This window comes from Janthinobacterium algoris (assembly GCF_051380935.1).
In the GTDB taxonomy this organism is placed as follows: Bacteria; Pseudomonadota; Gammaproteobacteria; order Burkholderiales; family Burkholderiaceae_D; genus Janthinobacterium.
The window spans coordinates 1-56,117 of sequence record NZ_JBNYXZ010000005.1 but is presented as its reverse complement, the minus strand read 5'-3'; the positions used below and the strand labels follow the sequence as shown (position 1 = coordinate 56,117).

The 56,117-nt window shown below is 62.8% G+C and carries 54 protein-coding genes (1 of these 54 running past the window's edge); 36 read left to right on the top strand and 18 right to left on the bottom strand.

Annotated elements, in window-relative coordinates:
- On the bottom strand, nt 1–569 hold the 5' end (the start) of the coding sequence (locus tag ACQ4W7_RS08990; RefSeq protein WP_436529916.1) for a M1 family metallopeptidase. 2,149 nt of this gene lie to the left of the window's left edge; 569 of the gene's 2,718 nt are visible here — the first part of the coding sequence; its start codon is at nt 567–569; the stop codon falls past the left edge of the window.
- A gap of 262 nt (nt 570–831) precedes the next feature.
- Here ACQ4W7_RS08990 and ACQ4W7_RS08985 point away from each other — a divergent pair, with 262 nt between their 5' ends.
- Nucleotides 832–1,455, top strand: a complete 624-nt coding sequence (locus ACQ4W7_RS08985) for a glutathione S-transferase family protein (protein WP_426070405.1) — start codon at nt 832–834, stop codon at nt 1,453–1,455.
- Nucleotides 1,456–1,542: 87 nt separating this feature from the next.
- Here ACQ4W7_RS08985 and ACQ4W7_RS08980 read toward each other — a convergent pair whose 3' ends face one another.
- From ACQ4W7_RS08980 to ACQ4W7_RS08965, 4 genes are all read right to left on the bottom strand, one after another.
- Entirely contained in the window at nt 1,543–3,654 is a 2,112-nt protein-coding gene (locus ACQ4W7_RS08980) for a prolyl oligopeptidase family serine peptidase (RefSeq protein ID WP_436529914.1), read from the bottom strand.
- Nucleotides 3,655–3,832: 178 nt separating this feature from the next.
- Nucleotides 3,833–4,492 (bottom strand): hypothetical protein, encoded by a 660-nt coding sequence (locus ACQ4W7_RS08975; protein WP_436529912.1) that lies wholly within the window; start codon nt 4,490–4,492, stop codon nt 3,833–3,835.
- 146 nt (nt 4,493–4,638) lie between these two features.
- The gene (locus ACQ4W7_RS08970) at nt 4,639–4,887 is read right to left on the bottom strand and encodes a DUF4304 domain-containing protein (protein ID WP_436529910.1); all 249 of its coding nucleotides are present in this window, start codon (nt 4,885–4,887) and stop codon (nt 4,639–4,641) included.
- A gap of 124 nt (nt 4,888–5,011) precedes the next feature.
- A complete protein-coding gene (locus tag ACQ4W7_RS08965; RefSeq protein ID WP_436529908.1) occupies nt 5,012–5,452 on the bottom strand; it encodes a RidA family protein in 441 nt (146 codons plus the stop codon).
- A gap of 131 nt (nt 5,453–5,583) precedes the next feature.
- On the opposite strand from ACQ4W7_RS08965, the gene ACQ4W7_RS08960 reads away from it, so the two are divergent.
- Nucleotides 5,584–6,516 carry a LysR family transcriptional regulator gene (locus tag ACQ4W7_RS08960; RefSeq protein ID WP_436529906.1) on the top strand — a complete coding sequence of 311 codons (933 nt, stop codon included), beginning with the start codon at nt 5,584–5,586 and terminating at the stop codon, nt 6,514–6,516.
- On the opposite strand, the gene ACQ4W7_RS08955 is transcribed toward ACQ4W7_RS08960, so the two are convergent.
- Nucleotides 6,500–8,161 (bottom strand): CehA/McbA family metallohydrolase, encoded by a 1,662-nt coding sequence (locus ACQ4W7_RS08955; RefSeq protein WP_436529904.1) that lies wholly within the window; start codon nt 8,159–8,161, stop codon nt 6,500–6,502. The genes ACQ4W7_RS08960 and ACQ4W7_RS08955 overlap by 17 nt on opposite strands.
- Before the next feature lie 411 nt (nt 8,162–8,572).
- On the opposite strand from ACQ4W7_RS08955, the gene ACQ4W7_RS08950 reads away from it, so the two are divergent.
- The 7 genes from ACQ4W7_RS08950 to ACQ4W7_RS08920 all read left to right on the top strand — a co-directional run bounded on the left by ACQ4W7_RS08950 (nt 8,573) and on the right by ACQ4W7_RS08920 (nt 19,352).
- Nucleotides 8,573–9,880 (top strand): MFS transporter, encoded by a 1,308-nt coding sequence (locus ACQ4W7_RS08950; protein ID WP_426070397.1) that lies wholly within the window; start codon nt 8,573–8,575, stop codon nt 9,878–9,880.
- 10 nt (nt 9,881–9,890) lie between these two features.
- Nucleotides 9,891–12,443, top strand: coding sequence for a nitrite reductase large subunit NirB (nirB, locus tag ACQ4W7_RS08945; protein ID WP_436529902.1), 2,553 nt, complete (start codon nt 9,891–9,893; stop codon nt 12,441–12,443).
- Between the two features lie 3 nt (nt 12,444–12,446).
- Nucleotides 12,447–12,812 carry a nitrite reductase small subunit NirD gene (gene nirD / locus ACQ4W7_RS08940; RefSeq protein WP_426070395.1) on the top strand — a complete coding sequence of 122 codons (366 nt, stop codon included), beginning with the start codon at nt 12,447–12,449 and terminating at the stop codon, nt 12,810–12,812.
- Nucleotides 12,809–14,047: an NAD(P)/FAD-dependent oxidoreductase gene (locus tag ACQ4W7_RS08935; RefSeq protein WP_426070394.1), complete on the top strand. Its 1,239-nt coding sequence runs from the start codon at nt 12,809–12,811 to the stop codon at nt 14,045–14,047. The genes nirD and ACQ4W7_RS08935 overlap by 4 nt, the downstream gene beginning before the upstream one ends.
- Before the next feature lie 22 nt (nt 14,048–14,069).
- Nucleotides 14,070–16,739, top strand: coding sequence for a molybdopterin-dependent oxidoreductase (locus ACQ4W7_RS08930; RefSeq protein WP_436529900.1), 2,670 nt, complete (start codon nt 14,070–14,072; stop codon nt 16,737–16,739).
- A 62-nt stretch (nt 16,740–16,801) separates the two neighbouring features.
- Nucleotides 16,802–17,332, top strand: a complete 531-nt coding sequence (gene cysC / locus ACQ4W7_RS08925) for an adenylyl-sulfate kinase (protein ID WP_426070392.1) — start codon at nt 16,802–16,804, stop codon at nt 17,330–17,332.
- A 19-nt stretch (nt 17,333–17,351) separates the two neighbouring features.
- Nucleotides 17,352–19,352 (top strand): diguanylate cyclase domain-containing protein, encoded by a 2,001-nt coding sequence (locus ACQ4W7_RS08920; protein ID WP_436529897.1) that lies wholly within the window; start codon nt 17,352–17,354, stop codon nt 19,350–19,352.
- Nucleotides 19,353–19,358: 6 nt separating this feature from the next.
- Here ACQ4W7_RS08920 and ACQ4W7_RS08915 read toward each other — a convergent pair whose 3' ends face one another.
- The 3 genes from ACQ4W7_RS08915 to ACQ4W7_RS08905 form a co-directional block, all read right to left on the bottom strand.
- Complete coding sequence (locus ACQ4W7_RS08915) at nt 19,359–20,276, bottom strand: pyridoxal-phosphate dependent enzyme (protein WP_436529895.1); 918 nt, start codon at nt 20,274–20,276, stop codon at nt 19,359–19,361.
- Between the two features lie 83 nt (nt 20,277–20,359).
- Nucleotides 20,360–20,860 carry a MarR family winged helix-turn-helix transcriptional regulator gene (locus ACQ4W7_RS08910; protein ID WP_426070389.1) on the bottom strand — a complete coding sequence of 167 codons (501 nt, stop codon included), beginning with the start codon at nt 20,858–20,860 and terminating at the stop codon, nt 20,360–20,362.
- A 320-nt stretch (nt 20,861–21,180) separates the two neighbouring features.
- On the bottom strand, nt 21,181–22,062 hold the full coding sequence (locus tag ACQ4W7_RS08905; RefSeq protein ID WP_436529893.1) for a LysR family transcriptional regulator: 882 nt from the start codon (nt 22,060–22,062) through the stop codon (nt 21,181–21,183).
- Nucleotides 22,063–22,186: 124 nt separating this feature from the next.
- Here ACQ4W7_RS08905 and ACQ4W7_RS08900 point away from each other — a divergent pair, with 124 nt between their 5' ends.
- The gene (locus ACQ4W7_RS08900) at nt 22,187–23,191 is read left to right on the top strand and encodes a zinc-dependent alcohol dehydrogenase family protein (protein WP_436529891.1); all 1,005 of its coding nucleotides are present in this window, start codon (nt 22,187–22,189) and stop codon (nt 23,189–23,191) included.
- A gap of 61 nt (nt 23,192–23,252) precedes the next feature.
- Here ACQ4W7_RS08900 and ACQ4W7_RS08895 read toward each other — a convergent pair whose 3' ends face one another.
- Nucleotides 23,253–24,014 (bottom strand): DeoR/GlpR family DNA-binding transcription regulator, encoded by a 762-nt coding sequence (locus ACQ4W7_RS08895; protein WP_426070386.1) that lies wholly within the window; start codon nt 24,012–24,014, stop codon nt 23,253–23,255.
- 194 nt (nt 24,015–24,208) lie between these two features.
- Between ACQ4W7_RS08895 and glpD the strand changes: the two genes are divergently transcribed.
- The 8 genes from glpD to glpK all read left to right on the top strand — a co-directional run bounded on the left by glpD (nt 24,209) and on the right by glpK (nt 33,423).
- A complete protein-coding gene (gene glpD, locus ACQ4W7_RS08890; RefSeq protein WP_436529889.1) occupies nt 24,209–25,780 on the top strand; it encodes a glycerol-3-phosphate dehydrogenase in 1,572 nt (523 codons plus the stop codon).
- Between the two features lie 81 nt (nt 25,781–25,861).
- Nucleotides 25,862–26,956: an ABC transporter ATP-binding protein gene (locus ACQ4W7_RS08885; protein ID WP_436529887.1), complete on the top strand. Its 1,095-nt coding sequence runs from the start codon at nt 25,862–25,864 to the stop codon at nt 26,954–26,956.
- Between the two features lies 1 nt (nt 26,957).
- Nucleotides 26,958–28,058 carry an ABC transporter ATP-binding protein gene (locus tag ACQ4W7_RS08880; RefSeq protein WP_426070383.1) on the top strand — a complete coding sequence of 367 codons (1,101 nt, stop codon included), beginning with the start codon at nt 26,958–26,960 and terminating at the stop codon, nt 28,056–28,058.
- Nucleotides 28,058–28,942, top strand: coding sequence for a carbohydrate ABC transporter permease (locus ACQ4W7_RS08875; protein ID WP_034754965.1), 885 nt, complete (start codon nt 28,058–28,060; stop codon nt 28,940–28,942). Before ACQ4W7_RS08880 ends, ACQ4W7_RS08875 begins: the two co-directional genes overlap by 1 nt.
- Complete coding sequence (locus ACQ4W7_RS08870; RefSeq protein WP_436529884.1) at nt 28,939–29,745, top strand: carbohydrate ABC transporter permease; 807 nt, start codon at nt 28,939–28,941, stop codon at nt 29,743–29,745. Before ACQ4W7_RS08875 ends, ACQ4W7_RS08870 begins: the two co-directional genes overlap by 4 nt.
- A 1-nt stretch (nt 29,746) precedes the next feature.
- Complete coding sequence (locus ACQ4W7_RS08865) at nt 29,747–30,049, top strand: DUF2160 domain-containing protein (RefSeq protein WP_426070381.1); 303 nt, start codon at nt 29,747–29,749, stop codon at nt 30,047–30,049.
- 72 nt (nt 30,050–30,121) lie between these two features.
- On the top strand, nt 30,122–31,849 hold the full coding sequence (locus ACQ4W7_RS08860; RefSeq protein WP_436529881.1) for an ABC transporter substrate-binding protein: 1,728 nt from the start codon (nt 30,122–30,124) through the stop codon (nt 31,847–31,849).
- An 80-nt stretch (nt 31,850–31,929) separates the two neighbouring features.
- Complete coding sequence (gene glpK / locus ACQ4W7_RS08855; protein ID WP_436529879.1) at nt 31,930–33,423, top strand: glycerol kinase GlpK; 1,494 nt, start codon at nt 31,930–31,932, stop codon at nt 33,421–33,423.
- A 7-nt stretch (nt 33,424–33,430) separates the two neighbouring features.
- Here the strand turns inward: glpK and ACQ4W7_RS08850 are convergent, their stop codons facing one another.
- Both ACQ4W7_RS08850 and ACQ4W7_RS08845 read right to left on the bottom strand, forming a co-directional pair.
- Entirely contained in the window at nt 33,431–33,967 is a 537-nt protein-coding gene (locus ACQ4W7_RS08850) for a YdcF family protein (protein ID WP_436529877.1), read from the bottom strand.
- Between the two features lie 120 nt (nt 33,968–34,087).
- Nucleotides 34,088–35,701 (bottom strand): restriction endonuclease, encoded by a 1,614-nt coding sequence (locus ACQ4W7_RS08845; RefSeq protein WP_436529875.1) that lies wholly within the window; start codon nt 35,699–35,701, stop codon nt 34,088–34,090.
- A gap of 190 nt (nt 35,702–35,891) precedes the next feature.
- Between ACQ4W7_RS08845 and ACQ4W7_RS08840 the strand changes: the two genes are divergently transcribed.
- Nucleotides 35,892–36,068 carry a hypothetical protein gene (locus ACQ4W7_RS08840; RefSeq protein ID WP_436529873.1) on the top strand — a complete coding sequence of 59 codons (177 nt, stop codon included), beginning with the start codon at nt 35,892–35,894 and terminating at the stop codon, nt 36,066–36,068.
- Between the two features lie 9 nt (nt 36,069–36,077).
- On the opposite strand, the gene ACQ4W7_RS08835 is transcribed toward ACQ4W7_RS08840, so the two are convergent.
- Nucleotides 36,078–36,725, bottom strand: coding sequence for a cysteine hydrolase family protein (locus ACQ4W7_RS08835; protein ID WP_436529871.1), 648 nt, complete (start codon nt 36,723–36,725; stop codon nt 36,078–36,080).
- A 154-nt stretch (nt 36,726–36,879) separates the two neighbouring features.
- On the opposite strand from ACQ4W7_RS08835, the gene ACQ4W7_RS08830 reads away from it, so the two are divergent.
- Nucleotides 36,880–37,848, top strand: a complete 969-nt coding sequence (locus tag ACQ4W7_RS08830) for a GlxA family transcriptional regulator (protein ID WP_426070866.1) — start codon at nt 36,880–36,882, stop codon at nt 37,846–37,848.
- On the opposite strand, the gene ACQ4W7_RS08825 is transcribed toward ACQ4W7_RS08830, so the two are convergent.
- From ACQ4W7_RS08825 to ACQ4W7_RS08810, 4 genes are all read right to left on the bottom strand, one after another.
- Nucleotides 37,825–38,172, bottom strand: coding sequence for a hypothetical protein (locus ACQ4W7_RS08825; RefSeq protein ID WP_436529869.1), 348 nt, complete (start codon nt 38,170–38,172; stop codon nt 37,825–37,827). The genes ACQ4W7_RS08830 and ACQ4W7_RS08825 overlap by 24 nt on opposite strands.
- Entirely contained in the window at nt 38,120–38,386 is a 267-nt protein-coding gene (locus ACQ4W7_RS08820) for a hypothetical protein (RefSeq protein ID WP_436529867.1), read from the bottom strand. Before ACQ4W7_RS08820 ends, ACQ4W7_RS08825 begins: the two co-directional genes overlap by 53 nt.
- Nucleotides 38,387–38,463: 77 nt before the next feature.
- Nucleotides 38,464–38,811 carry a hypothetical protein gene (locus tag ACQ4W7_RS08815; RefSeq protein ID WP_426070374.1) on the bottom strand — a complete coding sequence of 116 codons (348 nt, stop codon included), beginning with the start codon at nt 38,809–38,811 and terminating at the stop codon, nt 38,464–38,466.
- 148 nt (nt 38,812–38,959) lie between these two features.
- Nucleotides 38,960–39,460, bottom strand: coding sequence for an Lrp/AsnC ligand binding domain-containing protein (locus tag ACQ4W7_RS08810; protein ID WP_426070373.1), 501 nt, complete (start codon nt 39,458–39,460; stop codon nt 38,960–38,962).
- Between the two features lie 104 nt (nt 39,461–39,564).
- On the opposite strand from ACQ4W7_RS08810, the gene ACQ4W7_RS08805 reads away from it, so the two are divergent.
- The 16 genes from ACQ4W7_RS08805 to ACQ4W7_RS08730 all read left to right on the top strand — a co-directional run bounded on the left by ACQ4W7_RS08805 (nt 39,565) and on the right by ACQ4W7_RS08730 (nt 55,895).
- Nucleotides 39,565–40,854, top strand: coding sequence for a D-amino acid dehydrogenase (locus ACQ4W7_RS08805; RefSeq protein WP_426070372.1), 1,290 nt, complete (start codon nt 39,565–39,567; stop codon nt 40,852–40,854).
- A gap of 13 nt (nt 40,855–40,867) precedes the next feature.
- A complete protein-coding gene (gene alr / locus ACQ4W7_RS08800; protein WP_436529865.1) occupies nt 40,868–41,986 on the top strand; it encodes an alanine racemase in 1,119 nt (372 codons plus the stop codon).
- Between the two features lie 85 nt (nt 41,987–42,071).
- A complete protein-coding gene (locus tag ACQ4W7_RS08795; RefSeq protein ID WP_426070370.1) occupies nt 42,072–42,629 on the top strand; it encodes an NADPH-dependent FMN reductase in 558 nt (185 codons plus the stop codon).
- A gap of 150 nt (nt 42,630–42,779) precedes the next feature.
- Nucleotides 42,780–44,354, top strand: a complete 1,575-nt coding sequence (locus ACQ4W7_RS08790; protein ID WP_436529863.1) for a diguanylate cyclase — start codon at nt 42,780–42,782, stop codon at nt 44,352–44,354.
- 153 nt (nt 44,355–44,507) lie between these two features.
- The gene (locus tag ACQ4W7_RS08785) at nt 44,508–45,941 is read left to right on the top strand and encodes a cytochrome ubiquinol oxidase subunit I (protein ID WP_436529861.1); all 1,434 of its coding nucleotides are present in this window, start codon (nt 44,508–44,510) and stop codon (nt 45,939–45,941) included.
- Nucleotides 45,931–46,938 (top strand): cytochrome d ubiquinol oxidase subunit II, encoded by a 1,008-nt coding sequence (gene cydB / locus ACQ4W7_RS08780; protein WP_436529859.1) that lies wholly within the window; start codon nt 45,931–45,933, stop codon nt 46,936–46,938. Before ACQ4W7_RS08785 ends, cydB begins: the two co-directional genes overlap by 11 nt.
- Nucleotides 46,938–47,081, top strand: a complete 144-nt coding sequence (locus tag ACQ4W7_RS08775; RefSeq protein ID WP_436529857.1) for a DUF2474 domain-containing protein — start codon at nt 46,938–46,940, stop codon at nt 47,079–47,081. The genes cydB and ACQ4W7_RS08775 overlap by 1 nt, the downstream gene beginning before the upstream one ends.
- Nucleotides 47,081–47,608: a hypothetical protein gene (locus tag ACQ4W7_RS08770; protein ID WP_436529855.1), complete on the top strand. Its 528-nt coding sequence runs from the start codon at nt 47,081–47,083 to the stop codon at nt 47,606–47,608. The genes ACQ4W7_RS08775 and ACQ4W7_RS08770 overlap by 1 nt, the downstream gene beginning before the upstream one ends.
- A 45-nt stretch (nt 47,609–47,653) precedes the next feature.
- A complete protein-coding gene (locus ACQ4W7_RS08765; RefSeq protein ID WP_436529853.1) occupies nt 47,654–48,076 on the top strand; it encodes a hypothetical protein in 423 nt (140 codons plus the stop codon).
- A 101-nt stretch (nt 48,077–48,177) separates the two neighbouring features.
- Complete coding sequence (locus tag ACQ4W7_RS08760; RefSeq protein ID WP_436529851.1) at nt 48,178–48,528, top strand: hypothetical protein; 351 nt, start codon at nt 48,178–48,180, stop codon at nt 48,526–48,528.
- Between the two features lies 1 nt (nt 48,529).
- Nucleotides 48,530–49,888, top strand: a complete 1,359-nt coding sequence (locus tag ACQ4W7_RS08755; protein WP_436529849.1) for a TolC family protein — start codon at nt 48,530–48,532, stop codon at nt 49,886–49,888.
- A 2-nt stretch (nt 49,889–49,890) separates the two neighbouring features.
- The gene (locus ACQ4W7_RS08750) at nt 49,891–51,273 is read left to right on the top strand and encodes a multicopper oxidase family protein (RefSeq protein ID WP_426070865.1); all 1,383 of its coding nucleotides are present in this window, start codon (nt 49,891–49,893) and stop codon (nt 51,271–51,273) included.
- A 184-nt stretch (nt 51,274–51,457) separates the two neighbouring features.
- Nucleotides 51,458–53,113: a methyl-accepting chemotaxis protein gene (locus tag ACQ4W7_RS08745; protein ID WP_436529847.1), complete on the top strand. Its 1,656-nt coding sequence runs from the start codon at nt 51,458–51,460 to the stop codon at nt 53,111–53,113.
- 77 nt (nt 53,114–53,190) lie between these two features.
- Nucleotides 53,191–53,964, top strand: coding sequence for a transporter family protein (locus ACQ4W7_RS08740; protein WP_436529845.1), 774 nt, complete (start codon nt 53,191–53,193; stop codon nt 53,962–53,964).
- 92 nt (nt 53,965–54,056) lie between these two features.
- Nucleotides 54,057–54,581: a hypothetical protein gene (locus tag ACQ4W7_RS08735; RefSeq protein ID WP_426070359.1), complete on the top strand. Its 525-nt coding sequence runs from the start codon at nt 54,057–54,059 to the stop codon at nt 54,579–54,581.
- Nucleotides 54,582–54,596: 15 nt separating this feature from the next.
- Complete coding sequence (locus tag ACQ4W7_RS08730) at nt 54,597–55,895, top strand: NAD(P)/FAD-dependent oxidoreductase (protein ID WP_436529843.1); 1,299 nt, start codon at nt 54,597–54,599, stop codon at nt 55,893–55,895.
- Here ACQ4W7_RS08730 and ACQ4W7_RS08725 read toward each other — a convergent pair.
- Nucleotides 55,882–56,117 (bottom strand): hypothetical protein (locus tag ACQ4W7_RS08725; RefSeq protein ID WP_436529841.1); only part of this gene is annotated, 236 nt, incomplete at its 5' end. The two genes, ACQ4W7_RS08730 and ACQ4W7_RS08725, sit on opposite strands and share 14 nt — an antisense overlap.

The following is a 56,117-nucleotide window of genomic DNA, read 5'->3' as shown; positions in this document are numbered from 1 at the left end:
GGCTCATCCCACGATGGCAGCATGCTGCGCGCATCCGAATTTTCGAATTGCGTGTACAGCGCCCGCTGGCGCCCTTGCGGCGTGTCGTAGTCGAGCGAGAACAGGCCCGTCGCCTGCGTGCCGATCTTGCCGCTGTAGTCGATGCGCAACAGGTACTCGCCCTTGGCCAGCGGCTCGGCAAAATGCACGCTGGCCGTCTGCTTGTCCGCATCGAACTCGATCTTGCGCGTCACCTGCTTGCTGCCGCCTGCGCCTTCGATGGCGGCGGCGGCAAACGCCAGGTTCAGGGCATTGAAGGTGATGCTGGCCGTTGGCGTGTCGACGGCCACCTTGATGGCGGCTTCGCCCTTGAAGGTGGAGGCGGCGGCGTCCGGCGTGATCGACAGGATATAGTGCAAAGGCGTGACGCCGCGCGGCAGCTGCGTGGTGGTGCCAAGGGCGTGGCTGGCCGACGCGTATTTGGCGGCGGGGGCGGCGTGGCCCGTGTTGAAAGCGGTGGCGGCGGTCAGTGCCAGGACGGCGGCGGCCAGTTGGCTGCGGCGGAAACGCGGAGTCGGAATGCGATGCATGGTATGCCCTTGGTTCATGAGTAAAACGCCCGCCAGTCGGATAGACTGCGAGCGTTGATGGCGGTAGCGGGACATCGCTGGAACTGAAAGCCAGCGTTCCCGTACAGCAATCTAAGGTGAAACAGGGGTAAAGTCAACGCGCCAGGAGTGCCGCAGCATGACGGTGCGCTGGTATGATGGGCGCCTGACTGCATTGCCACAGGCTGGTGCCGCAGCTGATGGTCAACCACCATCCACCACCATAACAAGACGAGACCTGCACATGAAACTGACTATCAGCCCCCGCACGCCCAATCCGCGCCGCGTCACCATGTTCATCGCCGAGAAGGGCATCACCGGCATCGAGGAAGTGGCGCTTGACCTGATGGCGGGCCAGCACCGCGATCCCGCCTTCCTGGTGAAAAACCCGCTGGGCCGCGTGCCCGTGCTGGAGCTGGCGGACGGGCGCGTGCTGACCGAGACGCGCGCCATCTGCACCTACCTGGAAGGCTTGCAGCCGCAGCCCAACCTGATGGGCGAAGGTTTCGAGGAACGCGCCTTCATTGAAATGGCTGACCGTCGCGTGGAACTGCATCTGTTCAGTGCCGCCGCCAACTGGGTGCGCCATGGCCATCCAGCCCTGGTGGCGCTGGAAAACCCGCAGTTTCCCGACTTCGCCACGGCGCAGGCGGGCAAGCTACGCGAAACGGCGCAATGGCTGGACCAGGTGCTGGCCCAGCAGCCGTACATCGCCGGCGACCGGTTTACGATTGCCGACATCACGGCTTTCTGCGCGCTGGAATTTGCGCGCGGCCTGATGAAGTACCGGCCGGGCGCGGAAGGGCTGCAACACTTGCAGGCCTACCGCGACCGCATCGCCGAACGCCCCAGCGCGCAGGCGAAGTAAGGGCCGAATGCAGAACGCCTGCGCCGGAATCCGGTGCAGGCGTTCTTCTTTGCCAGGTGTCGTCAGGCCGGGTTTACTTCAGCAGCCTTACTTCAGCTGCTCCAGCAGGAAGGTGTAGGTCAGCGCCCACATCAGCGCCTGCTGGTCGTTGTTGGCGGCGCCCGCATGGCCGCCTTCCGTGTTTTCCCAGTACAGCACGTCGTGGCCTTGCTCTTCCATCTTGGCCACCATCTTGCGCGCATGGCCAGGGTGGACGCGGTCGTCGCGCGTCGAGGTGGTCAACAGCACGCGCGGATATTTCTTGTCCTTGAAGACGTTCTGGTACGGCGAGTACTTGCTGATGTAGGCCCATTGTTCCGGCACGTCCGGGTCGCCGTACTCTCCCATCCACGAGGCGCCCGCCAGCAGCTTGTTATAGCGGCGCATGTCAAGCAGCGGCACCTGGCTGACGACGGCGTTGAACAGGTCGGGCCGCTGCACCAGCACGGCGCCCGTCAACAGGCCTCCATTGCTGCCACCCATGATGCCCAGGTGGCGCGGACTGGTGACCTTGCGCTTGATCAAATCCTGCGCCACCGAGATGAAATCGTCATACGCGCGCTGGCGGTTTTCCTTCAGCGCCGCCTGGTGCCAGCGCGGGCCGAATTCGCCGCCGCCACGGATATTGGCCAGCACATACACGCCGCCCTTTTCCAGCCACGCCACGCCCGTGGTGCCGCTGTAGCTTGGTTTCAGCGACACTTCGAAGCCGCCGTAGCCATACAGCACGGTGGGGTTGCTGCCGTCGAACTTCGTCTTCTTGCCCATGATGGCGAAATACGGCACTTTGGTGCCATCCTTCGACGTCGATTCGAATTGCTCCACCTTGTACGGCGCCGCGTCGAAGTAAGCTGGCAGCGACTTGATTTTTATCCGCTTGTCGCTTTGCGCCGTGGCCAGGTACAGGGTGGTCGGGTTGAGGAAGTCCGTCACCGTCAGGAAGTACTGGTCCGTGTCGACAGGGTCGAGCGCGCTGACGGCCAGGGTGCCCAGTTTCGGCGCATCAACGGCGCGGCGCTGCCACTTGCCGTTCACGTGGCGCAGTTCTGTCAGGCGGTTCTTGACCTTGTCCAGGGTCGTCACGAGGATGGCCGACATGGTCGGTGTGACATTGTCCAGTGAAGACGTGGCCGTGGGCGCATACAGCACTTCGAGCTCCTGCTTGCCCTGCATGAAGGCATTGAAGTCCGTCGCCAGCAACGAGCCTTGCAGGTAGGTCTTGCCGTTCACTTTCCAATCCGAGCGCAAGGTGATGATCAATTGATCGCGCACAGTAAACACGGTGGCGTCGTCCGGTTTCGGTACTTTCTTCAGGCTTGCGCCGTCGCGCAAAAAGGTTTCGCCACTGTAGAAATCGATTTGCCGCTCGATGAACTGGTGTTCGTGGCCGGGCGTGAAGTCCTTGTAGGCGCCCGCGCTCAGGTCGTCGGGTTTCGCTTCATACAGCGTGTGCGCCTGCGCCAGCGGCGTGCCGCGCCGCCACTCCTTGATGATGCGCGGGTAGCCCGAGCTGGTCATGGTGCCGGGGCCGAAATCGGTGGAGACGAACAGGGTGTCCTGGTCGATCCAGCTGGCGCTGCCCTTCGCTTCCGGCAGGATGAAGCCGCCGTCGACAAAGGCGCGTTTTGCCACGTCGTACTCGCGCACCACCTTGGCGTCACCGCCGCCGCGCGACAGGGAAATGAGGCAGCGTTCGCCCTTCGGATACAGACAGGAGGCGCCGCCCCAGACCCAGTTTTCATTCTCGCCAGCGGCCAGCTGGTCGAGGTCGATCACGGTTTCCCAGGTCGGTTCGGCTTGCTGGTACTGCGCCAGGGTAGTGCGGCGCCAGATGCCGCGCACATGCTGGGCGTCGCGCCAGAAATTGTAGTAAAACTCGCCTTCCTTGCTAACGTAGGGAATGCGTTCCTTCGAATTGAGGATGGTTTTCAGGCGCGCCTGCAGGGCCGGGAAGCCGGGCCGGGCTTCCAATTCTTTGGTGGTGACGGCATTGTGCTGTTTGACCCAGGCCAGCGGCTTGTCGCCGAGGACTTCTTCCAGCCACAGGTGGGGATCGGCGGGAGACGTGGACGCGGCGGGCGTGGGTGCCTGTGCATGGGCGATGCCCGCTGCGGCCAGGCCGAGCAGCATGCTGCTGGCGAAGGTACGATATGACGACATAGAGGGTTCCTGGTTGGTCCGATGGAGGCCGCGTTGCAGGCAAAACGGCGCACCTATGGTGCCATGGATTGCTGGGAGGAACCAGTGTCTATGGACGACTACTTAAAAAATAATTGCTTTTCAAATATTGTTTGCTGGAATGGACACAGGCCGCAGAATCTGCGGTGTGTTGCGCCTTTCAAGATACGCCAGGCCCGATCAGGGAAGTCACGCTGAGCCGCGTCTTTTCAACATCGTCGCCGTCGAGGTGATAAATCCACAATGTATCGTTGTCGCGGCTGTCGATAAACAGGATGCGCGTGTTTTCCTCGCCGATGGCCAGGCAAGCCGCCAGCTCGGCAAGACTGAACGGTGCTGTCTGCTTTGATCCTGTTCCCGCCGCTTGTGCCAGGGCCTGCGCAAAGCCTGCCAGCTGCCTGACTGCCAGATACCGTGTTCCATCCACATCGACCTCTTTGCACAGCGCATCCAGGCGGTACAGCGTGAAGTGATCTTCATCCTTGAAAATCGCCACGTCGGGACGTGACTTTCCGCTGTTGAGGTGATCGAGATAGGCCTGGGGCAGGGCCACTTTTTCCTTCGCCAGCAATTTTTCAAGCTGCTTGTTGCTTTTCTTCGCTACCCTGGCGGCCTTGGGTGCGACCGCCTCGCAAGCCTGCGCTGTCCATGCGACTGGATTGAACTGGAATATCCTTGAGCATGCGGGACAGTGCAGGAACATGAAGGTCATGCTCTTGCCGAGGGCCGATTTCAGAAAAGCGCCATCGGCTGCATCAAGTGCGCTACTGTCAAAATGATGGCCGCAGGCGTCGTGGTAGGGGCAAGTGATCTCTGTCATGGTTCAGATTGGTGTGGCATTGAAGTAGTGTTCCATGCACAAAGCGATCTCCTCTTTTTCTTGCGGATAAGATGCCTTGGGGTTTCTTTCCCAGTAGACAATGCCTTCGTTCAAGGCCCATAAGGCTTTTTCATGATTGCCAGCCATCAGATAAAAATCGCAGGCCCTGGTATGCGAGCCTTGCGCTTCGGCAAGGGCCAGGGGCGCATTTTCCCAGTTGGACCGGTGGCATGCTCTTCGTTATGGCGGTTGGCCTGAAAATGGATGGCCTGGACGAATTCGTTCTGCGTGCGCTTGAAGGTGAGCTGGCTTGGCGAGAACTTGAAGCCCGCTGCGGTCAGCGGCTCCAGCAAGAACGCTTCAATATTGGCGATGATCAGCGCTTTTGGCTTCATTGCGTTTCCTGGCATGGGTCGGTTGCGCCGCCTTGCTGTCAAAACGGCGCTGCCATGTTGCCATAGATCAGTGCCAGCGCACGCTGCGGTGGGCAATCGTGCGAGGGGAAACCTGCTTTTTTGGCTATTTTTCCTGCACGACTCCGGGCGCAGCGTGGTGGCCAGGCAGCCTGGCCACTACCTTGATCTCGAACTGGAAACCATACAGCCATGTCACGCCAATGGCCGTGACCGTCGGGTACGGCGCATGGCCCCAATATCCGGCCTGCACGATATCCCAGATGCGCTGGAAGTTCGATTGCGGGTCGACGATAAAGATGGTCACATCCTGCACGTCGCCGAAGGTGCAGCCGGCGGCCTGCAAGATGGCGTTCAGGTTGTCGAACGCGCGCCGGACCTGGGCCTCGAGCCCGGGTTCTGGCGTGCCGTCTTCGCGGCTGCCGACCTGTCCCGACACGAACAACAAGCCGTTGGCGCGCACGGCCGGGGAATAGCGGTTCTGTTCATACAGGGCTTGGCGGCCCGGAGGGAATACGGCGTCGCGTTTGTTGATTTCCGAGTTCATTGAGTGCTCCTTGTTCTTGCAGCGAAGTTGCTGCATGGAGAACACTGTAATCATCGTTCGCCTGCGGATAAAGCGGCAACATCGGCCTAGACTATTTGTATAATCAAAACAATCGGGTGGCGGAGGTGTGGATGGACAGGTTTGATGCGATGAAGGCGTTCGTGCGGGTGGTCGAGACGGGCAGTTTTACGCGGGCGGCCGCGACCTTGCACATGAGCCGCACCACGGTGACGCAGCTGGTGCAGCAGCTTGAGGCGCGGCTGCGCCTGAAACTGCTGAACCGCACCACGCGCAAGGTCAATGTGACGGCCGATGGCGCCGCCTACTACGAGCGCATCGTGCAGGTGCTCGATACCCTGGAAGAAATCGAAACGAGCTTGCCGCATGCCGCCGCCTTGCCGCGGGGCCATTTGCGGGTGGACGTGCCCAGCCCGCTCGCCGCTTTGCTGCTGGTGCCGGCGCTGCCCAGGTTTCATGCGCTGTATCCCGACATTGTGCTCGACATGGGCGCCAGCGACCGCATGGTCGACGTGATCGCCGACAATGTCGATTGCGTGATACGCGGCGGTGACATCACCGACCAGTCGCTGATGGCGCGCAAGCTCGCCGACTTGCCACTGGGCGTGTATGCGGCGCCGGCCTACCTGCAACGGGTAGGGACCCCCTTGCATCCGCTGGAATTGCAGGATAGCGCGCACCGTATCGTGCGTTTTCGTTGGGCCCGCAGCGGCAATGGCTTTCCATATGTAATGCACCACGAGGGCCGGAGCATCAAGATCCATGGCCAGTACGTGCTGTCGATCGACGACGGCAACGCCTACCTGGCGGCCGGGGTGGCGGGGCTGGGCGTGCTGTGGCTGCCTGATTATATGGCGCGGCCGCACGTGGCCAGGGGCGAGCTGTTGCCGCTGTTCGACGCATGGACGGTCGACGCCATGCCGCTCTATCTCGCCTATCCCCCTAACCGCCATGTCAGCAAGAAACTGCGCGTCTTTATCGACTGGGTGGCCGAACTGATGGCCCAGCATTCCGCCCGCCCTGTCACCATCACGGCAGCTGATTGACCCACACCGGCGCGGACCAGACGACGTTGCCGTCATCCTGCGTCAGCCGCGCGTAATAGAAATGCGGGCCGGGCGCGGGCGTGAGGGTGACCTCGGCCTGATCCGACACTTGTGTGACGGTGCCGTTGCTTCCCGGCACACCGTGGAAAATGGCGACGGCGGCCGCTTGCCGCCCTGCGCTGTTGCTGAAACTGATGACCAGGTGCAAAGGACCGCTATTCTCGAAACGCTCGCCCATCAACTTGCCATTGGCAGTAAACAGTAACTGCGCATGCTTGTCCATGGTGGCAAACACGCGGCGCGCGCGCAGCGCTGCGAGGAAACTGTCGCGTGAAACGGAGGTGCCGGCGGCGGGGCTGGCCACCAGCACGGCCGTGCGGTTGCCGTAGGCCGCGCCCCAGTTGGCGCAATGGTTGTCCTGGTTGCTGCTGAAGGCCACATGGTAGCCGGCGGCCAGCGCCCGGTTGCAAGCCGCTTCATAGTTGCTGCGCCGCGTCTCCGTTTCCTGGTCGTTGGTGGAAAAGGCGGACGTGTTCACGACTTCGCACAGCACCATGGCCGCGTCGCCGTCCGGTGTGTAGCCCAGCGGCTGGCCGTTGACGAGAAACTGACCCGCCGACGCAGGGTGGTTGAACTGGCCGATCCAGCCCCGTTCGCGCATCAGCGCGTACAGGCCCGCGTAATCGCCCTTCGGCGTTTCCAGATCGGCCAGCAATTCGCCGCTGGCATTTCTTTCCCAGCCCAGCAACTGCTCGCTATTGACAATGTTCAGATGGCCGCCTTTGTTGATGACTCCCCATTCCATGCCGTACAGGGCCAGGAAGTCCGGGTGGGCGGCCGTATAGGCAGCCGCTTCGGCCAGCCCCGTCTGGTACAGGGCCTTTACTTTGTCAGGGTTGGCAAGTGCATTCGTCCCATCGGAACCGTCGTACATATGGTTGTGCTCGGAGGTCAGCAGGGCGTCGAGCCCATGTTGCTGCGCGTAGACATACGCGTCGATGGGGCCGAAGGGCGCCGTTTGCGGTTCCTGCGCGCCACGGCAAGCGTCGAGCGCCGCGCCGCCGTCGCTGTGGCGCGTCTGGCTGTGCAGGTTGGCGTAGACGATGCGGTAGCCGGGCTGGCCTTCCAGGCTGGACAGTTGTTGCAGGCCCGCCTGGAAGGCGGGCACTCTGGGTGCCGTGCTTGCGCCCCGCTGCACCTGAATGTGCCATTGTTGTTCCACTTGCGCCTCCTGCGGCGTGCCGGCGTCCGCCACGGCCAGCAGGCGCAGCTGGTACAAGCCGTCCGGCACCAGCACGCGCCGCTCGCGCGCATCGGCGTCGGCGCGGCCATCCCAGGGCAAGGCCAAGCTGACGCCGACGGCCCCCAGCTGTTCGCTTCCCGACCAGCGCCGTAGCACGGCGCCTTGCGGCCCCGGACCGGACAGCGTCAGCGTCCAGCGCACCGCATGGGTGCGGCCGCCGTCGGGATAATCGAGGCGGACCAGAAATGTGCGTGACTGCGAGATGCGTGACTGTGAGGTGCGCGTCCGCGTGGCAGTGTCAGCGCGCGTGGCGCGGAAGGGCGCGACGACGGTGGCATCGAGTTCGCTGTGTTCCTTCGGCTCTTGCGCGGCGGCAGTGTTGCTCCACGTAAGGAGTAACACGCCAGCGCACACGCAAGCCAGCCAGGGTGGCCAAGGTGACCAAGGTAAGCGTAAACGGCGGCTCAGTGTCTTGACCATCGTGGCCTCCCGTGACTGCTTGAGATGGTAGTTAGACAAGAGATGCGACGTGCTGGTTCCCGCATGCACCAGCAAGTGGCGCGCTTGCACCGTGAGGTGCCATGATCTGGCGCAAAGCAGGTGCGAATGGCGCTGTGTGCCCCTCAAGATAGCTGGCACGGCGCTTGCTAAACAGAAGGTACGGATCAACGGCGATCCCCTGAATAAACGCACAACGGTCCAACGACGGACCACATGGACAACGGCGTCCGCCCAGGCTGATCTTGCATCGGCGGGGCGGGCGCCGTTTTTGTTTGCATTTTTGTTATTTTCGGGATACTTCGGGAACCAATCATGGCCAGCCAAAAAGCAACGCGCATCGCGCTCTTCTCCCTCGCCACGCCGCCCATGCGGGCATTCCACCTGACGTGGATGGCATTTTTCGTGTGTTTCTTCGCCTGGTTCGCCTGTGCTCCACTGATGCCTGTCATCAAGGGCGAGTTCGGGCTTTCCCTTGCGCAAGTGGCGAATATCAATATCGCGGCCGTCGCCATCACCATCCTCGTGCGCCTGATCGTGGGGCCATTGTGCGACCGCTACGGCCCGCGCAAGACGTATACGGGCTTGCTGCTGCTGGGCGCCATTCCCGTGCTGGGCGTGGCGGCCTCGCAAAGCTATGAAAGCTTTTTGTTTTTCCGCCTGGGCATCGGCGCCGTCGGCGCCAGCTTTGTCATTACGCAATATCACACCTCCGTGATGTTCGCGCCCCGCGTGGTGGGGACGGCGAATGCGGCTGCCGCCGGCTGGGGCAATGCGGGCGGCGGGGCGGCGCAGGCGCTGATGCCGCTGTTGCTCGGTGCTGTAGTAATGCTGGGCGTGTCCGAATCGCTGGGCTGGCGTGTCGCCTTGCTGGTGCCGGGCGTGCTGATGCTGGTGATGGCCGTGCTGTACTGGCGCTATACGCAGGATTGTCCTGAAGGAAATTATTCGGACTTGCGCGCTGCCGGCACGGCCATCGAAGGTGGCAAAGGTGGTGGCAAAGGCGGCGGCTGGGACAGCTTCAAGGCGGCCAGTTCCAACTATCGCGTGTGGCTGCTGTTCGTCACCTACGGCGCCTGCTTCGGCATCGAGATTTTCATTCACAACATCGCCGCCGTGTACTACGTCGACCATTTCGGCCTGTCTTTGAAATCCGCCGGTCTGGCCGCCGGCAGCTTCGGCTTGCTGGCCCTGTTTGCCCGCGCCCTGGGCGGCTGGATGTCCGACAAACTGGCCCTGCGCGGCAACCTGAACAGCCGTGTGACCCTGCTGTTCATGCTGATGATCGGTGAAGGCGTCGGCTTGCTGTGGTTTGCTAAAGTCGATAGCGTCACGTACGCCGTGATCGCCATGCTGGTCTTCGGCCTGTTCACCCACATGGCTTGCGGCGCCACGTATGCGCTGGTGCCCTTCATCGACAGCAAGGCATTGGGCGGCGTGGCCGGGATCATCGGCGCGGGCGGCAACGTGGGCGCCGTGGCGGCCGGCTTCCTGATGAAGGGCACGGGCGACATCCGCCAGACCCTGATCATCTTGAGCGCGCTTGTGGTGATCTCGGCCCTGTGCGCCATCGCCGCCCGTTTCACAGGTCTGGCGGCCGAACCGAACATGGCCGCGGCCTGAGGAGACAAGCATGAACCTCCCCTTAAACATCGTCGTCCTTGGCCATGGCATGGTCGGTCACAAATTCCTCGAACGCCTGGCGTTGGAAAATGCGCCGCACCTGCATGTCACCGTGCTGTGCGAAGAGCCGCGCCCCGCCTACGACCGCGTGCACCTGTCCGAATTTTTCAGCGGTAAATCGGCGGAAGACCTGTCCTTGGTGGCGCCCGGCTTTTTCGACAAGGGCAACGTCGTCCTGAAACTCAATGCGCGCGCCGTATCCATCGACCGCGCGGCGAAAACCGTCATCGCCAGCACGGGTGAAGTCTTGAGCTACGACAAGCTGGTGTTCGCCACCGGCTCCACGCCGTTCGTGCCGCCGCTGCCGGGCAAGGAGCGTAATGGCTGCTTCGTCTACCGCACCATCGAAGACCTGGAAGCCATGCTGGCCTGGGGCGCCAAGTCCACCACGGGCGTGGTGATCGGCGGGGGACTCTTGGGCCTCGAATGCGCGAAGGCCTTGCGCGATTTGAAGCTGGACACCCACGTGGTGGAATTCGCGCCGCGCCTGATGGCCGTGCAAGTCGATGAAGGCGGCGCGCGTGTCTTGCGCCGCAAGATCGAGGAACTGGGCGTGACCGTGCACACGCAAAAGAATACGCTGGCTATTGTCGATGGTGTAGCGGCCACGCACCGCATGCAGTTCGCCGACGGCAGCCACCTGGAAGCGGACATGATCGTCTTCTCGGCCGGCATCCGCCCGCGTGACGAGCTGGCGCGCGCCTGCGGCCTGGACGTGGGACCACGCGGCGGCATCGCCATCGACGACAGCTGCGTCACGTCCGACCCGGATATTTATGCGATCGGCGAATGCGCGCTGTGGGGCGGCTTGATCTTTGGCCTGGTGGCGCCCGGCTATGAAATGGCGCGCATTTGCGCGCGCCACGTGCTGCAGGAGGAGGGCGAAGCGTCATTCAAGGGCGCCGACATGAGCACCAAGCTCAAACTGATGGGCGTGGACGTGGCCAGCCTGGGCGACCCGCACGGCAATGCGCCCGGTAGCCGTTCCTACCAGTTCATGGACGAACGCAAGCAGATCTACAAGAAGATCGTCGTCTCCGATTGCGGCAAATACCTGCTGGGCGGCGTGATGGTGGGCGACGCCAGCGAGTACGGCACCTTGCTGCAGATGATGCTGAATAAGATCGAGCTGCCGGCATCCCCCGAATTCCTGATCCTGCCACAGGCGGACGGCCAGCAAAAGGCGGGCCTGGGCGTGGACGCCTTGCCCGAGTCGGCGCAAATTTGCTCGTGCAACGATGTCTCAAAAGGCGCGCTGTGCGCGGCTGTCGCCGAGGGCGCCACCACCATCGGCGCATTAAAATCCTGCACGAAAGCCGGCACTGCGTGTGGCGGCTGCGTGCCGCTGGTGACGCAGATCATGAAGGCGGAAATGCAGAAGCAGGGGCTGGCCGTCAACAACCACGTGTGCGAACACTTTGCATACTCGCGCCAGGAATTGCACCATCTGGTGCGCGTGGGCAAAATCCGCAGCTTCGGCGCGCTCTTGGGCGCGCATGGACAAGGCCTCGGTTGCGACGTGTGCAAGCCCGTGGCGGCGAATATCTTGGCCTCGTGCTGGAACGATTTCGTGCTGTCGCCCGTGCACGCCAGCCTGCAGGACAGTAATGATTATTTCCTTGGCAATATCCAGAAGGATGGCACGTATTCCGTCGTGCCGCGCATGCCGGGCGGCGAAGTGACGGCCGATGGCTTGATCGCCGTGGGCATGGTGGCGAAAAAGTACGGTTTATATACCAAGATCACGGGTGGCCAGCGGGTCGACCTGTTCGGCGCGCGCGTCGATCAATTGCCGGCCATATGGGAAGAACTGATCGCGGCCGGCTTCGAGTCGGGCCACGCCTACGGCAAATCCTTGCGCACGGTCAAATCGTGCGTCGGTTCCACCTGGTGCCGCTATGGCGTGGCCGACAGCGTGGGCTTTGCCATTCAGCTGGAAAACCGCTACAAGGGCTTGCGCACGCCGCACAAGATCAAGTTTGGCGTCTCCGGCTGCACGCGTGAATGCGCCGAGGCGCAGGGCAAGGATATCGGCCTGATCGCCACGGAAAAAGGCTGGAATCTGTATGTGTGCGGCAATGGCGGCATGAAGCCGCGCCATGCGGAACTGCTGGCGTCAGACCTCGATGAAGCGACTCTGGTGCGTTATGTCGACCGCTTCCTGATGTTTTACGTGCGCACGGCCGACCGCTTGCAGCGCACCAGCGTGTGGCGCGACAACCTGGAAGGGGGCCTCGACTACCTGAAGGCAGTCGTCGTGGCCGACCGCCTGGGCATCGCCCACGAGCTGGAAGCGGACATGCAGCACGTGGTCGACACCTATGCCTGCGAGTGGAAGGAAGCGGTCTCCAACCCCGCCGTGCGCCAGCGTTTCCGCCACTTCGTCAACAGCGAGAAAAACGATGAAAACGTGGTGTTCGTGGAAGAGCGGGGCCAGATTCGGCCCGCCACGCTTGACGAGCGCCGCAGCACCGTGATCCCCATCCTTGCCGTGGAGGCTTGAGCCATGAATGCCATGAATGAACTGCCCGGCACCATCAATGACGCCAACTGGCTGTCCATCTGCCCGCTAGCCGACATCGTGCCCGACACGGGCGTGTGTGCGCTGCTGGGTGGACGTCACGTGGCCGTGTTTCGCGTCGGCGATGCGGCGCCGCGCGTATACGCCATCGACAATGTCGACCCGAATGCGGGCGCTTCCGTGCTGTCGCGGGGGCTGGTGGGCAGCATCGGCGAGCGCGTCGTCGTCGCCTCGCCCATCTACAAGCAGCACTTTGACCTGGCCAGCGGTGAATGCCTGGAAGCGCCCGAGCACTCGGTGACCACTTGGCCCGCGCGCGTGGCCGACGGTCTCGTATGGGTGGCCATATGAACCTGCCAGCCAAGGCAACTGCGCGCCCCTCGCTCGTGGTGGTCGGCAACGGCATGGCCGGCATGCGCACGGTCGAGGAATTGCTCAAACTCGCCCCCGACCTGTACGACATCACCGTGTTCGGCGCCGAGCCGCACGGCAACTACAACCGCATTTTGCTGTCTCCCGTGCTGGCCGGCGAAAAGACGGTGGACGACATCATGCTGCACACGCGCGACTGGTATGCGCAAAACGGCATCACCCTGCACGCGGGCGACCCCGTGGTGCGTATCGACCGCAAGGCGCGCAAGGTAGTGGCGTTGTCGGGCATCGCGGTGCGCTACGACCGCCTGCTGCTGGCCACCGGTTCCACGCCGTTCATCGTGCCCGTGCCGGGCCACGCGCTGCCCGGCGTGATCGGTTTTCGTGATATCAGCGACGTCGACACCATGCTGCAGGCGGCGCGCACGCACCGCCACGCGGTGGTTATCGGCGGCGGATTGTTGGGCCTGGAAGCGGCCAACGGCTTGCAGCGCCAGGGCATGGACGTCACCGTCGTGCACATGAGCGGCGCCCTGATGAACCAGCAGTTGGACGCACCCGCATCCTGCCTGCTGAAAACGGCGCTGGAAGCGCGCGGCCTGCGTTTCCTGATGCACGCGCAAACCAGCGAAATCACGGGAACGCACAGGGTGGAAGGCGTGCGTTTTCTTGACGGCAGCAGCATTCCCGCCGACCTGGTGGTGATGACGGCCGGCGTGCGGCCGAACATCGCCCTGGCGCAGGCGGCCGGCCTGCACTGCGAACGGGCCATCGTCGTCGATGACTGCCTGCAAAGTTATGACCCGCGCGTGTATGCGGTAGGCGAATGCGTGCAACACCGGCGCGCCACCTTCGGTCTGGTCGCGCCCATCTGGGAACAGGCGCGCGTGTGCGGAGCACACCTGGCAGGCGCCGGGCACCGACGCTATGTGCAGCAGGCCAGCGCCACCAAATTGAAAGTGACGGGCATCGACCTGTACTCGGCCGGCGACATCATCGGCGGCGAAGGCAGCGAAGACCTGGTGCTGCGCGATCCGCGCCGCGGCGTCTACAAGCGCCTGGTGGTGCAGGGCAACCGCCTGGCTGGCGCCGTGCTGTATGGCGACGTGCAGGACGGTCCCTGGTATTTCGACCTGATCCAGCAGCGCCGCGATATCAGCACGCTGCGCTCACACTTGTTGTTTGGCCAGGCCCTGTGCGGCCAGGCCGCCTGATAGAGACCAACAGGATACGCCCATGACCACGTGCACGCCCGTAAAAACCACTTGCCCGTATTGTGGCGTCGGCTGCGGCGTGGAAGCGACACGCCTGCCCGACGGCGCCATCCGCATCGCCGGCGATAGCAGCCACCCGGCCAACCTGGGGCGTCTGTGCGTAAAAGGCTCGGCGCTGGGCGATACCCTGGGGCCAGAGAATCGCCTGCTGCAGCCGCAGGTTCGCGTCGATGGCGTCCTGCAGCACGCTTCCTGGGATGCTGCGCTGGACAAGGTGGCTGGCGGCTTGCGCGCCATCATCGCTGAACACGGCCCCGACGCCGTGGCCCTGTACGTCTCGGGACAGTTGCTGACGGAAGACTATTACATCGCCAATAAATTCATGAAGGGCTATGTGGGCAGCGCGAATATCGATACCAATTCGCGCCTGTGCATGTCGTCGGCCGTGGCGGGCCACAAGCGCGCGTTTGGCGAGGATATCGTGCCGGGCTGCTATGAAGACCTGGAACTGGCCGACATGATCGTATTGGTCGGTTCGAACACGGCCTGGTGTCATCCCATCCTGTTCCAGCGCATCGCGCGCCTCAAGGAAAGCCGGCCCGAAGTCAAACTGGTGGTGATCGACCCGCGCCGCACGGCCACCTGCGAGCTGGCCGATTTGCACCTGCCGGTGAAGCCCGGCACGGACGTGTGGCTGTTCAACGGCTTGCTGTGCTACCTGGCGCAGGAAGGCGTGATCGCCGGCGATTTCGTCACGCAGCACAGTTCCGGGCTGGACGAGGCGCTGGCGGCCGCTCATGTGGACTGCGGCGATCCGCTGCAGGTGGCGCGCATCTGCAAGGTAGATCCGCATGCCTTGTTGGCGTTTTACCAGGCATTTGCCGCCACGCGCAAGGTCGTCACGGCCTTTTCGCAGGGAGTGAACCAGTCGTCTTCCGGCACGGACAAGGTCAATAGCATCATCAACTGCCACCTTGCAACGGGCCGCATCGGCCAGCCCGGCATGGGGCCGTTTTCGCTGACGGGCCAGCCGAACGCCATGGGCGGACGCGAAGTGGGCGGCCTGGCAAACATGCTGGCGGCGCACCTGGAACTGGACAAGCCGCTGCACCGGGACACCGTGCAGACGTTCTGGGATGCGCCCCGCATCGCCAGCAAACCTGGCTTGAAGGCCGTGGAACTGTTCCACGCAATCGAAGCGGGCAAGGTCAAGGCCGTGTGGATCATCGCCACCAATCCGCTGGTCAGCATGCCGGACGCCGAGCAGGTGCGCCGCGCGCTGGGCAAGTGCGAGCTGGTGGTGGTATCGGACATCAGCGCCGAATCGGACACGAATGCCCATGCCGACGTGCTGCTGCCGGCGTTGGGCTGGGGCGAGAAAGATGGCACGGTGACCAATTCCGAGCGCCGCATCTCGCGCCAGCGCGCCTTTTTGCCGGCACCCGGCGCGGCGCGTGCCGACTGGGACGTGCTGTGCGACGTGGCGCGGCGCATGGGTTATGCCGGTTTTGATTTCACGTCGCCGCAGGCCATCTTCGACGAGCACGCGCGCCTGTCCACCTTCCGCAATGTGGGTGAGCTGGCGCGCCTGTTCAATCTGGCGGGCCTGGACAAGCTGGATGCGGCGCAATACGACGCCCTGGCGCCGCAGCAGTGGCCGCAGGGCCGGGCGCGCCTGTTCGGCGACGGCCGCTTCGCGCATGCGGACGGGCGCGCGCGTTTCGTGCCCACTGCGCCACGCGCGCCGCGCAACGCGCCCGACGAAGATTATCCGCTCATCTTGAACACGGGCAGGGTGCGCGACCAGTGGCACACGATGACGCGCACGGGCAAGGCAGCCAAACTGTCGGGCCATGTCGCCGAAGCGTTCATCGACATCCACCCGCAGGATGCGCTGCTGTACAGCGTGCGCGAAGGCGAGCTGGCGCGCGTTTCCAGCGCCTGGGGCGCGATGGTGGCGCGGGTCGTGCATGGCGGCGGCATCGCGCGCGGCCAGGTCTTCGTGCCGATTCACTGGAGCGGCGCGAATGCCTCCGACGCACGCGTGGGCGCCGTCGTCAATCCGGTCGTCGACCCCGTTTCGGGCGAGCCCGAATTCAAGCACACACCCGTGCGTATCGAGCAGTTCCGCGTGCACTGGCATGCGTTTGTCCTGAGTCGCACGCCGCTGGAACTTGACGGCGTGGCGCACTGGACGCGCATCCAGGGCGAGCAGTTCCTGCGCTACGAGCTGGCCGGCCGCCAGCGCATCGAAGACCTGGGCGCCTGGGCGCGCACGCTGCTCGGCGTGGCGGACCCGCATGCCGACTGGCTCGATTATGCGGACGCCAGCGCCGGCGTGTACCGCGCCGTGCACCTTGATGAGGGGCGCATCGCGCAATGCGTGTATGTCTCGCCCCGTCCCGACCTGCCGTCGCGCAGCTGGCTGGCCAGCCTGTTTGCGCATGCGCAAATGGATGCGGCGGACCGCGTTGGCGTGCTGCTGGGCCAGCCGATCGGCAAGGGCGTCGATGCCGGTCCCACCGTGTGCTCGTGCTTTGGCGTGGGTCGCAACACCATCTGCGCCGCCATCGTGGAACAGAAGCTGACGACGACGGCGCAGGTGACGGCCTGCGTCAAGGCGGGCGGCAATTGCGGCTCCTGCGTGCCCGAGATACGACAGTTGCTGTTTGAGGCGCGCAGCGCGACCTGATAATCTGTCCTTTCCTGCGCGGCTTTGTTATATTGCCAGCTCTATAATAGAGAGGCAGTGTAATGACAGCAGGACAACACGACACGGTCTGGCTGACGGGCTTGAGTGGCGCCGGCAAATCCAGCATCGCCGATGCGCTGGCGCGCCAGCTCAAGGCGCAGGGCCGCACCGTGGCGCTGCTCGACGGTGACCAGCTGCGCCATGGCTTGAACCGCGACCTGGGTTTTACGCCGGAAGACCGGCATGAAAACATCCGCCGCGCGGCCGAAGTGGCGCGCCTGATGAACGCCGCGGGCCTGATCGTCATCGCCGCTTTCATTTCGCCCTACCGCGCCGACCGTGCCATGGCCGCCGCCATCATCGGCGCGGCGCATTTCATCGAGGTCCATGTCAGCACGCCGCTGGCCGAATGCGAGGCGCGCGATCCCAAGGGCTTGTATGCGAAGGCGCGGGCGGGGCAACTGGCGCAATTTACGGGCATTTCCGCGCCTTATGAAGCGCCTCTGGCTGCCGCGCTGACCCTGGACACGGGCACGCTGACGCTGGAAGAATCGGTCGAGCGTCTGTGCCGGCACTTGCAGCAGCGGTTGTGATGGCGTCGTGGCGATGCGTATGAGATTGCGCAAACTGCTGCGCCTGCGCCTGCCGGCCAGCCTGAAGGCGCGCATGAGCGTGGTCGTCTTCCTGCTCGTGCTGGCCGCAGTGGCATCGCTGGCGCTGGCCACCCTGAGCGTGGCCGAGCGCGGCATGCGCGACGTGACGGGGCACCAGCAGTACGTATCGCTGGCCAGCGCCGCCGTCTTCATCGATGAAGAACTTGATGCGAAGCGCAATGTGCTGCGCGCGATGGCAGACAGTCTGTCGGCCAGCGGCGCGCGCGATGACGCCAGCCTGCAGCGCTTCCTGGCCGCGCAAACGGTGCTGGGCAAGGAGTTTTATACGGCCGGCGTGGTTGGTGTCGACGGGGCCGTGCTGGCCAGCGTGAGTCCCTTCAAGCCGCAGGCGGGGCTGAACCTGAAAGGTCGTCCCTATTTCGAACAGACGCTGACGACCCGGCGCTCGGTGATTTCCGCGCCGCTCAACGGCAGCATTTCCGGCATGCCCATCGTGGTGGTGACGCAACCGGTGTTCGATGCGCAGGGCGCCGTGCGCTATGTGCTGGCCGCCAGCGTGAATCTGCGCCAGCCCGATTTCCTGGGGCGCCTTGGCGCGCTCAAGCCGGGCGCGGGCGGTTATCTGTACATCATGACCAGCGAAGGCGTCATCGTCGAGCATCCCGACAAGTCGCGCATCATGCAGCATATCGAAGCGCATGGCCCCATCAGCGAACCGACGCGACGCGCCATGCAGGGCTTCGAGGGTTGGCTGACAGGCACCACCACGCAAGGCGTCGATGCCTTGTTCGCCTACCATCGCATCGCCGCCACGGGCTGGATACTGGCCTCGGTCTATCCGATGAATGGAGCGTTCGCGCCACTGCATGCGATGCGCAGCAAGATATTGCTGGCCGCCGTGTTGCTGGTGGTGCTGGCGGGACTGGCCGGCTGGCGCGTGGTGCTGCGCTTGCTGCAGCCACTCGAGCGCATGCGCCGCCAGGTGCGCCAGATCCGCCGCCAGCGCCTGGGCATCGAGGCATTGCAAATCGAGCGGCGCGACGAGATCGGCGACTTGAGCCGCGATTTTTACTCGCTGGTGGCCGAGCGCGAAATCGCCGAGGCGCAGACGCGCGACAGCGAGCGGCGCTTGAAGCTGCTGACCGACCATGTACCCGTGGTAATCGTCTACATCGACCGTGAGCACCGCTACCAGTTCATCAACGCCACGTTTGAAAAATGGTTCGGCCGGTCGCGCAAGGAAAGCATGATGCAGTCGATACGCGACGTGCTGGGCGAGGAAGCCTACCAGCTGCGCGAGGAGTACCTGCAGCGCGCCTTCGCGGGCGAGGAGGTCGAATACGAGTTCACCATCGATGGCGAGAGGGAGTCGGGCCAGCGCGCCTTCCAGACCAGCTACGTGCCCGATGTGGGCGAGAGCGGCACGGTGGAAGGTGTGTATGGCCTGATCCACGAAATCACCAAGACCAAGGCGGAGCACACGGCGCTGCAGTTTGCCGCCGCCACCGACACGCTGACGGGCATCGCCAACCGCCGCCACTTCGACGAACAGATGGCGCAAAGCATGCAGCGTACGCGTGCCGCGCGCGCGCCGATGGCGCTGGCCTATCTCGATATCGACCGCTTCAAGGCCATCAACGACAGCCTGGGCCACCATGCCGGCGACGAAGTGCTGAAGGAATTCGCCGCGCGCCTGGTGCGCAGCGTACGCGCCAGCGACCTGGTGGCGCGCCTGGCCGGCGATGAATTCGTGATCATTCTCGAAGGTGTGAACAGCGCGGCCGAAGTGCGCCAGATCGGCGCAAAGATCATCGACGCCATCCGCCTACCCTTCGACCTGAGCAGCGGCCCGCTGCCGGTGACGACCAGCATCGGCATCGCCATCTTCCGCGAAGGCACGCTGACGCCTGCGCAGTTGCTGGACTTGGCGGACCAGGCCCTGTATGCCGCCAAGAGGCAGGGCCGCGATGGCGTGGCGCTGCTCGAGGCGGCGCCGTAACCGGAGTTACAGGGTGACGCTCCAGTGGTCGAGCTGCTGCATGGTGGCCGTGACGCCGCCGCAGACGATGACCAGCACATTGCGGTAAGGTGCCAGTTGCGGCACCTTGCCGTAAACTGCCGCCAGCGCCGCGCCGCAGGCCGGTTCCACCACCAGGCGCTGGTCGGTAATGAAACGCTGGCAGGCATCGACGGCGGCCCGGTCCGAGACCACCACGCTGTGCAGCAGGCGCGTCTGGCTGATGGCGTAGGCTTGCGCGCACACCTGGCGCGCGGCCAGCGAGGTGGCGATGCTGCTCACGGCGGGCAGGGCCACGTGTTCGCGCGCGGCCACGGCGGCGGACAGCGAGGCCGCGCCTTCGGTTTCCACGGCCAACAGGGCCACGTCGTCCCAGCCGTTGCGCTGCAAGCCTTCGGCCACGCCGGCCAGCAGGCCGCCGCCGCCCACCGACAGCACCACCGCGTCCGGTTTCAGGCCGGCGCCGGCTACTTCATCGATCATGCCGGCATGGCCCTGCCACAGCAGCGGGTCGTCGAATGGATGCAGGAAAGCGTCTTGCGGCGTGAGCATAGCTTGCGCCAGCGCGTTGGCTTCTTGCCAGGCGGCGCCGTGCACGATGACTTCGGCGCCTTCCTGCGCGATCAGGGCCCTGGCCCGCGCGCTGGTCGTTTCCGGCACCACGACGATGACGGGAATGCCCAGGCGGCGTCCCGCATAGGCCACGGCGATGCCGGCATTGCCGCCGGAAGAAGAGATGAAACGGCTGGCGCCGCGCCGCGCGTATTCTTCGCAGGCGAGACCTATGCCGCGGATCTTGAAGGAGCCGGGCGGCTGCAAGGCTTCGAGCTTGAGCCAGATGGCGCGGTCGCTGTGCAGGCTCAGGGCGCGCGAGTTGAGCAGAGGGGTTTCGATGTGCAGGGCCATGCGTGTTCCTGGTAGACGGTCAGGCCAGCATCATAGCCGAAGCGCCCGTGCCACCGTCTCACCCTTGCCGCAAGCTGCCCCTGTTAATTCAAGGGCGCACTTTTGAGCTGATGCGTGCGCGCCACTTCTTTCATCGCCTCGAGCAGGTCGTCGCGCAGCTGGCGTGGCAGTTTGCCGAAGAATTCCTCGTCGTTCTGGTCGGCCATCTCGGCCAGCACGGGCACCAGCGCTTCGCCTTCCGTGGTCAATTCGATCGAGTGCTGGCGGCGGTCGGCCAGCAGGATCGACTTGCTGACCATGCCCTTGCTTTCCAGGCGGTCGATCAGCTTCGACACGGCACCCTTGCTCATGCCGGACACTTGCGCCAACACCGTGGGCGAGGTGCAGCCCAGGCGGAACATTTCGCGCAGCACCACCCATTCGGACACCGTCACGCCGTTGGCCTCGGCTTTTTTCTGGAAGCTGTGGGAAACGTGGTTGGACACGAAACGCAGCCAGTAGCCGAGATGGGCTTCCAGCTCGCTGACGGGAACGCTGTTGGGATGGGCGGCTTGCGTGGCGGCCGTTTCAAAATTATGGCTCATTTTTCTTCCTTCACTGGGCGGCGTTACCGGCATGGTCAAGGCCTTCACGCTTGCTGTCGAGTGGTTTGTTTGGGAACAATTATTGTGCTTGAGGTACTTCTAACACTGTTTTCACAGGAAATCATTTACCGGTAAAGAGTTTTTCCTTTTTTTCTTGCTCTGGATAGATAAAAAGCAATATCAAGCAAATAATTGTATTGCCGGAGAGGAAGATTAAAAAAATAACTCATGTTGCATCAATGGTAACATGATTTTTGCCGAATTGATAAATATTTCAACTGCGATTGATGTCGAATGGCACATGCCTGAAACGGCGCCCATCAGCTGAACCGTTCCACCAGAAAATCGACGAAGCTGCGCAACTTGGGCGAGCGGTAGCGGTCCGGCAGGTAGACCACGCTCAAGGGGCGGCTGGGCAGTGTATGCGTGGGAAACAGCTGGACCAGGCGGCCCGCCAGCACGTCCGTTTCCAGCAGGAAGGTCGGTTGCAGCACGATGCCCATGCCATGCAATGCGGCAACGCGCAGCGCCTGGCCGTGGTTGACTTGCAATCGACCCGAGACGGGCACGCTGCATACGTCGTCCTGGCGGCCCGTCAGGCGCCAGTGCGCCAGTGCAGCGGGCGAGAAGGACAGGCATTCGTGCTGGCTCAGGTCGGCCGGCTGGCGCGGCGTTCCCTTGCGCGCCAGGTAGTCGGGCGAGGCGCAGATCATCAGCCGGTAGGGCGCCAGCGGCCTGGCGATCAGCGATGAATCGGGCAATCGGCCGATACGGATGGCGGCCTCGAAGCCTTCCTCCACCAGATCGATCACGCGGTCGCTCAGGGCCACATCGATGCTCACCTCGGGATAGCGCTCCAGGTACACGGCCATGGCGGGCATCAGCGCTTCCGCGCCGAAGGTGAGGGGCGCCGTGATGCGCAACTTGCCGGCGGGCGCCAGTTGCAGGTTTTGCGCCTGGACATCGGTTTCGGCCACCAGCCTGAGGATTTCCTTGCAGCGCGCATAGTAATCCTCGCCGAAGGCGGTCAGGTGCTGGCGCCGGGTGGTCCGCTGGAGCAGTTGCATGCCCAGGCGTTTTTCCAGCGTCCGCAGGTGGTTGCCGGCCATCGTCGCGGAGATCCCGCAGGCGGCCGCGGCAGCGCTCAGACTGCCTTTCTCAACGGCCAGTACGTACACCTTCATGCTGTCGAGCAAATCCATTGGTAATCCTCAGTGTCAAATCATTGAATCAAGCCATAGTTTATCTATTAATGATTTTAAATGACACTGATGTTTTACCCGCCAGCGTGCGGCCACCCTGACACACATCGCCTGAGAACAGATCATGAAAGCCATACAACTGACCGCTCCTTCCCTCACCGCGTTTCGCCCGACCGAGCTGCCCGAGCCGCAGGCCGGCCGGGGCGAGGTGCTGCTGCGCCTGCGCGCCGCCACGCTGAACTTCCTGGATGTGGCCATTGCGACGGGCAATTTTGCCGGCGCGGCCTTTCCGCTGATTCCCGTCGCCGACGGCGCGGGTGAAGTGGCGGCGCTGGGCGAGGGCGTCAGCGGCCTGGCCGTCGGCGACCGCGTCATTCCGCACTTCATGCCGCGCTGGCAGGGCGGCGCCGTCACGCCGCACAACGTGGGCGCAATGCGCGGCGTCACCTTGCCGGGCTCGCTGGCCGAGTACGTGGCCGTCCCTGCTGCCAGCCTGGTCGCCTTGCCGGCCCACCTTGATTTCGTCCAGGGCGCGGCGTTGCCCATCGCGGCGACGACGGCCTGGAATGCCGTGCGTTCGGCGCCAGTGCGCCCCGGATCGGTGGTGTTGTTGTTGGGAACGGGCGGCGTCAGCCTGTTTGCCTTGCAGTTCGCCAAGGCGTCGGGCGCCACGGTAATCCTGGCGTCGTCCAGCGATGAAAAGCTGGAACGGGCGCGCCAGTTGGGCGCCGATCACTTGATCAACTACCGGGCCACGCCCGCCTGGGATGCGGAAGTGCTGAAGCTGACCGCTGGGCGGGGTGCCGACCTGGTGGTCGAGACGGTGGGCGGCGCCACCATCGTGCGCTCGCTCAACGCGGCGGCGGTGGGTGGCACGGTCTTCACCGTGGGTTTTGTGGGCGGCACGGCCGCCAGCATCGACTTGCTGCCCGTCATTGTCAAGGCCTTGCGCATCGTCGGCAACAACACCGGTTCCGTGGCCGACCTGGCGCAGGCGGCCCAGGCCATCGCCGCACATGGCATCGTGCCCGTCATCGACCGCGTGTTCAGCATCGACGACACAGCCGCGGCGTATGCGGAGCTGGCTGCCGGCGGGCGCCACTTCGGCAAGCTTGCCATCGCGCACTGAGCCGGGGATGCCCTGTCTTGCCCGGTGATGGCGCGCGCCACCAGCCGTGGAACGCTCGGCGTCAGGCGGCCACCACCACCTTCACGCCCGCTTCGCGCAATACTTCGGCAAAGCGTGCCGGCGGCGGCGCGTCCGTAAACAGGATATCGACTTGCGCCAGGTCGGCCAGGCGCACCAGCGCCTTGCGGCCGAATTTATGCTGGTCTGCCACCAGCCACACTTCGCGCGACTGCTCGATGATGGCTTGCGCCACTTTTACTTCGCGCGCATCGAAGTCGCGCAAGCTGCCGTCTTCGTCGATGCTGGAAATGCCGATGATGCCGATGTCGACCTTGAACTGGCGGATGAAGTCGATGGTCGCTTCGCCCACGATGCCGCGGTCGCGCCCGCGCACCACGCCGCCGGCCACGATGACTTCGCAGGCGGCGTTGTCGGCCAGGATGGCGGCCACATTCAGGTTGTTCGTCACCACGTGCAAGCCCGTGTGCTGTCCTAGCGCGCGCGCCACTTCCTCGGTGGTGGTGCCGATATTGATCAGGAGCGAACAGCCATGCGGCACTTGCGCCGCCACGGCGGTGGCGATGCGCCGCTTGGCTTCGCTGTTGAATACTTGGCGCTGGTTGTAATCGATGTTTTCCACGGAGGAGGGCAAGCCCACGCCGCCGTGATAGCGGGCCAGCAGGCGCGCTTCCTCCATCTGTTTGACGTCGCGCCGCACGGTTTGCGGCGTGACGTCAAGTTGCTGGGCCAACTCCTCGACCGACATGGTGACTTTCTGGCGCACCACTTCAAGCAAGCGGCGCTGGCGGGGATTCAAATTCATGGGCGTGTCTCTTTAAAATTCCACAAACGAAAAAAATCGAACAAATGTGGGTAAAAACATGTTGCTATAAGTTCGATTTGTGGCGTAATCTCATTCATATTGCATTCGTATGACATCCGTATTGATCTTAACCACAGTCGCCGGGTGTGCCTAGTCTTTCTTGGTTGCCTGTGCTTGATAACGATGGAGTCCCGATGGCCTCAATACAGCAGGAAATCGACGCAGCGGTGGCGCCTGCGATGGAATGCGACCTGCTGGTGGTGGGCGGCGGCATCAATGGCGCCGGCATCGCGCGCGACGCGGCCGGGCGGGGCTTGTCCGTAGTGCTGTGCGAAAAGGACGATCTGGCAGCTCACACCTCATCGGCTTCCACCAAGCTGATACACGGCGGCCTGCGCTACCTCGAATACTATGAATTCGGCCTCGTGCGCAAGGCGCTGATCGAGCGCGAAGTGCTGCTGCGCTCGGCGCCGCACATTATGTGGCCGCTGCGCTTCGTCATGCCGCATGCGCAGGGACAGCGCCCGGCCTGGCTGATACGTGCCGGCCTGTTCCTCTACGACCTGCTGGCGAAGCGGGAAATCCTGCCAGCCTCGCACGGCATCGACCTTGAGCGCCACGCGGCGGGAAAACCGTTAAAACCCGAATTCAAGCGCGGCTTCGTGTATTCCGATGGCTGGGTCGACGATGCGCGCCTGGTCGTGCTCAATGCCATCGACGCGGCGGACAAGGGCGCGCACGTGCTGACGCAGACGCGCTGCACGGCGCTCGTGCGCCAGGGCGGGCGTGAGGACGCTTGTTGGCTGGCCACCCTGCAGCACGCCAGCGGCAGGCAGACGCTGGTGCGCGCGCGCAGCGTCGTCAATGCGGCGGGACCGTGGACGGCCGAATTCCTGCAACAGGCGGCGCCCGGCGGACAGGGCCGCCATTTGCGCCTGATCAAGGGCAGCCACATCGTCGTCAAGCGCCTGTTCGCGCATGATCATGCCTATATCTTCCAGCATCCGGACGGACGCATTGTATTTGCCATTCCGTATGAGCACGATTTCACCCTGATCGGCACCACCGATCTCGACTACCACGGCGAACGTGGCAAGGTGGAAATCGATGACGAGGAAATGCGTTACTTGTGCGAGCTTTCCAGTTACTATTTCAGCAAGCCCGTCGTGCCTGCCGACGTGGTCTGGGCGTATGCGGGCGTGCGTCCGCTGGTGGAAGACGCGGCGGCTGACGCCAAGGCTGTCACGCGCGATTACCGCTTCGAGCTGGACCAGGAAGGGGCGCCGCTGCTGAGTGTTTTCGGCGGCAAGATCACTACCTTCCGCAAGCTGGCCGAGGAGGCAATGGATATGCTGGCGCCCTTGCTGGGCAATACGCTGCCGGCCTGGACAGCCAACGCCTGCCTGCCAGGCGGCGATCTGTTCGGCAGCACGCCGCAAAACCGGTCCGTGCGCGAGTTCGGCCAGTTCGTGCAAGGCTTGCAGCGCGAATATGCGTGGTTGCCGGCGGCGCTGGTGGCGCGCTATGCGCGCGCTTACGGCACGCGCATCCATGTGCTGCTCGATGGGCGGACGGACGTGGCGGCCATGGGCGAGGAAATCGCCGCCGGCCTGTACGCGGCGGAAGTCGCATATGTGCGGCGCCATGAATGGGCCGTCAGCGCGGCCGACATCCTGTGGCGGCGCTCCAAGCTGGGCTTGCACCTGCCGCGCGAGACGGCGGCCAGGCTCGATACCTGGTTGTTGCAGCATCCGTTGCTGCCGTAAGAAGAACACAGAATACGTTGGCGACCGCGCCCCGCAGAGGGTGGGGCGAAGAATAAGAAACCATCACTGGAGGAGAAGCGCGTGCAACTGGTACTGGACAAGATCAGCAGGAAACAGGGGGCTGACGACTTTTTATATCCGATGTCGCTGGCGTTGGTGCCGGGCGCCATCAACGTCTTGCTGGGCACCACGCGTGCCGGCAAGACGACCTTGATGCGCGTGATGGCGGGTCTGGACAAGCCCAGCGGGGGCACCGTCACGGCCGATGGCGTGGACGTGACGGGCGTGCCCGTCAGCCGTCGCAACCTGGCCATGGTGTACCAGCAATTCATTAATTATCCGGCCTTCACCGTGTACGACAATATCGCCTCGCCCTTGCGCTTGCGCAAGGTGCCGGAGGAGCAGATCCGCACGAAAGTACTGGCGCTGGCCGAGCGCCTGCATATCACGCCGTATCTGCAGCGTACGCCCGGCGAACTCTCGGGCGGCCAGCAGCAGCGCACGGCGCTGGGGCGCGCGCTGATCAAGGATGCCTCTCTGTTGCTGCTCGATGAGCCGCTCGTCAATCTCGACTACAAACTGCGTGAGGAATTGCGCCGCGAATTGACGGAACTGTTTTCCAGCGGTAGCACGACGGTCGTGTACGCTACTACGGAACCGCTGGAAGCGCTGCAACTGGGCGGCCATGTGGCCGTGCTGCACGAGGGACGCTTGCTGCAGCAGGGACCGACGCTCGACGTCTTCAACGCGCCCAACTCCATCGCCGTGGCGCGCACCTTCAGCGATCCGCCGATCAACCTGATCCCCGCGCGCGTGGATGCGCAGGGCGTGGCGCAGGCGGCCGATGGCCTGGCGATTCACTTGAGCGGCGAACAGCGCGCCAGCCTGGGCGACAGCACGGAGGTGATCCTCGGCGTGCGCGCCCACAGCCTGCATCTGTCGCCGCAGTCCGATGGCGACGTGGCCATCGCGGCGCAGGTTGATCTGGCGGAAATCAGCGGCTCGGAAACGTATGTGCATGCGCGCCGCGGCGAGCTGGCCCTGGTGGCACAACTCGGTGGCGTGCACCAGCTGGAGATCGGCAGCGCCTGCACCGTGTATTGCCAGCCGCATGCCTTGCTGATTTTCGCAGACGACGGCGGCCTGTTGTTTGCCCCTTTGCAAGGAGGAGTGTGACATGGCGCGCATCGAACTGCTCGACCTGGCCCACGCCTACAAGCCGAACCCGACGGCACCCGCCGACTATGCGCTGCGGCCCATGAGCATGCAATGGCATGACGGCGGCGCTTATGCCTTGCTGGGGCCGTCCGGCTGCGGCAAGACGACCTTGCTCAATATCATCTCCGGCCTGGTGAAACCGTCGCATGGCAAGGTGCTGTTCGACGGCAAGGATGTGACGCAACTGCCCACCGAAGCGAGGAATATCGCGCAAGTGTTCCAGTTTCCCGTCATCTACGACACCATGACCGTGCACGACAACCTGGCCTTTCCGCTGCGCAATCGCGGCTGGAAAGAGATCGAAGTGAAAAAACGCGTGCAGCAGGTGGCGCAGATGCTGGAGTTGACGGACGACCTGAAATTGCGCGCCAGCGGCTTGTCCGTGGACGCCAAGCAAAAGATTTCGCTGGGTCGGGGCCTCGTGCGCCCCGACGTGGCGGCCGTGCTGTTCGATGAACCGTTGACGGTGATCGACCCGCACTTGAAATGGCTGTTGCGCCGGAAACTCAAGGAAATCCACCACGAACTCAAATTGTCCCTGATCTACGTCACGCATGACCAGGTGGAAGCGTTGACCTTTGCCGACCAGGTGGTCGTCATGACGCAGGGCGAAGTGGTGCAGACGGGCAGCGCGCAAGCGCTGTTCGAGGAGCCGGAACACACGTTTGTCGGCTATTTCATCGGCAATCCGGGCATGAACTTGCTCGATTGCACCCTGGACGATGGCGGAGCGAGGGTGGCGGGACAGGCACTGGCCGTTTCCGCTGCCGCCCGCGCGGCCCTGGCTGGCGCGCGGGGCAAGATCACGCTGGGCGTGCGGCCTGAATTCGTCGAATGCCTGACGGTGGGCAAGGGAGGCGAAGGTGGCGACCATTGCCTGGACGCCACGGTGACGGCCGTGCGCAATATGGGCACGCATTACCTGGCGCAATTCCAGCTGGGCGGCGCGACGGTGGCGGCCAAGCTGCGCGCCATCGATGCGGTAGCGGGAGAGACTGTGCGGCTGCGCTTTCCGCCGCAACGTACCTTGTTCTATGTCAACGATAAGCGGGTGGCCTGATGATACATAACGGTAAAACCGATAACAACCGCCGCGCCTGGCTATTGATCCTGCCCGTGCTGCTGTGCGTGGCTTTTTCCGCCATCCTGCCCCTGATGACAGTGGTGAACTATTCCGTGCAGGATATTCTGAGCCCCACGCAAAAGGTGTTTGTGGGCACCGAATGGTTCCGCATGGTCATGCTCGACGGCGACTTGCACAGCGCCTTGCTGCGCCAGCTGCTATTTTCCGGCTCCGTGCTGGCGATCCAGATTCCGCTGGGCATTTTGATCGCCCTGTGCATGCCTGCCGATGGCTGGAAAGCCTCGCTGGCGCTGGTACTGATCGCGCTGCCACTGCTGATACCCTGGAACGTGGTGGGCACGATCTGGCAAATCTTTGGCCGCGGCGACATCGGCCTGATGGGCTATACCCTGAATCAGTTGGGTTTTGATTACAACTACAACGGCAATTCGCTCGACGCCTGGCTGACGGTGATGGTGATGGATATCTGGCACTGGACGCCCCTGGTGGTGCTGCTGTGCTATGCGGGCTTGCGCGCCATTCCCGACGCGTATTACCAGGCGGCGCGCATCGACGGCGCCTCGCGCCTGGCCGTGTTCCGCTACATCCAGTTGCCGAAACTGCGCAATGTGCTGATGATCGCCGTCTTGCTGCGCTTCATGGACAGTTTCATGATCTATACGGAACCGTTCGTGCTGACGGGCGGCGGACCGGGCAATGCGACCACCTTTTTGTCGCAATACCTGACGCAAAAGGCCGTGGGCCAGTTCGACCTGGGGCCGGCTTCCGCGTTTTCCCTGATTTACTTCCTGATCATCCTGCTGTTCTGCTTTGTGCTGTACACGTGGATGCAGCGCGTCGGCACGGGAGATCAGAAATGATACACAAGAAAATGAGCAGTGCCATCCTGGTCGTCTTTTTGCTGGCCTCCCTGTTGCCCATCTACTGGATGCTCAACATGTCGCTCAAGACCAACGAGGAAATCGTCGGCGTGCTGAGCCTGTGGCCCGAGCACCTGACGTTCGCCAACTACAAAACCATCTTTACGGACCCATCGTGGTACAGCGGTTACATCAATTCCATGATTTACGTGGCCTTGAATATGGTGATGTCGGTGACGGTGGCCTTGCCGGCCGCGTATGCCTTTTCGCGCTACAACTTCGTGGGCGACAAGCATCTGTTCTTCTGGCTGCTGACCAACCGCATGACGCCGCCCGCCGTCTTCCTCGTACCCTTCTTCCAGCTGTATTCAACGGTGGGCTTGATGGATACGCATCTGGCCGTGGCGCTGGCGCACATGGTCTTCAACGTGCCGCTGGCCGTGTGGATACTGGAAGGTTTCATGTCCGGCGTACCCAAGGAAATCGACGAGACGGCGTATATCGACGGCTACAGCTTCCCGCGCTTTTTCATCCGCATCTTCTTGCCGATGATCAAGTCGGGCGTGGGCGTGACGGCTTTCTTCTGCTTCATGTTCAGTTGGGTGGAACTGTTGTTGGCGCGCACCTTGACATCCGTCAATGCCAAGCCGATTGCCGCCACCATGACGCGTACGGTCTCGGCGGCCGGCATGGACTGGGGCGTGCTGGCGGCCGCAGGGGTGCTGACCATCGTGCCCGGCGCGCTGGTGATCTGGTTCGTACGGCATTACATAGCCAAGGGTTTTGCGATGGGGAGGGTGTGACATGGAAAATACCGATAGCACAGCCAGCCTGTTCGGCTGGATGGCCTGGACGCCTGAAGTGGCCATCTTTTTCATTTGCATCGGCTTGATGTTGGCAGGCATGACGGTGTGGCAAATCCGTTCACCCAGCATAGAACGCAAGGGCTTCTTGCCCATGCCGACGACGCGCGGCGACCGCCTGTTCATCGGCTTGCTCACGGCCGCGTATGTCAATCTGGCCTGGGCGGGGTTGACGGAAATGCAGCAGGCGATTGGTGCTGCCATCAGTTTTGTGTTGTTGGTAATTGTGATGCGTTGGGGATAGCCGGCTTGCCGGTGTTGATGGGTGCCGTACCGCCAGCAGGCGGCCGGTAAAAACTATAAAAGGAGATTCACGATGAAATTGAAGTTCACGGTCTTTGCGGCTGCGGCCATGCTCGTGTCGAATGCGGCCCTGGCCGACGCCAAACAGGCGCAAACCTGGATCGACAAGGAATTCCAACCATCCAGCCTGAGCAAGCAGCAACAGCTTGCTGAAATGAAATGGTTCATCGATGCGGCGGCCAAGCTGAAAGCCAAGGGCATCAAGGAAATTTCCGTGGTCTCGGAAACCATTGACACCCACGTCTACGAATCGAAGACCCTGGCCAAGGCTTTCGAGGAAATCACGGGCATCAAGGTGCGCCACGACATCATCCAGGAAGGCGACGTGGTGGAAAAGCTGCAGACGTCGATGCAGTCCGGCAAGAGCATCTATGACGGCTGGATTTCCGATTCCGACCTGATCGGCACGCACTACCGCTACGGCGCCGTCGAACCGTTGTCCGACTACATGGCAGCCAAGGGCAAGGAATTCACGAATCCCGGCCTGGACTTGAAAGATTTCATCGGCATCAGCTTTACCACGGCGCCGGACGGCAAGGTGTACCAGTTGCCCGACCAGCAATTTGCCAACCTGTACTGGTTCCGCGCCGACTGGTTCGCGCGCAAGGATTTGCAAGCCAAGTTCAGGGCCAAGTATGGCTATGAGCTGGGCGTGCCGCAAAACTGGTCCGCTTATGAAGACATCGCCGATTTCTTCACGAATGACGTGAAGGAACTGGACGGCAAGAAAGTCTATGGTCACATGGATTATGGCAAGAAAGATCCGTCGCTGGGCTGGCGCTTCACCGATGCCTGGCTGTCGATGGCTGGCGCTGCCGACAAGGGCATTCCCAACGGCATGCCGGTCGACGAGTGGGGCATCAAGGTAGCGGCCGACAAATGCACGCCCGTGGGCGCATCCGTGTCGCGCGGCGGCGCCACCAATTCGCCGGCGGCCGTCTTTGCGCTGACGAAATATATCGATTGGATGAAGAAATACGCGCCGCCGCAAGCGAACGGCATGAATTTCTCGGAATCGGGTCCCGTGCCGGCGCAGGGCGAAATCGCCCAGCAGATCTTTTGGTACACGGCATTTACGGCCGGCATGACGAAACCGGGCTTGCCGGTGGTTAATAAAGACGGCACGCCGAAATGGCGCATGGCGCCGTCGCCGCATGGCCCGTACTGGAAAGAGGGCATGCAGAATGGCTATCAGGACGTGGGCTCGTGGTTCCTGTTCAAGTCCACGCCGGACGACCGCAAGGCCGCCGCCTGGCTGTATGCGCAGTTCGTCACCTCGAAAACCGTGTCGCTGAAGAAATCCATCGTCGGCCTGACCTTCATCCGCGATTCCGACATCCGCCACGATTACTTCACGAAACACGCGAACGAATACGGCGGCTTGATCGAGTTCTACCGCAGCCCCGCCCGCGTGGCGTGGACGCCGACGGGCAACAACGTGCCCGACTATCCGAAGCTGGCGCAACTGTGGTGGAAAAACGTGGCCACGGCCATCACGGCGGAAAAAACGCCGCAGGCCGCCATGGATAACCTGGCCGAGGAAATGGACCAGGTCATGGCCCGCTTGCAGCGGGCGGGCATGAAGGCGTGCGCGCCCAAGCTCAATGCCAAGGGCGACCCGAACCAGTATCTGTCGGACCAGCACGCCCCATGGAAAAAGCTGGCAAATGAAAAGCCGAAGGGTGAAACGATTGCCTACGACAAGCTGCTGCAAGCTTGGAAAGAAGGCAAGGTAAGGTAGTCGTGTAAACTTCTGCCGCCGCTTTCCCGGGGCACGGGCGTTTGCCCGTGCCTCTTCACTGTATAGACGTAGTAGTGACCATGACCAAATACATACTTGCTTTAGACCAGGGCACCACCAGTTCGCGCGCCATCCTGTTCGACCATGCGGGCCGGCCGCACGCCAGCGCGCAGCGCGAATTCCGCCAGATTTTCCCCCAGCCGGGCTGGGTCGAGCACGACGCGGGTGAAATATGGGCTTCGCAAGAGGGCGTGCTGCAGCAGGTGCTGCGCGACAGCGGCGTGGCCGCTTCCGACGTGGCTGCCATCGGCGTGACCAACCAGCGTGAAACGACGGTGCTGTGGGACCGCGCCACGGGCGAGCCTGTCGCCAACGCCATCGTCTGGCAAGACCGGAGAAATGCAGCTTACTGCGCGCAACTGGTCGAACAGGGGAAGGCGGACTTGATTCAGCGCAAGACGGGTCTCGTGCTGGATGCCTATTTTTCCGCCACCAAATTGAAATGGCTGCTCGACAACGTGCCCGGCGCCCGCGCGCGTGCCGAGCGGGGCGAGCTGGCCTTCGGCACCGTCGACAGTTGGCTGATCTACAAGATGAGCGGCGCCCACTTGACGGATACGAGCAATGCGGCGCGCACCATGCTGTTCAATATTCACACTTTGCAATGGGACACTGACCTGCTGGCGCTGCTCGACATTCCCGCCTCCCTGCTGCCCGACGTCGTGCCATCGAGCGGCGTGGCCGCCCACACGCATGCGGCACTGCTGGGCGTCTCCGTGCCGATTGCCGGCATTGCGGGCGATCAGCAGGCGGCTACCTTCGGCCAGGCCTGTTTGAAACCGGGCATGGCGAAAAATACCTATGGCACGGGCTGCTTCATGCTGATGAACGTCGGCAAGCGCCCCTTGCCCTCGAAAAATCGCTTGTTGACGACGGTGGGCTGGAGCCTGGGCCCGGGATCGGATAAAACTGACTATTTGCTCGAAGGCAGCGCCTTTATCGCGGGCGCGGCCGTGCAATGGATGCGTGACGGCATCGGCATCATCCGCGACTCGTCTGAAGTGGAAGCGCTGGCCACCAGCGTGCCCGATTCGGGCGGCCTGGTCTTCGTGCCCGCATTCGCGGGCCTCGGTGCGCCGTACTGGGATCCGTACGCGCGCGGCACCCTGATCGGCATCACGCGTGGCACGGGCAAGGCGCACATCGCGCGCGCGGCGCTCGAAGGCGTGGCCTACCAGAACGTGGACGTCTTGTCCGCCATGCAGGATGACGCGGGCATTGCGCTATCCGAATTGCGCGTCGATGGCGGCGCGGCGCGCAACGACATGCTGATGCAATTCCAGGCCGACATTCTGAACGTGCCCGTGGTGCGCCCCGTGGTGACGGAAACGACAGTCCTGGGCGCCGCCTACTTGGCGGGCCTGGCCGTGGGTTTCTGGGAATCGCAAGAGGAAATCGCCGCTCAATGGCAGGTAGGGCGGCGTTTCGAGCCGAAGATGGCCGCCGACGAGCGTCTGACGCGGCTGCATAAATGGCAGCGGGCAGTGGAGCGCTCGCGCGACTGGAGCGAATAAGCGGAGATCAGGGCCGCGCGAAATACACGGCGTAGCCCACCGTTTCGCGCGGCACCGAATACAGGTCGCGCAGTTCAAAATAGGGTGCGTGCACGTTGCCGCTGACGGCTATGCCGGCCCGCGCCAAAGCCAGGCGGAAGCGCGGTACGTGAAAGTATTGCGTGGCCACCATGGCCGTGTGCCAGCCATGCTGGCGCATCAAGACCGCCGCGTTGCGCGCCGTGGCGTCCGTGGTCCAGCCTTGATTATCCTCAAGGATGGCGCTGGCCGGCACGCCGCGCGACTGCAGGTAGCGGGCCATCGACGCGGCCTCGTCAAAACCTTCCTTGCCCGTGGCCCCGCTGACGAGGATGTGTGGGGCGCGGTGCGCCTGGAACTGCTTGAGCGCCACGTCGAGCCGCGCCTGCAGGCGGGGACTGGGCGTGCCGTCCGGCATGATCGTATTGCCCGGCACGACGATCACATCGGCGGGGGCTTCCTTGTCGTTGAGTCCCGCCAGCACCAGGGCGGCGGTGGCCAGCAGGAAAACAGCAAGAGCGCTCAAGCTCAGGAGTATGATTTTTCGCATTGTTGATGATGGAACCTGTAGTGGACGCATCATACTCACTCACTCCTACAAGTGTCTGTTCTGCAGGCGCGGTTAACAGCCCAGTAAAGTTGCAACTTAGCTCAGCGGGACAATCCTGGCATTCACATCGGCGTGCTCGCGCAACAGATACAGCAAGGCTGAGCCGTCTATCAGTTCGATCGGTTTGTCCGCCGAAAAGACATAGGCATCGGGTCCATAGCGGCTGGTCGTGACCAATATGCCTTTATTCGCGCCTTCATTCAACATGGTTCCATACAGATCGCGAACGGCGCTCACGCCAACCGCATCCTTATATCGCTTGGCTTGAATGACTACCTTGCCACCCAACACAGGACGGATATCGAATGCCACCGCATCAACTCCGCCGTCACGGGAGCTGCGGGTGAGTTTGGTCTCGAGTCCCATTTTGCTGAACAAATTGGCGACCAGGACTTCAAATTGGGTTGGACTTAGTTCAAGCAGGTTTGAGCGATTTTCCAACTCGTTCAAGGCATCGCCCTGCATAATGAAACGCTTGTCGACCATATTGAATTCGATGATCGGCTTGACCGCCAGCAGTTCCTCGGGACGGGATGAAACATGGGCGCCCAAAGTACGCAGGCATGCGACCGGATCCGCCCGCTGCAAATTGATGGCAAGAAACGTGTCACGCGCCGCACGCACCGAAATGACGGATACTCGGATGTTATGGCCTGTCCCGGGGTCATGGGTATCAATGATTCCCGTAAAAGCGAGTACTTTGATTGCTGATGCCTGATCCGCCTCAAACAGTTCATGCATGGTGCGCAGGGCGATTTCAGCGATCAGCTGCCGGTAAATGTCCTGAATTTCCGATGGCTTGCGGATCTTTGATTCGATGCTGTCCTTGCTTTTGACGTAGCGAAATTCGCTTGTCGTGGGCACGATGGAAATCAACGGCAATTCATATTCGACAGCCAATGTGCCAGTCAAACCATCATAGGCGACGCGAAATTGCTGGGGGAAATCAGTCAGTGGATACTCTGATCTTGATAGCACCATATCGCAGTAAGTCACCACGGCATCGCGGTCGTGTGAGAAATACTCTGCCTTGAACTGATCAATTGCACTATTTCGTTCGGCCTGGCCAGCATAGAAGGCCGTTTTTCGCGCATCGTATTCGCGGCGTTCCTGATCCTTGAAAAAATTCTTGGCGATTTCCTGGACACTGAAAGCGATTAACTGCCTGTGGTAGTTTTCTTCTGATTTTTTTACTTTAAGTTCATGACGCTTCGCGACATGGGGCATTATTGTTGACCATGAAGGAGGCGGGTGATGCAGAACTTCGTTCGGAGCGGAGGTGCTGAATAAACGGGGGGATATTTCAAACGGGGCAAATTTTTCTGTTGGCCTAAGACTGTCGAAACTAATCGTATCGTCGACATCAAGGGTGTGGGCCAGCACTCCGCGCAAACCAACGAGGCAATCCTCAATCTCTTCATTCATGTCGGCGACCTCCTGCTGCCTTAAATCCAGATAGTCGATCTTTGCCTGCTTTTCTGCCGCCTTTGTATCGCGCATCGATTGCGCAGCAGCCATGCGTTCGTTGCGTTCATGAACCCGCCGTATCGTGGCTGCGCCTCGTACTTGTCTTGCTTGCTCCCTCTCGGCAGCTGCGATAGCTCTGCTCGTGGCACGGATGAAACCTTCCAATCCAGAGCGTCGGCCCATGTCATATCCCTAGTTCATTGTGATAATAATAGAATACCGCAAGAAAGTTTTTATCCGGACAATAAATTGATATTCCAAGTGATCATTGGATTTTTACCAGATGCCCAGGAGCCCGCGAGGTTAAATAGGTGTATCTGCATTCAAAATGGATGAAGTGTTTCCATCCGAAGATTCTGGTCTACGATCAGGATTGACCATCCAGATGGACCTGGTCGTCGGCCACGATGACATCCGTGGCCCGTTCCAGCTCAATAGCCTGAACAGTCCCACCCTCGTGATCAAGCGCCGCAGCGGCGTGATCACGGTCGATGGCATGATCAAGTTCAGCGGCCGCTGCGACGCCGATGACGGGCACCGGCGCTTTTAAGGGGCCAACTCAGGCGGCGCTTGCCGCTTGCCGGGCGCGCTGGTTCGACAGATAAATATTGTCCTTTTCCAGCGGCTTGCCTTCGCGTACGGCATCGAGCCAGGCCTGCGTGCTGGCGACGGCGGCGAAATTCGAATGAAACACGCTGCTGAAGACGCGGTGAATTTCCTCGGCGCTGGCCGTTCCGCCCGCATTGGCGTAGGACAGGGTGCCGCTGGCATCCTGCAGGAATTCGACCTGCAAGCCGTCGTGCGCGGCGTGGTAGATGGTGGCGGCGTCGCAGTTGTGCGTCATGTAGCCGATCACGCTCAGGGTATCGATGCCGTGGCTGTCCAGCCAGGCGCGCAAATCCGTGCCCGCAAACGCGCTGCCCATACTCTTGTTGATGCGGTGGTCGGCGGCGAAAGCGGCCACTTGTGGGTGCAACTGCCAGCCGTCGCTACCCTTGGCAAAGATGGGCGAATCTTCCGGTGCATCGTGCTGCACGACGATCACGGGCACGCCGGCAGTGCGAGCGCCAGCCATGGCCTGAACGATGTTGGGCAGTGAAATGTCGACGGACGGATATTCGATGGGCATGTCGCCCGTGAAATATTCATTTTGTACATCGATGACGAGCAAGGCGCGGCGTGGCGCGGTGGAGGCTTGGGTGGACATGGGTTCTCCTGGAACGGTTGAAAGAGGAAGGACTTCCTCGATAACGCCATTGTCAGGCCAGGCATTGCAAACAAAAAGTGGCCTGAAGGCCGATATGAGATAAAATCGGGCCATGCTGACTATTCCTGCGTCCTCGTCCTCCTCCTCCTCCTCCTTGAGCGTGGCCGTGATCGCCTTCGACGGCATGACGCCATTTCACCTGTCTGTGCCTTGCCTCGTGTTTGGTGCCCAGACGGGCGAGGCCGATCTGCCGCCTTTTTACGTGCGCGTGTGCGCCGCCGATCCCGCACCCCTGCGCACAGCGGCTGGCTTCGGCATCATGCCCGAGTTCGGGCTGGAAGGATTGGAGGGGGCCGATATCGTCATCATGCCGGCCTGGCACGACGATTGCCGCGACGCGCCGGCGCCGTTGATCGAGGCGCTGCAGGCGGCCAGCCGGCGCGGTGCGCGCATGGTGGGCTTGTGCCTGGGCGCGTTTCCCCTGGCGCAGGCGGGCTTGTTGAATGGCAAGAGCGCGGCCACGCATTGGGGCATGGCGGACCGGCTGGCGGCCCGTTATCCCAAGGTCAGGGTGGACCGGGAAGTGCTATACGTGGATGATGGCGGAGTACTCACGTCGGCCGGTGTGGCGGCCGGCCTCGATTGCTGTTTGTACCTGCTGCGCCAGTTGGCGGGCGCCGAGGTGGCCAACCGGGTGGCGCGCCGGCTGCTGGTGGCGCCGCATCGCCAGGGCGGACAGGCGCAATTCATTGAGCGCCCGCTGCCCGTGTCCGGCAGCGAAGGGCGCTTTGCCGACGTGCTCGCCTGTGTGACGGCCAACCTGGGCCAGGCGCACAGCATCGACGCCCTGGCCGAGCGGGCCGCCATGAGCCGGCGCAATTTTACGCGCCACTTCCGCCAAGCGACGGGCACGTCCTTTAAACAATGGCTGCTGAACCAGCGCCTGGCGCATGCGCAAGGCCTGCTGGAAAAAAGCGCGGCCTCGATCGATGTCGTGGCGCAAGAGGCCGGCTTCGGCACGGCCCTGTCGCTGCGCCAGCATTTCCGCGCCAGCCTGCAGACGTCGCCTTCTGCGTATCGCAAGCTGTTCCGGCAGCAACTAATCCATGCCCGACAACCATAGCGCTGCAGGGTCGCGGCTGCCCTGGGGCAGCTTCGCGCTGACGGCGACTTGCCGCGCAATGAAGGCGGCCGGCTCGAAGGCGTAGCGTTCCTGGAACGAGACGGTTTCCGCGCTCATCAGCTCGGCATACGTCTGCATCAGGGTCGAGGCGGAAACATGGTTGCCTTGCTCCAGATAGGTGGTTATGGCGGCCAGCAGCACGGGATAATCGGCATTTTCCTTGCTGCCGCCAAAGTTGAACGACAACTGCCCGCAGGCGCGCCGGATGGGGTCAAGTTCCCCATCCGGCACCGCCTGCGTGCGCAGCCATTGCAAGGCTTTCAACGGCGGGCCGCCAAAGGACGGTGGCGATATGATTGCCTGGATGGACGACGATCGGTTCGAACGCTTCGCGGCCGATGGGCCAGTACAGGCCGAAGGTGTCGCCATTGCCCAGCGCGCCTTCGAAGAAGGGGCTGAAGCCGAGGGGCGGATAGGGCGTGTCGTGCCGCCAATCCTTGTCCATTGAGATCTGCGCGAGGCTTGCGGGTAATTGCATGGGGGCACCGGAAGAGAAAGCGCCAGTGTAGAGCAAGAGGACGCGGCGGGCGCGTCCGCATGGCTTGCTTGTGCGACCTACTTGCGCGGCTCGTGTATCCGGAATTTCCTGACGATGCCCGCCTGGTCGAACATGACGGCCACTTCGCGCGTGCCTTTTTCGCCCAGCAGGGGGATCAAACGCGTCACGCTGGGCGTTTGCAACTGGTTCTTGTAGACCCAGACTTCATAGCCTGGGTCAAAGCTGACCACGGTGGCGTTGCCCAACGCCGCGTCGAGGTCGAGGCGGGTGGTCTTGCCCACTGTGATGTTCTGGTAGATGGCGCCGTTGGCCGGCGCGCGGTTGACCTTGTATTCACTGGCGGTGCACATGGCCACGGCCAGGCCCGCGAGGCAGGAAAATGCCAGTTTTATCAATGTGTTCATACGGACTCCCAGTGTGCATCACTGCTTCCAATCTCAGAGGGGACGGGCGTGATGTCAGGAGGGGAGTGTGCTTGTGTCGCCACGAATGTGCTACAAAATTATACAAAGACGCACAAAACGATGCCGCCAGTACCGGCAGCCGGTACCTTCAGCGAGTCTGCAGCACGTCGGTCGAGAGTGCCAGGGTTTCCTTGATTTCTTCCATCACCACATAGCTTTTCGATTGCGCTGCGCCCGGCAGCTGCAACAGCATGTCGCCCAACAGCTTGCGGTACTCGGCCATTTCATGGATGCGCGCCTTGATCAGGTAATCGAAGTCGCCCGACACCAGATGGCACTCCTGTACCTCGGGAATTTGCAACACTTCGCGGCGGAATTGCTCGAAGGCGGACGCCGACTTCTGATTCAGCGTAATCTCTACAAAGACGAGCAGCTTGGCGCCCAGCGCGGCCGGGTTGACCTTCGCATGGTAGCCCGTGATGACGCCGTCGCGCTCCATGCGCTTGACCCGCTCGATGCAAGGCGTGATGGACAGGCCCACCTGTTCGCCCAGGTCTTTCATTGAGATGCGGCCATCCTGTTGCAGGATGCGCAGGATGTGACGGTCCAGCTTGTCGAGGCCACGTGCCGATTCTTTAAGGATTCTCATGATTTATTGCTGAATATCTCGATTTATACGTGAACAAATACTGGCTCTTTCCCAATATGATAGCGGTTAATCTGGCAATAGCCATAAATATAATTGAGGAAACTATGCGTATTGTGATTCTGGGTAGCGGCGTCATCGGCGTCACCAGTGCTTACTATCTGGCCAAGGCAGGACATGAGGTGACCGTCATCGACCGCCAGCCTGGCCCGGCACTGGAAACCAGCTTCGCGAATGCGGGGCAAATCTCGCCCGGGTACGCTTCGCCATGGGCCGCGCCCGGCATTCCCTTGAAAGCCGTGAAGTGGATGATGCAGCGCCACGCGCCTCTGGCCATCTCGCTCGACGGCAGCGCCGCCCAGCTGAAATGGATGTGGCAGATGTTGCGTAATTGCACGCCGGAAGCGTATGCCGTGAACAAGGAACGCATGGTGCGCCTGGCTGAATACAGCCGCGATTGCTTCAAGGTGCTGCGCGCCGAGGCGGGCATCACGTATGAAGGCCGCCAGCAAGGCACGATGCAATTGTTCCGCACCGAAAAGCAATACAACGACGCCGCGAAAGATATCGAAGTGTTGAAAGACGCTGGCGTACCGTACGAAGTGCTGCAGCGCAACGAACTGTCGCGCGCCGAACCGGCCCTGGAAGGTGTCAAGGACAAGCTGTTCGGTGGCTTGCGCCTGCCCAACGATGAAACGGGCGATTGCCAGCTGTTTACCACCCGCCTGTCCGAGATGGCCGTGGCGCTGGGCGTGAAGTTCCGTTATGGCGTATCGATTGACGCCTTGCTGACGCAGGGCGATGAAATCGCTGGCGTACAATGCGGCGCGGAAATCGTCAAGGCCGATTCCTATGTGGTGGCACTCGGTTCCTACTCAACCGGCTTCATGAAGCCGCTGCTGGACATTCCCGTGTATCCGCTGAAGGGTTACTCGATCACCGTGCCTATCGTCAACGCGGCCAAGGCGCCCGTGTCGACCATCCTCGATGAAACCTACAAGATTGCCGTAACGCGTTTCGACGACCGCATCCGCGTGGGCGGCATGGCGGAAATCGCCGGCTACAACCTGAACCTGAACCCGCGCCGCCGCGAAACCCTGGAAATGGTCGTCAATGACCTGTTCCCCGGCGGCGGCAACACGGCCGAGGCCACGTTCTGGACGGGTTTGCGCCCGATGACGCCGGACGGCACGCCGATTGTCGGCCGCACGCCGCTGCGCAACCTGTTCCTGAACACGGGTCACGGTACGCTGGGCTGGACCATGTCCTGCGGTTCGGCGCAATTGCTGGCCGACCTGATGTCGTCGAAACAGCCGGCCATCCTGGCAGACGACCTGTCCGTCAGCCGCTACAGCGGCGCGCAGCGCGGCGGCAAACTGCAATACGCGGGAGCCTGAGATGGCGGGAAGCATGCCTCCCAAGGAACGTAGCGGTGCCATCCTGACGGTGGACCTGGACGCCGTGCGCGCCAACTACCGGTTGCTGCGCGACAAGGCGCATCCGGCCGCCTGCTCGGCCGTGGTGAAGTCCGACGCGTATGGCCTCGGCGCCGCACAAGTGGGCGCGGCCCTGTATGAAGAGGGGTGCCGCCATTTCTTTGTAGCGCACCTGGAAGAGGGCATCAGCCTGCGCCCGCACGTGGCGCCGGATGCGGAGATCTTCGTGCTGCACGGCCCGCCCGTCGATACGGAAGGCGAATTCACGGCCCACGGCTTGACCCCCGTGCTCAACAGCGAGCCGCAGGTGGCGGGCTGGCGCCGGCATGCAACAGCGCTGGGCACCACCCTGAACGCCATCGTGCAGGTCGACAGCGGCATGTCGCGCATGGGCCTGTCGCCGCAGGAAATCGATGGTTGGCTGCTTGACACACACTTTCTCGATGGCATCAAAGTACGCTACATCATGAGCCACCTGGCTTGCGCCGACGAGCGGAGCAACCCCATGAATGGCGAGCAGCTGGCCCGTTTCATCGCCATCCGCGCCCGTTTGCCGCAGTACCGCGCCAGCCTGGCCAATTCCTCGGGCATCTTCCTGTCGCCCGACTATCACTTTGACCTGGTGCGCCCCGGTGCTGCCCTGTACGGCATCGCGCCACAGGGCGACGCGCCCAATCCCCTGCAATCGGTGGTGCGCCTGCAAGGAAAAGTGCTGCAAACGCGCACGATAGCCGCCGGCGACCACGTGGGCTATAGCCGCCGCTACACGGCCAGCGAGCCGCGCCAGGTGGCCACCGTTTCCGTCGGCTATGCTGATGGCTGGCTGCGCAGCATGAGCAACCAGGGACTGGCCGTCGTCGATGGCGTGAAAGTGCCGCAGATCGGCGCCATCTCGATGGATTCCATCACGCTGGACGTGAGCGCCATCGCCCAGGAACGCGTGGTGCCAGGCAGCCTGGTCGACCTGATTTGCGCCGAACACCCGGTCGACGCTGTGGCGGCCATGGCCAACACCATCGGCTATGAAGTGTTGACCAACCTGGGCGGGCGTTATTACCGCGAATATAGAGGCCTGGCTCAATCCGCACGCTAGCGCGCGAAACCGATGATTGTGTGGCAAGATAGCCCTGGCGTGAGCTTCACTTCAGGGCTTTTTTCAACCATCATCGGGGATTTCTATGAGTCAATATAACGTTGCGATCATCGTCGGCAGCCTGCGTAAGGATTCCTTCAACCGCAAGCTGGCCGACGCCATCATACAGCTGGCGCCGCCCGAGTTTTCTTTTCAACATATCGACATCGGCGACTTGCCCCTGTACAACCAGGACGACGATGGCGCGCAGGCCGAGCAGGTGCTGCGCCTGAAGTCGGACATTTCCGCTTCGCAAGCCTTGCTCTTCCTCACCCCCGAATACAACCGCTCCATCCCCGGCGTGCTGAAAAACGCTCTCGACCACGGTTCGCGCCCGTATGGCCAGAGCGTGTGGGGCGGCAAGCCGGGCGCCGTGCTCGGTGTTTCCGTGGGTGCCACGGGCACGGCGCTGGCGCAGCAGCATTTGCGCAATGTGCTGGCCTACCTGGACGTGCCCCTGCTGGGCCAGCCCGAAATGTTTATCCAAGCCAAGGACGGCCTGTTTGACGAGCATGGCGGCATCGGCCCGGCCAGCCTGGGCTTCTTCCAGGGCTGGATGCAGCGTTATGTGGACTGGGTCAGGAAGCACGCCATCCACGCTTGATGCAGATCAAGGCGGCAGCGCCCTGCGTTGCCGCTTGTACACATTCTTTGCCCATGGCTGCCAACATTTCAATATTGGCACGGGTGTCTCGGTATAATGCGCCTTTTCTTTAGCGCAACACTTCCCCTTCATCCAATTTTTGCCGACGCCATGTGGACTAAACCTGTTCCGCGCATGAATTTGCGCCGTTTGATCGTGCTTGTGGCCTTTGCCAGCGCGCTGGTATCGCTGGCCAATACGTTTTACGCCAGCTACAGCGTGCAGCGCCAGTTGCTGATCGATACCACCCTGGAAGCGAACCAGGCATATGCGAGCAAGCTGGCCAGCACGGCCGAGGATTTCCTGCAGTCGGCGCGCCAGCAGCTCGCTTACAGTGCCGGTGGCCTGCCTGCGCGCATGGGCGACGACGCATGGCTGACGGACGAGGCGCAGCGGCTGCGCCTGCAAACCAACAGCTTCAATTCCGTGCTCGTCGTCGATGCCCAGGGCAAGGTGCTGGGCGTGTCGCCGGAAACACTGGCCCTCAAGCACCGCACGCTCGATTCGGTCGGCGCCGTGCAGGCGCTGCGCGAGCGGCGCCCGCTAGTGACGCAGCCGTACATGTCCTCGGCCGGTAACCTGGTGGTCTTCATCTCGCATCCCATCGTCGCCGAGGATGGCCGCTACCTCGGTTATGTAGGCGGCAGCATCTACCTGAAACAGAAAAACATTCTGTACACCATGCTGGGTCAGCATTACTACCGCGACGGCTCCTACCTGTACGTGGTGGACCAGAAGCGGCGCCTGCTATACCACCCGGACCCTGAGCGCCTGGGCGTCCTGGCCGGCGGTAATGAAGTGATCGATGCCATCATCGCGCAGCAGGGCGGCGGCAGCCGGCGCATGCACAACAGCCTGGGAGTGGACATGCTGGCTGGCTACGCCGTCATGCCGTCGACGGGCTGGGGCATCGTGGCGCAGCGTCCGACGGCCATGACGCTGGCCCCGTTGGACCAGCTGATGGCCAATACGGTGTGGCATTCGCTGCCGATCGCCTTGCTGAGCCTGCCATTCATCTGGTGGCTGGCCAGCCTGATTTCACGGCCCCTGGTGCAGCTGGCCGAGGGCGCGCGGCGCATGGATGCACCCGGCACGGCAGAGCACATCGCCGCCATCCGCTCGTGGTATGTGGAAGCGGCGCAGATCAAGAAAGCCTTGCTGAAAGGCCTGGCGCTGCTGCAAAACAAGATCGGCAAGCTGAAGACCGACGTGCAGACGGACCCGCTGACGGGCTTGTCGAACCGGCGCGGCATGGCGGCGGCGCTGGACGATTGGCAGGCGCAGGCGCGGCCCTTTTCTGTGATCGCCATCGATATCGACCATTTCAAGCAAGTCAATGACCGCTGGGGCCATGCCGTGGGCGACGACGTCATCCGGCGCCTGGCACAGCTGATGCGCGCCTGTTCGCGCGATGCCGACGTGCTGTGCCGCAATGGCGGCGATGAATTCATCATGCTGCTGCCCGACGCCGACCTCGACGTGGCCATGCAGGTGGCCGAACGCCTGCGCGCCAAGGTGGCCGCCGCCGTGATTCCCGGCGCGGGCGCCATCACGGTCTCGCTGGGCGTGGTCTCGTCGTCGCATGGGGAGCGCAGCACGGACGCGGTGCTGCTGGCCGCCGACGCGGCCCTGTATGTGGCCAAGGAAAGTGGACGCAACCGCGTGGGCCTAGCCGAGCCCGCCTGAGGTGCTTTGCGCCGGACCGGTTTGATCTTGTCATTCGGAAAACGTCAAACTGATCCTATGTTTTCTCCCGATTCTGAGTCTGTTATGTTTTACTGCAAAAGCCTAGAGTGGAGGCCTGGGTAAAACAGACGTCACACGTCGGGAAGGCAACACATGTTAGGGCTTACGGCACTGGAACTGGCACGCGTCCAGTTCGGCTTCACCATCTCATTCCACATCATTTTTCCTGCGATCACCATCGGCCTGGCCAGTTACCTGACGGTGCTGGAGGCGGTGTGGCTGCGCACGCGCGACGATGTGTACCGCGACCTGTACCACTTCTGGTCGAAGATTTTCGCCGTCAACTTCGGCATGGGCGTCGTTTCCGGCCTCGTCATGGCTTACCAGTTCGGCACCAACTGGAGTTTCTTTTCCGATTACGCGGGCAGCATCACGGGGCCGCTGCTGGCGTATGAAGTGCTGACGGCCTTTTTCCTGGAAGCGGGTTTTCTCGGCGTGATGCTGTTCGGCTGGCACCGCGTGGGACCCGGCCTGCACATGTTAGCCACCGCCATGGTGGCGCTGGGCACACTGATCTCGGCCACCTGGATCATTGCCTCGAACAGCTGGATGCAGACGCCGCAAGGCCATGAAATCGTCGACGGGAGGATCGTGCCTGTGGACTGGCTGGCCGTCATCTTCAACCCCTCCTTCCCGTACCGCTTGCTGCACATGAGCGTGGCCGCCTTCCTCGCCACGGCCCTGCTGGTGGTGGCGTCGGCCGCCTGGCATTTGCTGCGCGGCAATGACAATGCGGCGCTTCGCAAGATGATGAGCATGGGCTTGTCCATGCTGCTGATCGTCGCGCCCATCCAGGCCGTGATCGGCGACCTGCATGGCTTGAATACCCTGGAGCACCAGCCGGCCAAGCTGGCTGCCATGGAAGGCCACTGGGAAAACACGGGCAACGAGGGCACGCCGCTGATCCTGTTCGGCTGGCCCGACATGCAGCGCGAGGAAACCCTGTACAAGGTGGAAATCCCCCGCCTGGGCGGCCTGATCCTGGCGCACGACTGGAATGGCACGATTCCCGCCCTGAAGGAATTCGCTCCGCGCGACCGGCCCAATTCTCCCGTCGTGTTCTGGTCCTTCCGCATCATGGCGGGACTGGGCATGCTGATGATCGCGCTGGGCATCTGGGGCGCGTGGCTGCGCTGGCGCGGCACCCTGTGGCGTTCGCGCCTCTTCTTGCGCTGCGCCCTGTGGATGGGGCCGAGCGGCTTGCTGGCCATGCTGGCCGGCTGGTACACCACCGAGATCGGCCGCCAGCCGTGGACCGTGTACGGCTTGCTGCGCACCGAAGACGCCGTCTCAGCGCATGGCGCCACGCAGCTTGGCATCACTCTGGTGTTGTTCATCGTCATTTATTTTGCCGTCTTCGGCACGGGCATCGGCTACCTGCTGCGTCTGATCCGCGTGGGGCCGCAGCCGCACGAGGGCGAGCGCGTCGAGCATGGCGGGCCTGGCCAGGAACGCACACCCGCGCGGCCCATCTCGGCCGCGCATCTTGAAGAACAAGCGCAAGGAGGACATTCGCATGGGCATTGATCTGCCATTGATTTGGGCCATCATTATTTTGTTCAGCATCATGATGTACGTGGTGATGGATGGCTTCGACCTGGGCCTCGGCATCCTGTATCCGTTTTTCCAGGAAAAGGGCGAGCGCGACGTGATGATGAATACGGTCGCGCCCGTCTGGGATGGCAATGAAACCTGGCTGGTGCTGGGCGGCGCCGGCATGCTGGCCGCCTTTCCGCTTGCCTATTCGGTGGTGCTGAGCGCCTGCTATCTGCCGCTCAGTTTCATGTTGATGGGCCTGATCTTCCGCGGCGTGGCCTTCGAATTCCGCTTCAAGGCGCGCGAGCACGAGCGCCATGTGTGGGACAAGGCATTTATCTGCGGCTCGGTGGCGGCCGCCTTTTTCCAGGGCGTGACTTTGGGCGCCTACATCCAGGGCATGCCGGTGGAGGGCCGCAGCTATGCGGGCGGCGCGCTGGACTGGCTCACGCCGTTCTCGCTGTTCACGGGCGCGGGGCTGGTGGTGGCGTATGCTTTGCTGGGCAGCACCTGGCTGATCATGAAGACGCAGGGCACCCTGCAGGCGCGCGCTTGCCGCATCACGCGCGTGCTCGTGTGGCTGCTGTTGGGCGTGATCGCCGTCATCAGCGTGTGGACGCCGCTGGTCGATCCGGCCATCGCCGCGCGCTGGTTTGTGCTACCACAACTTGTGGGGTTCCTGCCCGTGCCGCTGCTGGTGCTGGGCGCGGGCTGGCTGCTGCTGCGGTCCCTGAGGCAGGGGCGGCAGGTGGCGCCGTTCCTGTGCACCTTGGCGCTCGTCTTCCTCGGCTATACGGGCCTGGGCATCAGCGTGTGGCCGCATATCATCCCGCCATCGGTCTCGATATGGGACGCCTCGTCGCCGCCGCAAAGCCAGGGCTTTACCCTGGTGGGGGCGCTGTTCATCATTCCCGTCATCCTGATGTATACAGTGTGGTCATACTATGTGTTTCGTGGCAAAGTCCGGCCGGAAGATGGCTATCACTGATGAAACAATTTGAACAGGGACAACAAGCATGGTGGAAACGACTGGCCTGGATGGTCGGCCTCTGGCTGGTGAGCGTGGCCACCCTGGGCTTGGCGGCGTGGGTGATGCGCCTGTTGATGCGGGCGGCGGGGATGGGCAGTTGATGGCGCAGGTATCCGGTATCCGCTGCGAGGTCGGTCGCCAGTTGCACCCGCTGGCCTTCCTTGGCTGCCGCGAACTCAACTACGGCCAGCGCAGCGCGCTGCCGCTGCACCCGTTCCGCCTGAGCGTGCCGGAAACGGCACTGGCGGGCCTGCTCGACGCATCCTTCAACAGTTTCCTGCAGACTTGCCGCGAAGACGACCTGCAGTACGAGGAAAGCGACTTGCCCGAACTCAAGGAAGCGTGCTACCCGGACATCACGGCCATGCTGGCGGGCCACCGGCCGCTGTTGGCCGGGATGCTGGTCGACTTCATGATCGGCGACTTGCTGGCCGCCATCGGGCGGGCCAGCGGCTACCGGCCACCGCGTGCGCGCCACTGGGGCGATGTGGAGGCGGCCGACGACCGCGCCTATTTCACCGTCAATGAAGTGCAGCAAGTGTCGTTTGACTATGGTCAGGTCCTGTTCGACGGGCAGGGCTATTACGGCGTGTACGTCATCTGGCTGACGCACGGCCGGCGAGCTTGAATAGGGACTTGACCTTCCTTGTGTGGGAAGGTTTATAGTGCAGTCATGAACCGTGCCTTTTTCCGCTTTCTCGCCCGCTCGCTGCTCTGGCTGCTGGCCGTCACGCTGCCCTTGCAGGGCTTTGCGTCGGCCATGCGCAGCTGCTGCGTGGACGAGCTGGCGGTAGCGGTCACCGTCACCGCTGTAGCAATGGATGCACCCCAGTGCCACGATATGGCCGACATGCAAATGGCGGACCAGCCGGTGCAGATGAACATGGCCATGGACGATGGCGGCGCCACGCACCATGGCCACGATTGCAGCAACCACGGCGCGTGCACGGTGGGCGCCACGGCGCCGCCCGGCATGTCCGCCTTGCACGCCTTGACCTTGCGCGCGCCGCCACCGATGCTGGCGCCCGATTCCCTGTTCGCCGGGCATATCCCGTCCGGACCAGAACGTCCCCCGAGAAGCACGCACTCCGTCTGACCGCCCGTTGAACCTGGCGGTGCCGCCGTCCCGCGTCCCTGCACGTCGTAGCGGCTGCGCCAGCGTTCCAGCCCGCCATACCCTTTCCTTCAAGGAATACCATGAAACACCTGTTCAGCCTCGCGCTGGCCGTGCTGCCGCTGGCCGCCAGTGCCGCCAGCCCGGCCGCATCGACGCCAGCCCCATCCGCCCCGCAAGACGTGCAAGCGCCCGTGCCGGCGACCACCTACCGCTCCGCCTTCGCCGGCTACCGTCACGCCGCCGAAGACGAGGCCACGCCCGATCAGACCTGGCGTGCCGTCAACGAGAAAGTCGGCAAGGCCGGCGGCCACATGATGAAGATGGAGGGCCACAAGATGGATGGCCACAAGATGCCAACGGATAAGCCCAGTCCCAAGCCGGCCGCCCAGCCCGCCCAGCCCGCCCCGCAACACCAGCATGAAGGACACTGACATGGCCCGTTTCACAAAATCAACCTGCCTGACGCCGCTGGCGCTGGCCGCCGTCTTGCTGCTCAGCGGCTGCGCCAGCTTCAGCCCCGATGGCGGCATGCAGACCGTATCCGCGCTGGCCGACGCCCGCACGGGTGCCCCCGCTGCGCTGGCGGACAAGGGCGGCGAGGAAAAATTGGCTATCTTGCTGGCCCAGCCCCTGGACGCCGACAGCGCCGTGCGCATCGCCCTGATGAACAACCATGGCATGAAAGTGGCGCTGGCCGAACTGGGCGCGTCCGAGGCGGACCTGGTGCAAGCGGGGCGCTTGCGCAATCCCGGCCTGTCGTTCGGCCGCTCGCATGGCAGCCACGGCAATGAAATCGACCGCGGCGTCAGCTTCGACCTGGCCGGCCTGCTGACCATGCCGATGCGCGTGAACATCGAGCGGGGCCGTTTCGAGCAAGCCAAGCTGCAGGCAGCCATCAGCGCCGTGCAACTGGCGTCTGACACGCGCCGCGCGTATTTCAATGCCGTGGCCGCCGTGCAAACGGAAGCGTTCATGCAGCGGGCGCTGGTATCGGCCGAGGCGGGCGCCGAACTGGCCACGCGCTTGCAGCAGGCGGGCAACTGGAGCCGCCTCGACCAGGCGCGCCAGCAAGTGTTTTATGCGGACGCTGTCGGCGACTTGGCGCGTGCGCGCCATCAAGTTACTGCCACGCGCGAGCACCTGACGCGCTTGCTGGGCCTGTGGGGCAAGCAGACGGCCTTTACTTTACCGCCGCGCCTGCCCGACTTGCCGGCCACGGCGGCTGAGGCGGGCAATATCGAGGCGCAGGCGATGGAGCAGCGCCTCGATGTGCAAAGAGCGAAACTCGACGCGCATGCCACGGCCGACGCGCTGGGCCTGGCTAAGGTGACGGGTTTCATCAATGTGCTCGACTTGGGTTATACCAACAAGAGCAGCAGCGAGGCGCCGCGCGAGAACGGCTATGCGGTGTCCCTCGAATTGCCCCTGTTCGACTGGGGCGCGGCGCGCAATGCCAAGGCGCAAGCCTTGTATGAGCAATCGCTGCAGCGCACGGCGGGCACGGCGGTGCGGGCACGCTCCGAAGTGCGCGAGGCGTATTCCAGCTACCGCACGGCGTATGACCTGGCGCGCCACTACCGCGATGAAGTCGTGCCGCTGCGCAAGACGATCTCGCATGAAGTATTGCTGCGTTACAACGGCATGCTGGCCAGCGTGTTCGAGCTGCTGGCTGACGCGCGCGAGCAGGTTGCCAGCGTGAACAGCGCCATCGAGACCCAGCGCGATTTTTGGATCGCCCAAACAGCATTGCAATCGGCCATCAATGGCAGCGGCCCTGCCGACAAGGAATAATGATGATTACACGTAGAAATTTTTTCATGAATGCGGGCGCTGTCGCCCTGAGCGCGGCGGCAGTCAGCCGCGTCGGCGCGGCATCGTTGCCCGAAGCCGTCAGCATGGCCGGCGCGGACACCAAGGCGCCGCCACCGCCGCCGAACGGGCGGCCATTCAACCCTGTCGTCACCCTGAATGGCTGGTCCTTGCCTTGGCGCATGAACAACAACGTCAAGGAATTCCACCTGGTGGCCGAACCTGTCGTGCGCGAACTGGCGCCCGGCATGCAAGCCAACCTGTGGGGTTACAACGGCCAGTCGCCCGGTCCCACCATCGAAGTGGTGGAGGGCGACCGGGTGCGTATTTTCGTGACGAACAAGTTGCCGGAACACACCAGCGTGCACTGGCATGGACAGCGCTTGCCCAATGGCATGGATGGCGTCACGGGCCTGACCCAGCCGGGCATTCCTCCCGGCAAGACCTTCGTGTATGAATTCGTGGCCAAGCGGCCCGGCACCTTCATGTACCACCCGCATGCCGATGAAATGACGCAGATGGCCATGGGCATGATGGGTTTTTGGGTGACGCACCCGAAAGACCCGAATTTCATGAAGGTGGACCGCGATTTCGTCTTCTTGCTGAGCAACTACGACATCGATCCCGGCAGCTACACGCCGAAGATCATGACCATGACGGATTTTAATTTGTTCACCTTCAACAGCCGCGTCTTCCCCGGCATCGATCCGATGGTCGTGCGCCAGGGCGACAAGGTGCGCGTGCGGGTGGGCAATCTGACCATGACGAACCACCCGATCCACATGCATGGCCATGAATTCGAGGTGACGGGCACGGATGGCGGCTGGACGCGCCCGGAATCGCGCTGGCCCGAGGTCACCACGGACGTGGCCGTGGGGCAGATGCGCGCCGTGGAGTTCACCGCCACCGACCTGGGCGACTGGGCTTTCCACTGCCACAAGTCGCATCACACGATGAATGCCATGGGGCATGACGTGCCCACCATGATCGGCGTCGACCACCAGGGTGTGGCCGCAAAGATCAACCAGCTCGTGCCCGGCTACATGGTGATGGGCGAACGGGGCATGGCCGACATGGGCGAGATGCAGATGCCGATCCCCGACAACACCTTGCCGATGATGGCCGGCGACGGCCCTTTCGGCGCCATCGGCATGGGCGGCATGTTTACCACGGTGAAGGTGCGCAAGGACCAGAAACCGGGCGACTACCGCGACCCGGGCTGGTACAAGCACCCGGCCGGCAGCGTTGCCTATGAATGGACGGGCGCCTTGCCGGAACCTGTGCGCGGCCAGGGCAAGGGCAAACCGGCGGCCAAGGCTGGCGTGGAAATGACGGTGCGTAAGCCGGCCGGCCACAGCGGGCATTAAGACGGTTTATTGGTGCTGAGCATCGCAACGGCTTGCCTAGCATGGCAAGTCGTTTTGCATGTTGTTCCACATCAAGGAATTATTGTTCGGTGACAATCCGAGCATTTTTTCCCGTGTTTTTTCTTTATATTCAAGCCAGTACGCTCCAGTTGCATCGAGTATCGGCCAGTCTAGGGGAGAAATCATGTTGAACCGGATGAAGGTGGGAACGCGCTTGCTGGCGGCTTTTTTCTCTGTCGCGCTAATGGGGGCCATCGTGGCCGGCATCGGCATCTTCAACATGGGCAAGATCGATACCATGGCGGGGCAGATGTACAACTATGAATTGCTGGGCTTGTCGTACATCAAGGAAGCCAATATCGCCTTGATCAAGGTGGGCCGCGCGCGCAGCAATTTCTTGTTGGCCACGACCGCCGAGGAACGCGCCACGCGCCAGGCCGACATCGCCAAATTCCTCGAGTTGAATAAAAGCTACCTGGCCAAGGCGCAACCGCTGTTCGTCACGCCGGCGGCCAAGGAGCTGTTTGCCCGCTTCGCCGCTGTCGAAGCCGAGTACGTTGCCACCATGCAGCAGGCGCTGACTTTGGCTGCGGGCGAGCCGCTGGCCCAGCGCAGCGCGCAATTGGTCGAACTGCTCAACAAGACGCGGCTGCATGCCGACGAACTCGATGGTGTGCTGGATAGACTCTCGCTGCAAAAAGAAGAGCGCGCCAAGGCGGCTGCCGAGCAGGCGTCCGGCGTGTATCAGGCCAGCCGCAGCTTCATGATCGCGCTGGTGCTGGGCAGCGTGGCGGCTGGCCTGGCGCTGGGGGCGCTGATCACGCGCGGCTTGACGCGCCAGTTGGGCGGCGAACCGGCGTATGCCGTCAAGATCGCTGGCGCCATCGCCGAGGGCGACCTCACCGTGGATATTCGCACGGCCAGCCACGACAGCGCCAGCTTGCTGTTCGCCATGAAAACCATGCGCGACAAGCTGGTGGGCATCGTCAGCCAGGTGCGTTCGGGCACGGACACCATCAACACGGCATCGGGCGAAATCGCCCAGGGCAACCTGGATTTGTCGTCACGCACGGAAGAGCAGGCCAGTTCGCTGGAAGAGACCGCTTCATCGATGGAGCAGCTGACGTCGGCCGTGCGCCAGAACGCGGACAATGCGCGCCAGGCCAATGCGCTGGCCGGCGCCGCCTCCGAGGTGGCCGGCAAGGGCGGCGCCGTGGTGGGGCAAGTGGTGCAGACGATGGAATCGATCAATGCCTCCTCGCGCAAGATCGTCGACATCATCAGCGTCATCGACAGCATCGCCTTCCAGACCAACATTTTGGCATTGAACGCGGCCGTGGAAGCGGCCAGGGCGGGCGAGGAGGGGCGCGGATTTGCCGTCGTGGCATCCGAAGTGCGCAACCTGGCACAGCGCTCTGCCAGTGCTGCCAAGGAAATCAAGACCCTGATCGGCGACTCCGTCGAGCAAGTGGAAATCGGTTCCAAACTCGTGCATGACGCGGGCAAGACGATGGACGAAGTGGTCGCCAGCGTACGCCAGGTGGCCGACATCATGCAGGAAATCACGGCCGCCAGCGCCGAGCAGAGCGCCGGCATCGAGCAAGTCAACCAGGCCGTGCTGCAAATGGACCAGGTGACGCAGCAGAACGCGGCCCTGGTGGAGGAGGCGGCGGCTGCCGCCGAATCGCTGCAAGATCAGGCGCAGACCTTGACGGAACTGGTGGGCGTGTTCCGCCTGCATGCCCAGGCGCAACAGCTGGCCGTGGCGCCAGCCAGCAATGTCACGCCGCTGCGTCGGCCTGTTGTATCTGCCAGGCAGGGCGTGCGGCGCCTGGCCTGAACCCGGCTGGCTCGGGCGTAGTTGGCGCGGCGGTGGTAGGCTGTCGTTATTGCGCGTGTGCCACTTCCGGGTTCTCCATGACTGCTCCTTGCTTGCCGTTGCTGTGTTTCTCCCTCCTATTGCTATCCCTGGCGCCAGTGGCGCAGGCGCAGGAGGCTGATCCCGTTCTGCCTTACCGGCCTTCCGTGGCCAGTCCTGCCCAGCTGCCCGTGCCGGGCCAGCTGGAATTCGAGGCCGGTGGCCTGCTGTCGAAAACGCGCGACACGCGCCGCGCCAGCCTGCCATACACGTTTAAACTGGCGTTCACGCCCGAATGGGGCGTGCTGCTCGAAGGCGAGGGTTTTGTGCGCACGCGCGATGAAACGGGCCGGCGCGAGACGGGCGTGGGCGACACGACGGTCGTGCTCAAACGTGCCTTTGTCCTCGACAGTGCCACGGCGCTGGGTCTGGAAATCGGTTGGAAGTTGCCGACAGCCAAGGATGCCATCGGCAGCGGCAAGAGCGATGTCACGCTGAACGGCATTGTCAGCCGCGACCTGGGCGCCGTGCACGTGGATGCCAATTTGAACGCCACGCGCCTGGGGGCCTCCGATCCTGGCACGGGCAGGGTACAAACGGGCTGGGCGGCCTCCTTTTCCATGCCCGTCAGCGACCGCTGGGGCGCCACGGCGGAAGTATCGGGCACGCGTTTGCGCGGCGCAGCGGCCACGACGCAGTTGCTGCTGGCGGCCACTTACAGTCCCACGCCACGGCTGACCATCGATGTCGGCATGGCGCGCGGGTTGACGGCGGCGTCGCCGGACTGGTCCCTGTTCAGCGGCCTGGTCGTGCCTTTGGGCAAGCTGTGGTGAGTTTGCCACGGCTTTCCTTATGTGTCCTTGCGAACAAACTAGCTGGCGCACAAGGTCTACAATCCACGCATAACCTATAAAAGGAGTGCCCCATGAAAACCCTCATTCTCGCCGCTGTCTTGCTGTCTGCCGCCACTGCCGCTGTTGCCCAGGTCGGCGTATCGGTCAGCATCGGCCAGCCCGGCTTTTACGGACGCATCGACGTGGGCGACTATCCTGCGCCGCAATTGATCTATGCCCAGCCTGTCATCGTGCAGCGTCCGCAATACTATTCAGCCCGCCCCATCTATTTGCGCGTGCCACCCGGCCATGCGAAACACTGGTCCAAGCACTGCCGCAAGTATAATGCCTGTAACCAAGAAGTCTATTTTGTCCAGGATAGCTGGTATAACAACCAATATGCACCCCGTTACCGTCAGCAGCATGGCGAGCATGACCGTCCCGATTACGGCGACCGCGGCCGTTATGACAACAAGCACGACAAGCACTTTGACAAGCATGATGACAAGCGCGACAAGCGGGATGAGAAGCGTGATGACAAGCGCGACAAGCATGACAACAAGCATGACAACAAGCCAGGCAAAGGCCATGGCAATGGCAACGGGCACAGGGATTAACAAGCAGGAGGATCATTGCATAGTAAAATCGTTATCGTAGGTGGCGGTGCAGGCGGCTTGGAGCTGGCCTGCAAACTCAGCCGCAAGCTCGGCGCCGGTCAGGTGACCCTGGTCGACAGCCGCTTGTACCATATCTGGAAGCCGTCGCTGCATGAGGTGGCGGCCGGCACCCTGGACATTCATCAAGAGGGCCTGTCGTACCAGATGCTGGCGCATGACAATGGTTTTACCTATGTCTATGGCCCTTTGATCGCGCTCGACGCGGCCTCGAACAGCCTCACCGTGGGCGCCATCGCCACCGACAAGGATGAGCAATTGCTGCCGCAACGGCACATCCGCTACGACCAGCTGGTGCTGGCCGTGGGCAGCACCTCGAATTACTTCGGCGTGCCCGGTGCCAAGGAAAACACGATTTCCCTGAATGCCACGGAAGACGCCGAACGTTTCCGCTTGACGCTGTTGAAACTGCTGGCCATGGCCGAGCAGCGCCAGGGCGATGCGGGTCATCCCGGTGTCGACATCGTCATCATTGGTGGCGGCGCCACGGGCGTGGAGCTGGCGGCCGAATTGCGCGAAGCGAGCGGCGTGTATGCCGCGTACGGTTTCCAGAATCTCAACGCCATCAAGGATGTGCGCATCACCCTGCTCGAAGGGGCGCCGCGCATTCTGGCGCCGCTGCCCGAGCGCGTCTCCATTGCCGCCTCGAAACTGCTGCACAAGCATGGCATCACCGTGGTGACCGATACGCGCGTCACCACGATCGAAGCGGACAATGTGACGGTGGCCAGCGGCACCAGCTATGCGGCCGACATCTGCGTGTGGGCCGCCGGCATTCGCGCGCCGGAGTTCCTGTCGACTTTGGGTTTGCCGACCAACCGCGCCGGCCAGCTGGAAGTGACGGGCATGCTCAATGTGCAGGGCCATGCGAACATTTTCGCGCTGGGCGATTGCGCCGCCTGCATGGGGCCGGACGGCAAGCTGGTGCCGCCGCGCGCCCAGGCTGCCCACCAGCAAGCCGATTACCTGCTGAAAACGTTCCTGCTGCAAGCCAAGGGCAAGCCGCCGCAAACCAGGCCGTACGAGTATCTGGACTACGGTTCTCTCGTGTCGTTTGGCCGCACCACCTCCGTCGGCACGCTGATGGGTTCCCTGAAGGGCCTGAGCTGGTTCGTGGAAGGCTTCGTGGCCCGCATGATGTACGTCAGCTTGCACCTGATGCACCACAACGCCGTGCTGGGCAGCGTGCGCACGGCCGTTATGGCCATGGGCCGCTTCCTGATCAAGCGCAGCTCGCCCCAGGTCAAGCTGCATTGATCAAGCGGCACCAAGCGCTTTGCGGCGGATCAAATAAGGGGCCTTGCGGCCCCTTTTTAGGTTCTTCGCGTTTGGTGGGGGAAGATGGACTTGACTTTTTTGCTCGAAGGGGGTGGCAGCGAGGGTTTTGAATTGGTAAATTGATGTCGCCAAACAAAACAATTACCTTACCACTCTCGCCGCCATGTTCAATGTTATGTCGTCCCTTCCATTTTGGGAAGG

Excerpts from the sequence above, each read along its gene's own strand:
- ACQ4W7_RS08870 (WP_436529884.1), top strand. The coding sequence starts at position 28,939 with ATGATACACAAGAAAATGAGCAGTGCCATCCTGGTCGTCTTTTTGCTG.
- ACQ4W7_RS08920 (WP_436529897.1), top strand. The coding sequence starts at position 17,352 with ATGAGATTGCGCAAACTGCTGCGCCTGCGCCTGCCGGCCAGCCTGAAG.
- ACQ4W7_RS08795 (WP_426070370.1), top strand. The coding sequence starts at position 42,072 with ATGAGTCAATATAACGTTGCGATCATCGTCGGCAGCCTGCGTAAGGAT.
- ACQ4W7_RS08820 (WP_436529867.1), bottom strand. The coding sequence starts at position 38,386 with ATGCAATTACCCGCAAGCCTCGCGCAGATCTCAATGGACAAGGATTGG.
- ACQ4W7_RS08845 (WP_436529875.1), bottom strand. The coding sequence starts at position 35,701 with ATGGGCCGACGCTCTGGATTGGAAGGTTTCATCCGTGCCACGAGCAGA.
- ACQ4W7_RS08950 (WP_426070397.1), top strand. The coding sequence starts at position 8,573 with ATGGCCAGCCAAAAAGCAACGCGCATCGCGCTCTTCTCCCTCGCCACG.
- ACQ4W7_RS08765 (WP_436529853.1), top strand. The coding sequence starts at position 47,654 with ATGAACCGTGCCTTTTTCCGCTTTCTCGCCCGCTCGCTGCTCTGGCTG.
- ACQ4W7_RS08965 (WP_436529908.1), bottom strand. The coding sequence starts at position 5,452 with ATGAACTCGGAAATCAACAAACGCGACGCCGTATTCCCTCCGGGCCGC.
- ACQ4W7_RS08895 (WP_426070386.1), bottom strand. The coding sequence starts at position 24,014 with ATGAATTTGAATCCCCGCCAGCGCCGCTTGCTTGAAGTGGTGCGCCAG.
- ACQ4W7_RS08975 (WP_436529912.1), bottom strand. The coding sequence starts at position 4,492 with ATGACAGAGATCACTTGCCCCTACCACGACGCCTGCGGCCATCATTTT.
- ACQ4W7_RS08835 (WP_436529871.1), bottom strand. The coding sequence starts at position 36,725 with ATGTCCACCCAAGCCTCCACCGCGCCACGCCGCGCCTTGCTCGTCATC.
- ACQ4W7_RS08875 (WP_034754965.1), top strand. The coding sequence starts at position 28,058 with ATGATACATAACGGTAAAACCGATAACAACCGCCGCGCCTGGCTATTG.
- ACQ4W7_RS08970 (WP_436529910.1), bottom strand. The coding sequence starts at position 4,887 with ATGAAGCCAAAAGCGCTGATCATCGCCAATATTGAAGCGTTCTTGCTG.
- ACQ4W7_RS08910 (WP_426070389.1), bottom strand. The coding sequence starts at position 20,860 with ATGAGCCATAATTTTGAAACGGCCGCCACGCAAGCCGCCCATCCCAAC.
- ACQ4W7_RS08960 (WP_436529906.1), top strand. The coding sequence starts at position 5,584 with ATGGACAGGTTTGATGCGATGAAGGCGTTCGTGCGGGTGGTCGAGACG.
- ACQ4W7_RS08760 (WP_436529851.1), top strand. The coding sequence starts at position 48,178 with ATGAAACACCTGTTCAGCCTCGCGCTGGCCGTGCTGCCGCTGGCCGCC.
- ACQ4W7_RS08915 (WP_436529895.1), bottom strand. The coding sequence starts at position 20,276 with ATGGCCCTGCACATCGAAACCCCTCTGCTCAACTCGCGCGCCCTGAGC.
- ACQ4W7_RS08880 (WP_426070383.1), top strand. The coding sequence starts at position 26,958 with ATGGCGCGCATCGAACTGCTCGACCTGGCCCACGCCTACAAGCCGAAC.
- alr (WP_436529865.1), top strand. The coding sequence starts at position 40,868 with ATGCCTCCCAAGGAACGTAGCGGTGCCATCCTGACGGTGGACCTGGAC.
- cydB (WP_436529859.1), top strand. The coding sequence starts at position 45,931 with ATGGGCATTGATCTGCCATTGATTTGGGCCATCATTATTTTGTTCAGC.
- ACQ4W7_RS08905 (WP_436529893.1), bottom strand. The coding sequence starts at position 22,062 with ATGGATTTGCTCGACAGCATGAAGGTGTACGTACTGGCCGTTGAGAAA.
- ACQ4W7_RS08815 (WP_426070374.1), bottom strand. The coding sequence starts at position 38,811 with ATGAACACATTGATAAAACTGGCATTTTCCTGCCTCGCGGGCCTGGCC.
- ACQ4W7_RS08860 (WP_436529881.1), top strand. The coding sequence starts at position 30,122 with ATGAAATTGAAGTTCACGGTCTTTGCGGCTGCGGCCATGCTCGTGTCG.
- ACQ4W7_RS08750 (WP_426070865.1), top strand. The coding sequence starts at position 49,891 with ATGATTACACGTAGAAATTTTTTCATGAATGCGGGCGCTGTCGCCCTG.
- ACQ4W7_RS08980 (WP_436529914.1), bottom strand. The coding sequence starts at position 3,654 with ATGTCGTCATATCGTACCTTCGCCAGCAGCATGCTGCTCGGCCTGGCC.
- glpD (WP_436529889.1), top strand. The coding sequence starts at position 24,209 with ATGGCCTCAATACAGCAGGAAATCGACGCAGCGGTGGCGCCTGCGATG.
- ACQ4W7_RS08735 (WP_426070359.1), top strand. The coding sequence starts at position 54,057 with ATGAAAACCCTCATTCTCGCCGCTGTCTTGCTGTCTGCCGCCACTGCC.
- cysC (WP_426070392.1), top strand. The coding sequence starts at position 16,802 with ATGACAGCAGGACAACACGACACGGTCTGGCTGACGGGCTTGAGTGGC.
- ACQ4W7_RS08740 (WP_436529845.1), top strand. The coding sequence starts at position 53,191 with ATGACTGCTCCTTGCTTGCCGTTGCTGTGTTTCTCCCTCCTATTGCTA.
- nirD (WP_426070395.1), top strand. The coding sequence starts at position 12,447 with ATGAATGCCATGAATGAACTGCCCGGCACCATCAATGACGCCAACTGG.
- ACQ4W7_RS08865 (WP_426070381.1), top strand. The coding sequence starts at position 29,747 with ATGGAAAATACCGATAGCACAGCCAGCCTGTTCGGCTGGATGGCCTGG.
- ACQ4W7_RS08755 (WP_436529849.1), top strand. The coding sequence starts at position 48,530 with ATGGCCCGTTTCACAAAATCAACCTGCCTGACGCCGCTGGCGCTGGCC.
- ACQ4W7_RS08930 (WP_436529900.1), top strand. The coding sequence starts at position 14,070 with ATGACCACGTGCACGCCCGTAAAAACCACTTGCCCGTATTGTGGCGTC.
- ACQ4W7_RS08805 (WP_426070372.1), top strand. The coding sequence starts at position 39,565 with ATGCGTATTGTGATTCTGGGTAGCGGCGTCATCGGCGTCACCAGTGCT.
- ACQ4W7_RS08935 (WP_426070394.1), top strand. The coding sequence starts at position 12,809 with ATGAACCTGCCAGCCAAGGCAACTGCGCGCCCCTCGCTCGTGGTGGTC.
- ACQ4W7_RS08770 (WP_436529855.1), top strand. The coding sequence starts at position 47,081 with ATGGCGCAGGTATCCGGTATCCGCTGCGAGGTCGGTCGCCAGTTGCAC.
- ACQ4W7_RS08785 (WP_436529861.1), top strand. The coding sequence starts at position 44,508 with ATGTTAGGGCTTACGGCACTGGAACTGGCACGCGTCCAGTTCGGCTTC.
- ACQ4W7_RS08985 (WP_426070405.1), top strand. The coding sequence starts at position 832 with ATGAAACTGACTATCAGCCCCCGCACGCCCAATCCGCGCCGCGTCACC.
- ACQ4W7_RS08790 (WP_436529863.1), top strand. The coding sequence starts at position 42,780 with ATGTGGACTAAACCTGTTCCGCGCATGAATTTGCGCCGTTTGATCGTG.
- nirB (WP_436529902.1), top strand. The coding sequence starts at position 9,891 with ATGAACCTCCCCTTAAACATCGTCGTCCTTGGCCATGGCATGGTCGGT.
- ACQ4W7_RS08900 (WP_436529891.1), top strand. The coding sequence starts at position 22,187 with ATGAAAGCCATACAACTGACCGCTCCTTCCCTCACCGCGTTTCGCCCG.
- ACQ4W7_RS08775 (WP_436529857.1), top strand. The coding sequence starts at position 46,938 with ATGAAACAATTTGAACAGGGACAACAAGCATGGTGGAAACGACTGGCC.
- ACQ4W7_RS08745 (WP_436529847.1), top strand. The coding sequence starts at position 51,458 with ATGTTGAACCGGATGAAGGTGGGAACGCGCTTGCTGGCGGCTTTTTTC.
- ACQ4W7_RS08810 (WP_426070373.1), bottom strand. The coding sequence starts at position 39,460 with ATGAGAATCCTTAAAGAATCGGCACGTGGCCTCGACAAGCTGGACCGT.
- glpK (WP_436529879.1), top strand. The coding sequence starts at position 31,930 with ATGACCAAATACATACTTGCTTTAGACCAGGGCACCACCAGTTCGCGC.